This window comes from Streptomyces botrytidirepellens (genome assembly GCF_003721215.1).
GTDB lineage: Bacteria > Actinomycetota > Actinomycetes > Streptomycetales > Streptomycetaceae > Streptomyces > Streptomyces himastatinicus.
Genome location: NZ_RIBZ01000098.1, coordinates 1 through 57,671, shown reverse-complemented (window position 1 = coordinate 57,671; position 57,671 = coordinate 1). Strand labels below are relative to the sequence as shown.

The 57,671-nt window shown below is 69.9% G+C and carries 38 protein-coding genes and 3 pseudogenes (1 of these 41 running past the window's edge); 15 read left to right on the top strand and 26 right to left on the bottom strand.

What is annotated here, in order from left to right:
- Positions 1–579 carry the 3' portion of a mycofactocin-coupled SDR family oxidoreductase gene (locus EEJ42_RS07795; RefSeq protein WP_246096204.1) on the top strand. 225 nt of this gene lie to the left of the window's left edge, so 579 of the gene's 804 nt are visible here — the last part of the coding sequence; its start codon lies beyond the left edge, outside the window; the stop codon is at positions 577–579.
- Between the two features lie 19 nt (positions 580–598).
- Here the strand turns inward: EEJ42_RS07795 and EEJ42_RS07790 are convergent, their stop codons facing one another.
- Positions 599–1,228 (bottom strand): HAD family hydrolase, encoded by a 630-nt coding sequence (locus EEJ42_RS07790; protein WP_221179337.1) that lies wholly within the window; start codon positions 1,226–1,228, stop codon positions 599–601.
- 124 nt (positions 1,229–1,352) lie between these two features.
- Here EEJ42_RS07790 and EEJ42_RS07785 point away from each other — a divergent pair, with 124 nt between their 5' ends.
- The gene (locus EEJ42_RS07785; protein WP_184502992.1) at positions 1,353–2,210 is read left to right on the top strand and encodes a MaoC/PaaZ C-terminal domain-containing protein; all 858 of its coding nucleotides are present in this window, start codon (positions 1,353–1,355) and stop codon (positions 2,208–2,210) included.
- A gap of 19 nt (positions 2,211–2,229) precedes the next feature.
- On the opposite strand, the gene EEJ42_RS07780 is transcribed toward EEJ42_RS07785, so the two are convergent.
- Both EEJ42_RS07780 and EEJ42_RS07775 read right to left on the bottom strand, forming a co-directional pair.
- A complete protein-coding gene (locus tag EEJ42_RS07780) occupies positions 2,230–3,207 on the bottom strand; it encodes a GDP-L-fucose synthase family protein (protein WP_123099237.1) in 978 nt (325 codons plus the stop codon).
- Positions 3,208–3,216: 9 nt separating this feature from the next.
- Positions 3,217–4,527 (bottom strand): acyltransferase domain-containing protein, encoded by a 1,311-nt coding sequence (locus EEJ42_RS07775; protein ID WP_123099236.1) that lies wholly within the window; start codon positions 4,525–4,527, stop codon positions 3,217–3,219.
- Between the two features lie 129 nt (positions 4,528–4,656).
- On the opposite strand from EEJ42_RS07775, the gene EEJ42_RS07770 reads away from it, so the two are divergent.
- Positions 4,657–5,208 (top strand): AAA family ATPase, encoded by a 552-nt coding sequence (locus EEJ42_RS07770; protein ID WP_123099235.1) that lies wholly within the window; start codon positions 4,657–4,659, stop codon positions 5,206–5,208.
- Between the two features lie 73 nt (positions 5,209–5,281).
- Here EEJ42_RS07770 and EEJ42_RS07765 read toward each other — a convergent pair whose 3' ends face one another.
- From EEJ42_RS07765 to EEJ42_RS07680, 18 genes are all read right to left on the bottom strand, one after another.
- The gene (locus EEJ42_RS07765; protein ID WP_123099234.1) at positions 5,282–6,397 is read right to left on the bottom strand and encodes a hypothetical protein; all 1,116 of its coding nucleotides are present in this window, start codon (positions 6,395–6,397) and stop codon (positions 5,282–5,284) included.
- Between the two features lie 4 nt (positions 6,398–6,401).
- Positions 6,402–7,652 (bottom strand): MFS transporter, encoded by a 1,251-nt coding sequence (locus tag EEJ42_RS07760; protein ID WP_123099233.1) that lies wholly within the window; start codon positions 7,650–7,652, stop codon positions 6,402–6,404.
- A gap of 59 nt (positions 7,653–7,711) precedes the next feature.
- Positions 7,712–8,803, bottom strand: coding sequence for an inositol-3-phosphate synthase (locus EEJ42_RS07755; protein ID WP_123099232.1), 1,092 nt, complete (start codon positions 8,801–8,803; stop codon positions 7,712–7,714).
- A 90-nt stretch (positions 8,804–8,893) separates the two neighbouring features.
- Entirely contained in the window at positions 8,894–9,886 is a 993-nt protein-coding gene (hyg17, locus tag EEJ42_RS07750) for a Myo-inositol dehydrogenase Hyg17 (protein WP_123099231.1), read from the bottom strand.
- Positions 9,883–11,178, bottom strand: a complete 1,296-nt coding sequence (locus EEJ42_RS07745) for a glycosyltransferase (RefSeq protein ID WP_123099230.1) — start codon at positions 11,176–11,178, stop codon at positions 9,883–9,885. The genes hyg17 and EEJ42_RS07745 overlap by 4 nt, the downstream gene beginning before the upstream one ends.
- 34 nt (positions 11,179–11,212) lie before the next feature.
- Positions 11,213–11,953 (bottom strand): 3-oxoacyl-ACP reductase FabG, encoded by a 741-nt coding sequence (gene fabG / locus EEJ42_RS07740; RefSeq protein WP_123099229.1) that lies wholly within the window; start codon positions 11,951–11,953, stop codon positions 11,213–11,215.
- On the bottom strand, positions 11,950–12,981 hold the full coding sequence (locus tag EEJ42_RS07735) for a BtrH N-terminal domain-containing protein (protein ID WP_246096202.1): 1,032 nt from the start codon (positions 12,979–12,981) through the stop codon (positions 11,950–11,952). Before EEJ42_RS07735 ends, fabG begins: the two co-directional genes overlap by 4 nt.
- Positions 12,982–12,989: 8 nt before the next feature.
- Positions 12,990–13,280 (bottom strand): acyl carrier protein, encoded by a 291-nt coding sequence (locus tag EEJ42_RS07730; protein WP_123099227.1) that lies wholly within the window; start codon positions 13,278–13,280, stop codon positions 12,990–12,992.
- Between the two features lie 72 nt (positions 13,281–13,352).
- Positions 13,353–14,708 (bottom strand): class I adenylate-forming enzyme family protein, encoded by a 1,356-nt coding sequence (locus tag EEJ42_RS07725; protein ID WP_246096200.1) that lies wholly within the window; start codon positions 14,706–14,708, stop codon positions 13,353–13,355.
- 2 nt (positions 14,709–14,710) lie between these two features.
- Entirely contained in the window at positions 14,711–15,469 is a 759-nt protein-coding gene (locus EEJ42_RS07720; RefSeq protein WP_123099225.1) for a 3-oxoacyl-ACP synthase, read from the bottom strand.
- Positions 15,469–16,605 (bottom strand): beta-ketoacyl synthase N-terminal-like domain-containing protein, encoded by a 1,137-nt coding sequence (locus EEJ42_RS07715; protein ID WP_123099224.1) that lies wholly within the window; start codon positions 16,603–16,605, stop codon positions 15,469–15,471. The genes EEJ42_RS07720 and EEJ42_RS07715 overlap by 1 nt, the downstream gene beginning before the upstream one ends.
- Entirely contained in the window at positions 16,602–16,853 is a 252-nt protein-coding gene (locus EEJ42_RS07710; protein ID WP_123099223.1) for an acyl carrier protein, read from the bottom strand. Before EEJ42_RS07710 ends, EEJ42_RS07715 begins: the two co-directional genes overlap by 4 nt.
- Before the next feature lie 2 nt (positions 16,854–16,855).
- Entirely contained in the window at positions 16,856–18,091 is a 1,236-nt protein-coding gene (locus EEJ42_RS07705; RefSeq protein ID WP_184502990.1) for an aspartate aminotransferase family protein, read from the bottom strand.
- An 80-nt stretch (positions 18,092–18,171) separates the two neighbouring features.
- Positions 18,172–19,911, bottom strand: a complete 1,740-nt coding sequence (locus EEJ42_RS07700; protein ID WP_123099222.1) for an N-acyl-D-amino-acid deacylase family protein — start codon at positions 19,909–19,911, stop codon at positions 18,172–18,174.
- The gene (locus EEJ42_RS07695) at positions 19,904–20,653 is read right to left on the bottom strand and encodes an FkbM family methyltransferase (protein ID WP_221179336.1); all 750 of its coding nucleotides are present in this window, start codon (positions 20,651–20,653) and stop codon (positions 19,904–19,906) included. The genes EEJ42_RS07700 and EEJ42_RS07695 overlap by 8 nt, the downstream gene beginning before the upstream one ends.
- Positions 20,654–20,927: 274 nt before the next feature.
- Positions 20,928–21,992: a GDP-mannose 4,6-dehydratase gene (gene gmd, locus EEJ42_RS07690; RefSeq protein ID WP_221179338.1), complete on the bottom strand. Its 1,065-nt coding sequence runs from the start codon at positions 21,990–21,992 to the stop codon at positions 20,928–20,930.
- A gap of 31 nt (positions 21,993–22,023) precedes the next feature.
- On the bottom strand, positions 22,024–22,467 hold the full coding sequence (locus tag EEJ42_RS07685) for a hypothetical protein (protein ID WP_148081884.1): 444 nt from the start codon (positions 22,465–22,467) through the stop codon (positions 22,024–22,026).
- A gap of 249 nt (positions 22,468–22,716) precedes the next feature.
- Entirely contained in the window at positions 22,717–23,604 is an 888-nt protein-coding gene (locus EEJ42_RS07680; protein WP_184502989.1) for a ParB/RepB/Spo0J family partition protein, read from the bottom strand.
- A gap of 480 nt (positions 23,605–24,084) precedes the next feature.
- Between EEJ42_RS07680 and EEJ42_RS07675 the strand changes: the two genes are divergently transcribed.
- Positions 24,085–25,323, top strand: a complete 1,239-nt coding sequence (locus EEJ42_RS07675) for a 4-hydroxybenzoate 3-monooxygenase (protein ID WP_123099217.1) — start codon at positions 24,085–24,087, stop codon at positions 25,321–25,323.
- Between the two features lie 72 nt (positions 25,324–25,395).
- Positions 25,396–26,709 (top strand): helix-turn-helix domain-containing protein, encoded by a 1,314-nt coding sequence (locus tag EEJ42_RS07670; RefSeq protein ID WP_123099216.1) that lies wholly within the window; start codon positions 25,396–25,398, stop codon positions 26,707–26,709.
- Between the two features lie 89 nt (positions 26,710–26,798).
- On the opposite strand, the pseudogene EEJ42_RS07665 reads toward EEJ42_RS07670, so the two are convergent.
- Positions 26,799–27,492 (bottom strand): annotated as a pseudogene (locus EEJ42_RS07665) (integrase core domain-containing protein).
- Between the two features lie 352 nt (positions 27,493–27,844).
- On the opposite strand from EEJ42_RS07665, the gene EEJ42_RS07655 reads away from it, so the two are divergent.
- Positions 27,845–31,054, top strand: coding sequence for a bifunctional cytochrome P450/NADPH--P450 reductase (locus EEJ42_RS07655; RefSeq protein ID WP_123099214.1), 3,210 nt, complete (start codon positions 27,845–27,847; stop codon positions 31,052–31,054).
- 170 nt (positions 31,055–31,224) lie between these two features.
- Complete coding sequence (locus tag EEJ42_RS07650) at positions 31,225–32,424, top strand: MFS transporter (protein ID WP_123099213.1); 1,200 nt, start codon at positions 31,225–31,227, stop codon at positions 32,422–32,424.
- 341 nt (positions 32,425–32,765) lie between these two features.
- On the opposite strand, the pseudogene EEJ42_RS54555 reads toward EEJ42_RS07650, so the two are convergent.
- Positions 32,766–32,921, bottom strand: a pseudogene (locus EEJ42_RS54555) (TetR/AcrR family transcriptional regulator); the annotation flags it as partial.
- Between the two features lie 257 nt (positions 32,922–33,178).
- Here EEJ42_RS54555 and EEJ42_RS07630 point away from each other — a divergent pair.
- On the top strand, positions 33,179–34,246 hold the full coding sequence (locus EEJ42_RS07630) for an AraC family transcriptional regulator (protein WP_184502987.1): 1,068 nt from the start codon (positions 33,179–33,181) through the stop codon (positions 34,244–34,246).
- A gap of 6 nt (positions 34,247–34,252) precedes the next feature.
- Here EEJ42_RS07630 and EEJ42_RS07625 read toward each other — a convergent pair.
- From EEJ42_RS07625 to EEJ42_RS07615, 3 genes and pseudogenes are all read right to left on the bottom strand, one after another.
- Positions 34,253–35,673 (bottom strand): annotated as a pseudogene (locus EEJ42_RS07625) (aldehyde dehydrogenase family protein).
- Entirely contained in the window at positions 35,670–36,545 is an 876-nt protein-coding gene (locus EEJ42_RS07620) for an SDR family NAD(P)-dependent oxidoreductase (RefSeq protein ID WP_123099211.1), read from the bottom strand. The pseudogene EEJ42_RS07625 and the gene EEJ42_RS07620 overlap by 4 nt, the downstream one beginning before the upstream one ends.
- On the bottom strand, positions 36,542–37,900 hold the full coding sequence (locus tag EEJ42_RS07615; RefSeq protein WP_425472856.1) for a flavin-containing monooxygenase: 1,359 nt from the start codon (positions 37,898–37,900) through the stop codon (positions 36,542–36,544). Before EEJ42_RS07615 ends, EEJ42_RS07620 begins: the two co-directional genes overlap by 4 nt.
- Before the next feature lie 187 nt (positions 37,901–38,087).
- On the opposite strand from EEJ42_RS07615, the gene EEJ42_RS07610 reads away from it, so the two are divergent.
- The 7 genes from EEJ42_RS07610 to EEJ42_RS07575 all read left to right on the top strand — a co-directional run.
- Entirely contained in the window at positions 38,088–38,705 is a 618-nt protein-coding gene (locus tag EEJ42_RS07610; RefSeq protein ID WP_123099209.1) for a TetR/AcrR family transcriptional regulator, read from the top strand.
- A gap of 909 nt (positions 38,706–39,614) precedes the next feature.
- Positions 39,615–42,449: an ATP-binding protein gene (locus EEJ42_RS07600; RefSeq protein WP_123099207.1), complete on the top strand. Its 2,835-nt coding sequence runs from the start codon at positions 39,615–39,617 to the stop codon at positions 42,447–42,449.
- Between the two features lie 296 nt (positions 42,450–42,745).
- Positions 42,746–45,331: a helix-turn-helix transcriptional regulator gene (locus EEJ42_RS07595; protein ID WP_123099206.1), complete on the top strand. Its 2,586-nt coding sequence runs from the start codon at positions 42,746–42,748 to the stop codon at positions 45,329–45,331.
- A 3-nt stretch (positions 45,332–45,334) separates the two neighbouring features.
- Positions 45,335–48,136 carry an AAA family ATPase gene (locus EEJ42_RS07590; protein WP_123099205.1) on the top strand — a complete coding sequence of 934 codons (2,802 nt, stop codon included), beginning with the start codon at positions 45,335–45,337 and terminating at the stop codon, positions 48,134–48,136.
- Between the two features lie 546 nt (positions 48,137–48,682).
- A complete protein-coding gene (locus EEJ42_RS07585; protein WP_234365566.1) occupies positions 48,683–49,357 on the top strand; it encodes a helix-turn-helix transcriptional regulator in 675 nt (224 codons plus the stop codon).
- 75 nt (positions 49,358–49,432) lie between these two features.
- Positions 49,433–52,162 carry a helix-turn-helix transcriptional regulator gene (locus tag EEJ42_RS07580; RefSeq protein ID WP_148081883.1) on the top strand — a complete coding sequence of 910 codons (2,730 nt, stop codon included), beginning with the start codon at positions 49,433–49,435 and terminating at the stop codon, positions 52,160–52,162.
- A gap of 428 nt (positions 52,163–52,590) precedes the next feature.
- A partial coding sequence (locus EEJ42_RS07575) for a type I polyketide synthase (protein ID WP_123099203.1) occupies positions 52,591–57,671 on the top strand: 5,081 nt, incomplete at its 3' end.

Here is a 57,671-nt window from a genome sequence, read left to right as displayed (position 1 = left end):
TTTGCTGGTCTGCGGGCCGAGGTCGACCGGGCCGTGGAGACTCTCGGGCGCCTGGACGCTGTGGTGGCCAACGCGGGAATCTGTATCCCCCGCGCCTGGGACGAGGTCACCGAGGAGATCTTCCGCGACACGATGGACATCAATGTGCGCGGGACCTGGAACACGGTGATGGCGACCGCGCCGCACCTGGTGACGGCGGGCGGCGGGTCGATCGTGCTGATGAGCTCCTCGGCGGGGCTGAAGGTGCAGCCGTTCATGATTCCCTACACCACCAGCAAGTTCGCGGTGCGCGGGATGGCGAAGGCGTTCGCCGCCGAGCTCGCGCGGTTCGGCATCCGCGTGAACAGTGTGCATCCGACCGGTGTGGACACAGCGATGGGCAGCCGCGCCATGCTCGCCCAGGTCGCCAAGGCGAGCATGGCCGATCCGCGGCTGCGCGGCATGTTGGTCAACATGCAGCCGGTGGACGGTATTACGCCGGAGGACGTGACCAACGCCGTGCTCTTCCTGGTTTCCGACGCATCTCGGCACGTCACCGCGCACGCCATGGCCGTCGACGCCGGAGTCAGCGAATTCTGAGCCGCGTACCGCCCCGTGGTCAGCCGCTCGCCGACGGGACGAGGTTCTCGACCGTCGCCCGCAGCCGGGTGCGCAGCACTGCGGGACTGCTGATGTGCAGCGTCCGCATGCTCAGGTCGCGTGCTGCCGCGATGACCGCCGCCCGGTCGTCCACCATCAGGGCCTCGCGCGGCTCGATCCCGCAGTGGTCCAGTGTCTCGGCGAAGTACTCGGCGGAGGGTTTGACCTGCCCGACCCGCCAGGAGGAGCACAGGTGGTCGAACAACCGGTAGTGACCATACCGGGCGTTCTTGAGGTGGTCCCAGTGCTCGGCTTCGTTGTTGGCCAGAACGACGGTGAGCTCCGGATGGGCGCGCCGCAACTCGGCCAGTTCCGCGACGTTGGCGTCGTAGCACCGGACACTGTCGGCGTACAGGCGGTCCACCCAGTCCCCGTTGAACGTGTCCGTCCGCGGGCTGCCCGCCTCGTCCAGGAGCGCGCGCAGGACATCGTGCACATGGCCGGCGCCGCGCTCGTAGACGTGCGCCGACGCCAGGAGGTCTGCCAGCAGCCGGCGTTCGTCCACGGCGTACCGGCGCGCGATCGTGAGAATGAAGGAGGTCTCTTCGGCGACGTTGTTGAACAGGACGCCGCCTGCGTCGACCAGCAACGCGTTGATCATCACTCAACCCCGATTCGGTCGTATCGGACATGGGCGATCGCGGTCTTGGGAGAAGTGGTCCGGATCGGACTGCTCGGCTCGCGCCGTGGAAGCGGCGGAGAGGGGGAATGTCATGACGCTCTACCACGATCTCGTCGGGCACACCTGGGATTCCGGGACCCGGCACTGGACTTTCTTCGACACCGCCCTCTACGCGATCGGCGTCGGGGCGGGCGCCGAGGACCCCACCCGTGAGCTGCGGTTCACCACCCAGGACTCCGGGGGAGCGACACCGGCGGTGCTGCCGACGTTCGCGGCTACCCTGGTGTCCCGCCGGGCCGAGCCCGTCTTCGGCGACTACGACGTGTCACAGCTGCTGCACACCTATCAGTCGGTGACGCTTCACGGCCCACTGCCGGTGGCGGGCGCTGCGGTCACGAACTCCCGCCTGACCGCGCTGCGTGACCGGGGCCGGGGCGCCCTGGCGGTCATCGACTCCTGCTGTGTGGACGCGTGCACCGGTCGGCCTCTCGCCGATCTCCGCACCGGGCTGACCATCAGGCGTGAGGGCGGCTTCGGTGGCGATCCGGGCAAAGAGGAGCCGTGGGAACGCCCGAAGGGGGAGCCCGACCATGCTGTCGGCTACCGCACCGCAGCCAACCAGGCCCTGCTCTACCGGCTCAACGGCGACCTGAACCCGCTGCACTCCGATCCCGCGATCGCCGCGCGCCTCGGGTTCAGCCGCCCTCTGCTGCACGGGCTGTGCACCTTCGGGTATGCCGGTAGGGCGCTGCTGCACGCGCTCTGCGAGGGTGAGACGTCCACGTTCGGCACCATGTCCGCAGGCTTCACCGCTCCCGTGCTGCCCGGTCAGGAGCTCGTCGTGCGGATCTGGGAGCGCGGCGAGTCGGCACTGTTCGAGGTGCGCTCGAACGGCAGGCTCGTCCTGGATCGCGGCAGATTCGATCGGCGCGTCGGCGCGGCGGGGTGATCCGGCCGCCGCCGGTGGGTCAGCCGGCCCCCCGGCGCCCATCGGGAGCGGCCAGGGTATCGGCGTACCACTGGACGGTGGCCCGCACCCCCTCCGGCAGCCCGATCCTCGGCCTCCACCCGGTGGCAAGCAGCCGGGAGACGTCCAGCAGCTTGCGCGGGGTCCCATCGGGCCTGCTGGTGTCCCACGTGAGCCGGCCGGTGAAGCCGACCGCATCGGCCACGAGCTTGACCAGGTCCGCGATGGTGAGGTCCTCGCCCACGCCGATGTTGACCGGCGACGGATCGTCATAGTGGTCCAGAAGGTGCATGCATGCCGCTGCCAGATCGTCGACGTGGATGAACTCCCGCCGCGGTGTGCCCGTGCCCCAGACGACGACCTCCTCGGTGCCGGACCGGACCGCCTCGTGGAACCGGCGGATCAGCGCGGGGAGGACATGCGACCGGGTCGGGTGGAAGTTGTCCCCGGGGCCGTAGACGTTCGTCGGCATCACGGAGATCCATCGCCGGCCGTACTGCCTGCGGTAGGACCTCACCGCGATCACACCCGCGATCTTCGCGATCGCGTAGGCGTCGTTGGTCTCCTCCAACGACCCGGTGAGCAGCGCGGACTCCGGGATCGGCTGCGGGGTGTGTTTGGGATAGATGCACGAGGAACCGAGGAACAGCAGCCGGTCCACCCCCGCCGCGTGCGCCGCGGTGAAGAGGTTGGTCTGGATTCGGAGGTTGTCGTTGAGGAACTCCACGGGCTCCGCGTCGTTGGCGGCGATGCCGCCGACTCGGGCGGCAGCGTCGATCACCACGGCGGGCCGGAGGAAGGTGACGTAGTCGAGCGTCGCCCGGCCGTCGGTGAGGTCCACGTCGGCCGAGTGGATCCCGGCGACCGAAGTGAACCCCTGGGCCCGGAGACGGCGAACTATGGCCGAGCCCACGAGACCGGACGAACCGGCCACCAGCACGGTGGCCGAGCGGTCCAGGGGGAGGGGGTGCGCGGACATGGTCGCTTCCTATCCTCGGCCTGTGGTGGGTTCCGGGGCCGGCCGTAGCACGTCCCGGCCGCCGCCGAACGGTTCCGGGAGCTCCAGCCCCCGGCAGTGCAGGGCCCCCAGGAGGCGCAGCAGGGAGACCGGCTCCGGGGTCGCCCGGTGGCCGGATGCGACCACGAGCGGCTCGCTGATCTCCTCGGCCCGCAGAGTGTCACGGATCGGCCGGATCAGCACCGGGTGCGGGCCGATCTCCACGAACGCCCGGACGCCTCGTCCCGCTAGGGCGGACACCGCCTGGGTGAACCGTACGGGCTGCCGCAGATTGCGCGCCCAGTAGTCCGCGGTGCCGAGCCCGCCCGGCTCCGGCTCGGCATCGACCGTCGAGATCCAGGGGGTGTGCGGGGTGGCGGGGGCCAAGTCGGCGAGCGCGGCGCGCATCTCGGACAGCACGTCGTCGACGAACGGGCTGTGCGACGCAGCGTTGATCCGGATGAGCCTGCATCGCACACCCTCGGCCTCCAGCGTGCCCACCAGTGCACGTGTGGCCTCGCTCTCCCCGGTGACCACCGTCTCCCTCGGCGCGGTGTGGGCGGCGACCACCACCGTCCCCGGCGTTCGGGCGCAGCGCTGCTCGACGGTGTGCCGGTCCAGCCCCACCGTGGCCATCGCCCCGCCGCCCGCCGCCCGCGCGAGCAGGCCGGAGCGTACGGCGACGACCCGCGCCGCCTCGGCGAGGGACAGGACACCCGCGACATGGGCAGCAGCGACCTCGCCGAGGCTGTGCCCCACCACCGCCTCCGGCCGCAGGCCCAGCGACCACAGCCAGTGGGCGGTCGCGACCTGCACGGCGAAGATGAGCGGCTGCGTCACCTCCGGCCCGCCGGCCTCACCGTCGGACATGGTCATCAGCGGTTCGATGACCCCGCCCGGCAACAGCGCGTCGAGCTCGTGCAGCACTCGCGCCGCCGGGGGTGCCCAGTCCACCAGGGCGCGCCCCATGCCCGGCCACTGACTGCCGTGGCCGCCGAAGCACCAGGCCGTGCGGGTGGCGGCGCCATCGGGCCGGCCCGAGAACCACCGCGCACTGGGCAGGCCGTCGGCGAAGAAGGACAGCCCCTCGGCCAGACCTTCCGGATCTGCGGCGGTGACCGCCAAGCGTTCCATGTCGTCCCCCGCCGAAACGGGCCGCTCGGGCGTCACGGATTCGGGCCGGGCACCATGGGCGAGTAACCCCGCGGCCCTTCTCGCCACGTCCGCCAATGCCGTCCGATCGGTGCCGGACAGCACCAGCAACCAGGGTGGGGGAGAGGGCAGTGCGCTGTTGGTTGACATATGCGCTTCCCCTTTTCATCGAAACGGATCTGATGGGTGTTTGTTCTTGCTACTATCGCGGTGCCGGCCATTTCGGACCGTTGCTCGACAAGACCGTTGTCCGGGAATTGGTAAAGGAGCAGAAAAAGAATGCCGGAAACTTCGTTCCAGGGCCAGGCCGTGGACACCACACCTGCCTCCGACGTATTTCTCGTCATCGGCATACCCGGGTCCGGGAAGAGTTCGGTATCAGCGGAGCTGGCCCGTCGGTTCCCCCTCGGCGCGCACATCGAGGGCGACCACCTCCAGGACCTGATCGTGTCGGGGGGGCACCTGCCCTCGCCGGAGGAGGACCTGGAGGCCGACCGTCAGCTACTGCTGCGCGCCCGCAATGCATCGGTGCTGGCGCGCAGCTTCCACGCCGCCGGTGTCGTCCCGGTCATCGACGACGTCGTCGTCCGGCGCGCGCACCTTGAGTTCTACCTCGATCACCTGAAGGACCTGCCGTTGCGCCTCATCGTCCTCGCACCGTCGGCTGAGGTCGTCGGTCGGCGGGTCGCCGAACGGGACAAGGTGCTGGCGGACGACTGGTCCTTCCTGGATGAGGCACTGCGCACCGAACTCACGGGTGAGGGGGCGTGGTTCGACAGCTCCAGGATGACCCTGGAGGAGACGGTCGACGCCATCCTGGCGAAGGACTGATCCGCCGAGCGACGGTTCCGCGCGGGGCCTGGTGGATTCCCTGCCAGGGCCCCGCGCACGGACTCGTCGCTCATCAGCTGCCGTTCACCCGGCGGATGGCGGTCAGCCAGGTGCGCATGAGGTGGGCGCTGCGGTGCAGGAACGCCCGTGCGTCGGGGGTCCAGCCGCGGCCCCGGGCCTGTTCGGCGAAGTCCTGCAAGCCGTGGCTGAGGGATTCGTAGGACTCACAGTAGTCGCTGCCCTCGATCGAGAACTCCCGTAGCCAGTCCAGGAGTTCGTCCATGAAGCGGATGGCCGGCAGCTCGATGACGAGGTCGTTGAGCAGGTCGTGGTCGTTGCGCTCGTGATTGACCAGGGGGCCGCCGAACCGCACCGCGTGCCCCAGATGCTTGGCGCACGCCGCCACGAAGTACCCGCTGAAGATGTCGCCGAAGCGCTCGACCGCAGCCCCGCCGATGGACTGGCCCATGCGCAGGAAGTAGTAGGCGGGCAGGGCGTCGTGGTGCACTGCGGTGTTCTGGGAGTTGACCGGGCACCAGGTGTCCGCGGCCAGTACGGCGGCCTCGCCGCCGTAGGCGGTGACCCTCGGCCGGACGGCAAGCCGGGTGACCGCGTCCACATCGGGGTCGTCGAGCCACAGCCCGGCGTTGACGCGGACGTCGGCCGTCTCCTCCGTGCTGGTGACCTCGGTGCCAGCCTCTCGTGGAGCGTAGGGGAAACCCCGTGGGAAGACCCGGCAGGGGCTGACGGTCAGCAGGTCGCAGGCGTTGAACCAGCCGTTGCCGACCGAGACCACGCGGTGGCGGGTCGGGCCCCGGAGAACGATCCGGTGTTCGTCGAGGAACGGACTGTCGACCGGCAGGTTGTCGTCGTCCATGGACACGGCCAGGGCACTGTCGTTCATGTACGACAGCAGGTAGCCGATGTTGCGCCGATTGTCGGAGTCACAGGGGATGAGATCGGGTATCCCGAGCTTCGCCAGCAGCCGGTCCTGCTCCTCCACATCGGGGGCCACGATCGTGGCCCCCCGGGCGCGGGCCCGCTCGCAGGCGTCGTAGAACGCGCTGGGCGTCTTGCGGTCGGGGATGACGACGAGCCGGGCACCATCCTCGGCAAGGGCGTCGGTGTAGTGGTCCAGGAACGACCCGGAACCGATGGTCGTCATGACGATATCGATCGTCTCAGACATGTGGTCACTCCAAAGGGGGAATGTCCCGCCAGTGCCGCAGCCGCGAGGACGCGGTGACGAGCGGGGCGCTGAGCCAGAGGAACATCACGATGGCCAGTCCGAGCCGCGGGCCGAACAGGCTTCCCAGGCCGCCGCCGACGAGTCCGCCGAAGAAGAGCATGCCCCGGCTGACGAACCGGACGCAGGCGACCGTCCGCTGTAGCAGATCGGCTGGTGTCAGCAGTTGTACGAGCGTGGCCTGCCCGACGGTGAATACGGCGTATCCGGCGTGGAAGAGCGTGGCGCCCATCAGGAACAGGGACAGCCCCGGGCCCGGCCGGGTCAGGGGGAGAAGCAGTCCCGCCGGGGCCAGGACGGTGGCCGGGATCCAGACCGAGCGCGCGGTGCCCAGGCGGCGGCTGACGCGGCCCGCACTGAACGCGCCGATCAGCCCACCGATGCCCACCGACCCCAGCAGCATGCCCAGGGTGCCCGGGGCAATTCCGACGTCGTCGGCCAGGAAGATGACAACGAGGGCCTCGTACGCGGCGAAACAGCAGTTTCCTATGGCCGAGCCCGCTATCGAGGCCAGGATGACACGCTGTCGCGTAACGAACCGGACGGCCTCCGCGAGCTCGGTCCACATGCCACCGGCACGAGTCGAGGAGCTGGTGGACTCGATGCGGGATCGCATGAGCAGATTGCACGACGCGGACACGACAAATCCCGCCGTGTTGACCAAGGGGGCGCGCTCGGGGCCGAGCAGTTGCACCGTGAACCCTGCCACCGTCGGTCCGAAGGCCAGCGACACCGCGCGCGCGATCTGTAGCCGGATGTTCCCGTAGACGAGCTTGTCCTTCGACAGCATCCGCGGCGGCATGGACAGGTACACAATCTCGTAGAACACCGTGGCACAGCTGACCAGGACGTTGGACAGGTACAGATGCCACAGCGCCAGGTGTCCGAGCGCAGAGAGGACCGGCACCATGGTCACGATCGCTGCGCGGCTGAGGTCGGTCAGCAGGAGCATGGTGCGCGGCCGCAGCCGCGTGCTGTACACCCCGGCGGGCAGGGTGACGATGAGCCACGGCAGATAGCCCGCCGCGGTGATCAGACCGACCTCGCCCACCGTCGCCCCGAGGGCCCGGGCCGCGAGCAGGGGGAAGGCGACCACCGTCGCCATCCCGCACAACTGGCTGATGCCGCTGCCGACCCACAGCAGACGGAAGTCCCGTTCGCGGACGGACTCCGGCGCCGTGGCCCCGGGACCGGACATCACCGGTGCCCCCTTCCTCCCGGCACGCGTCGGATCTCGGTTCGGAAACGCCCGGCGGCTCACGGACGCGCATGCTGGTCGGGGGAGCCGGCGATGAACGCCTCGACGGCTTCGTATGCCTCCGAGTCACGGTACTGCTCGGGCGGCGACTTCATGAAATATGATGAAGGTGCCGCCAGCGGGCCACCGATCCCGCGGTCGAGCGCGATCTTGGCCGCCCGCACGGCGTCGATGACGACGCCCGCCGAGTTCGGCGAATCCCACACCTCGAGCTTGTACTCCAGCGACAGCGGGACGTCGCCGAACGCGCGTCCCTCGAGCCGCACATAGGCCCATTTGCGGTCGTCGAGCCACGGCACGTGGTCGGAGGGCCCGATGTGCACGTTGTTCTTCTCGATGCCGCGATCGACCTGTGAGGTCACTGCCTGGGTCTTCGACGTCTTCTTCGATGCCAGCCGCTTGCGCTCCAGCATGTTGCAGAAGTCCATGTTCCCGCCGACGTTGAGCTGCATCGTGCGCTCGAGGTGGACGCCGCGGTCCTCGAACAGCCGGGCCAGCACACGGTGCGTGATCGTCGCGCCCACCTGCGACTTGATGTCGTCGCCGATGATGGGCACGCCCGCCTCGGTGAATTTCGCGGCCCATGCCGGATCGGAGGCGATGAACACGGGCAGCGCATTGATGAACGCCACGCCCGCGTCGATCGCGCACTGTGCGTAGAACCGGTCCGCTTCCTCGCTGCCGACGGGCAGATAGGAGATCAGCACGTCGGCCCGCGACTGCCGGAGCACCTCCACCACGTCGACCGGTTCCTGCTCCGACTCGGTGATGGCCTCGCGGTAGTACTGTCCGAGACCATCCAGGGTGGGCCCTCGCCGCACCGTGACGCCGGTCGGCGGGACATCGCAGATCTTGATGGTGTTGTTTTCCGACCGGGAGATGGCGGACGAGAGGTCCTGCCCGACCTTCTTGGCATCCACGTCGAACGCCGCGACGAACTCCAGGTCGCGCACGTGGTAGCCGCCGAAGTCGACGTGCATCAGCCCGGGCACCCGGGTCGCGGGTTCCGCCTCGGCGTAGTAGTGCACTCCCTGCACGGCCGAGGCGGCGCAGTTGCCGACGCCCGCGATCGCCACGCGAATCCTGTCCATGGTTCTTCCCTTCGCAAAATCTCCGGACCGAAGGCCGGATTGCCTTGACGGCCGGTCATCCCCTCGCGCCGCCGGCCAGGACACCGCCGGTCATGGCTCCACCGGGGCCGCTCCGGATCTGGCCGACCGCTCCGCGGCCAGCGCACAGCGCAGCGCCTCATGGGAGTCGCGCCAGCCGCCCGAGGCCGGGTCACCGGCCCCGCCGGCGGCCAAGGCCAGGAACGCCCGCACCTGTTCCCGGTAGGCGGTGGCGAACCGGTCCCAGTACCCGCGGAAGCGCGGGAGCTCCGCTTCGCCCGACCCCGGTACGTCCGCGCGGGCCAGCCCCGCCGCCAAATGACCTCGCTCGCCCAGCACTTCGGCCCGGACGTCGTAGCCCACAGGCTGCCACCGGCCCGCGGCGAGCACGACCTGTGTGCCGTCGTCGAGCCGGATCATCGCCGTGACCGTGTCGAAGTCGCCGATGTTCGTCAGCTCCGGGCAGGACACCGCCGCGCCGTCGGCTACGACCTGGACGATCCTGTGCCCGGTCAGCCATCGCACCATGTCGAAGTCGTGCAGCATGAGGTCGGTGAAGATCGAACCGCTCTCGCGGAGCCGCGCGATCGGCGGCGGCGACACATCGTGCGACACCAGCCGGAGGGACTGGAGACGGCCCAGCTCTCCGGAGGTGGTGCGGGCCCGCAGGTCGGCGAAACCGGGGTCGAAGTGCCTCTGGAACCCCACCCACAGCGGAACCCCGTGTGCCTCGGCCAGCCTGCCCAGCGTCTCGGTCTGCTGGAGGTCGGTGGCCAGCGGCTTTTCACACAGCGTTGGCACCCCGGCCTCGATCAACGCCCCGACCAGTTCCGGATGGCTCGTGGTGGCTGCCGTCACCAGCGCCGCGTCACAGCCACGGGACACCAGTTCCCCGACCGAGCCGGCGACGCTCCCCGAAGTGGCCTTCCACGCCAGTTTCTCGGCGCGGTCGCGGTCCGCGTCCACGAAGACCAGGCGGTGGGAACCCAGCGCGTCGAGGTGTTCGGCGTACATCGCGCCGATCTGACCGCAGCCCACGATGCCGACGACCGTGCTCGCGCTCATCGGCTCACCCCCGCGGCCTGCGCAACGGCGGAATGGGCCAGGGCGACCAGGTTCGCCGACCTGCGGCGCTCATGCAGGCGGGCGCCCCACCGCGCGGCCCGCTCGGTGAACCGGGCATCGCCGAGGACCTCGGCAATGCCCTGCCGGACATCGCCTACGCGGACGCACGACTGGTCGGACGGGCCGGAGTACCGGTCGCTGAAGGACAGCCGCCCGTGAGAGGTGGTCTCACTGGTCCGCAGCAGTACGCCGGATCCGGTGGCCTCGACCAACTGCCTTCCGTTCATCTCCTGTTCGGACATGAACGGCATGACGACCGAGGGCTTGCCGTGTTCGAGCGTGGCCAGCACCGTGGCCGAACCCCCGTGGCTCAGCACCACATCGGCCCACTTCAGCGGGGTGTGCAGACCGGTGAAGCCCGCCACGACGACATTGTCCGGCACCGCCAGATCGCCCTCGAAGGCGAAGCCGCTGGAGACGTACACGCTCCACGGCTGCTCCCCGCAGGCGTCCAGCACGTTTTGCAGGGCTTGGCGGCCCACGGTGCCTCCGCTGCCGATGGTGACGTACACCTTCGGCCGACCGGTCTCCGGGGGTGTGGGGGTGCCGGTCGCCACCACCGGGTTCCAGTACATCGGCCCCACGTAGTGCAGATCGCCCCGGTGGGGCGGCCCCTCGACCGGTTCCAGATCGGGCAGGCTGGACACCAGGGTCACATCGCCCCACAGCAGATGCTCTGCTCGGGCCACCGGTCCCAGCCCCAGCTCGCGCGACATCTGGTCCCAGACCGGGAGGCTCGGCGGGTGGGGGAGCAGGTCCCGCGGCGACACCGTCGACCACGGCATCCATCCGTTCGGCCTCGGGGTGATGAAGTCCGCGTCGGCGAGGGAAACCACCGGGATGCCCGTGGCCCGCGCAGCGAGGGCCGCGGTCGGACACATGTCGATGACGACCACCGTCGGCCGGTAAGCCTCGATCAGGCGGGTGTCCGCCGCGACCCGCTGCCGAACGCGCTCGATCCGGTGGTACGTGGCCGCGACCGCGAACACCCGCTCCACATCGGCGAACGGCAGATACGGCGGCATCGGGTGCCGGTCGGGCGGGCGGGGGGCCTCGGGGGCGGAGTCCAGCACCGGGAAACCGGCCTCGCGCACCATGGCGCTGATGCCGCAGTCCACGAACGCCACCCTGTCGCCCGCCTCGGCCAGGGCCTGGGCCAGTACGAGGCACCGGCCGGTGTAGGCCGCGCCGCCTCCCCAGCCCCAGGGGAAGAACAACACTCGTTCGGTCACGCGTCCTCCTGCTCGTTCGGTCGTCTCTGGCCGTTCAGGTCGTCATCCCGCCGTCCACCGCGATCACCTGCCCGGTGACGTACGAGGCCGAAGAGGAGCACAGGAAGGCCACGACCGAGGCGATCTCCTCGACACGGCCCACCCGCCCGAGCGGTGTCCGGTTCACCACCTCGTGCCGCGCCTTTGCGGGCAGTAGGTGATAGGCGGGGGTGTCGGCGACCAGGCCGGGGGCCACGCAGTTGCAGGTGATCCCGTACCGCCCGTACTCCCTGGCCACCGTCCATGCCAGCCCGTGCAGACCGGACTTGCCGGCCGCATAGGCGGCTTGGCCCGGTTGCCCCCGCAGGCCCGCCACCGAAGACACCAGGACGATGCGTCCGCCCGCGTGCCGCGTCATGGCCCGCACCCCGGCCTGGAGACAGCGGAACGCTCCGCTCAGATTGACCGCGATCTGCTCGTCCCATTCGTCCTCCGGGACGCCCAGCAGCAGCCGGTCCTTGTGCACCCCGGCATTGACCACCAGGGCGTCCAGACGGCCGAATTCCTCAACGACCCGCCCGACGACCTGTCTGCCGCTATGCGGGCGGGAGAGGTCGGCCGACAACGCGACCGCGGCCGCGCCCGCCGTCCGGAGGTCGTCGGCCACGGCCGCCGCCGCTTCCTCGTTCCGGTGCGCGTGCACCCCCACGGCGTAGCCCGATCGGGCCAACTGCTGGGCTATCGCCCGCCCCAGCGGGCCGGAACCCCCGGTCACCAGGGCTGCCCGGACGCTCACGTCATCGATTCCTGGTACAGGGGGAAGCACGTGTTCTCGATATGCGCGAACCGCGCGCGCAGCCGGGCGGACGCCCCGGGGTCGAAGGGGCTCTCCTGGCCGCCCGCGGCGACCAGGGCCTCCCGCAGCCGGTTCAGCGAGGTCCGCAGCGGACGGCTCAGCTCCAGGACGCGCGGGTACACCGCGAGTGGGTCCGGTTGCTCGTGCGCCGCGATCAGGGCGATACCCAGCCGCTTGGCACGGACCCGGGCGTCGAGTGCGGCGGTCCGGACCGCGGCGATCTCGGGGGGCAGAACGGGCTCCTCGCCGGAGGCGGAGGGCACGGCGAGCGCGTTGCCGTAGATGAACAGCTGGGGCTGGATGTCGCCGAGCACCAGCACATGCAGCGCCCGGGCCGTCACCAGCCCGAGACCGCTCTCGGTGAGCTGGTCGAGGAGCTCACCGAGCGCGTGTGCCCCCACCGACAGCAGCGCGGTGTCCCGGGCCAGCCGTTCCGCGAAGTACTCCTCCACGTCGCTGTCGTCCGGCGCGTCGGTCACCGTGACGGTGCTCACCCAGGTGAACAGTGCCTGAAGCTCGGGCGTGAGTCTCCAGTGGCGCCGGAAGCCGTCGTCCAGGTCGGCATCGGTGTCCAGTACGGTCATCAGGCTGTCGTCCGGAGACCAGCGCACCGCCAGTACCGCGTGGTCATGGAAGTGGTAGCGGCCTTCGTACACGTCGCCGGGCAGGTGGAAGCGGTCCGGCAACACCATGACCGGCTCACCGGCGGTCAGGCGCTCGAGCACGAAGGGCACATTGCGGCTGCCGTCGTCGAACTCCGTGCGGTAGTCCACCCGACAGCCGTCGAAGTCCTTCGCCAGATCCCGGCCCACCGGATCCAGCGGGCCGTTGAGTGCGCGGGCGACGGCCAGTGAATCGAGCCCCCGGAAGCGGAGGACGGCCTCGACACAGCGCAGCACGCAGTTCAGCCCGTCCAGCGCGCGGTCCCGCCACCCCAGCGCCCCCAGCTGATCGAACCGTGGCACCATCGCGCCGGTCACCGCAGGTCACGGCCTGCGGTGCGGGCGCGGGCGACCAACGTGTCGGCCAAGTGCCCCAGGTTCTTGAAGACCGTCCAGTCGGTCTCCTCCTCGCTGTAGGGCACTCCCCACTGTTCCTCGAAGCGGGAGAACACCACGATCAGGTCCAGCGAATCCATGCCGATCTCGTCGAGCGTGGTGGTTTCGCTGAGCTGATCGGGCAGGTGGGGCCGTTCCGCGAGCACGGTGGTGATGAGCTCCAAGGCGAGCCGGCGGTCGGTCTGCTGGGTGTTGGCACTGTCGGTCATGTGCGCGTCCCTCTCCTCGTCGTGTGCGTTGGTGCGTTGGCGTGTGCGTCCGCGTCCGCCTGGGGCGGTGGGTCAATCTCCGCCCTCCATCAGCAGGCCCCTGCGGACCTTTCCGCTGCCGGTTCTGGGCAGCTTGTCGACCCTCCGGATCACCGTGGGCACCTTCACCGTCATGAGCTGTTCGCCGGCTCGGCGGCGCAGTGCCGCGGTGTCGAACCCGTCGGCGTCGGCCTCGACGAAGGCCCACACCTGTTGCTCCCCCGAGGGCCCCGGCCGGCCCACCACGGCGCAGTCGCTGATCCCGGGGAGGCCGCGCAGGACGGTCTCCACCTCCATGGGGGAGACCTTGTTCCCGGCGATGTTGATGAGCAGGTCGCCGCGCCCGGTCAGTCGGAGCCCGCGGTCGTCGAGCACCCCGAGGTCGCCGGTGGTGACCCATCCCTCGTCGTCGGCGAGGGCCACCGCATGCCCCTCCTCCAGCCGGACGGGGGACAGACCGGGGAAGCGCGCCGCCACCGGGCCCGGCTCGCCCGAGCCCGCCGTCAGCCCGACCCCGGGGAGCGGCTGTCCGACGCTGCCGCTGCCGCCGGCCGGGGTGAGGGTCAGCTGACCGAGTTCGGAGTTGCCGTAGTGGTCGTACACGGCGATACCGGCGTCGTGCCAGGCCGCGACCGCCTGAGCCGGGAGGGTGTCGCCCGCGCTGACGCACCGGTCCCAGGAGCCCGCGCGTGGCACCCCGCCCCGGCCCCACCAATCCAGGACCATCGGAACGCTTTGCAGGACGGTGGGCCGGTGGCGCTCGGCCAGCAGCGCGGCGCGCGCCGGGGTCAGCGGGCCGGTCGGCACGAGCTGGCAGGCTCCCGCCGACAGGACGGCCAGGGTGCCCGCCTCGATCGCGTAGCTGTGGCCGAGCGGACTCGTGGTGAGCACGACGTCATCGGCATCGAGGCCGAACTGTCGCGCGAACGCGGCCGAGTTGCGCAGGGTCCCCGGCCACTCGCGGGAGATCACCTTGGGCCGGCCGCTGGTGCCCGAACTGCTCACCGCGAAGGCCGGCTCCCCACTGCTCCGCTCGACCGGCGTCAGCCGCGTCACCAGGCCGCGGTCGAGGCTCAGCTCCGCGCCGAAATCGGCCAGCGCGGCCGAGCGCTCCGCGTCGCCGGTACGCTCCTGGAGGACCAGCACCGCAGCGTGAAGGCTGGTCGCCGCGGCGAAGTCGACCACCGAGTCCAGCGAGGACGTGAGGACGGCGCCGACCCGGGTCCCCGGGCCGACCCCGGAGGACCGCAGCTCCCGCGCACGCTTCGTGACCTCGCGCTCCAGCTCGGCGTACGTGACCGATCGCTGTCGGTCCACCAGCGCGCGACGGCTCCCCCGGCCGGCCCGGCGATGCTCGGCGAGGACGTCCAGCAGCGTGTCGTCCATCATGGTCATCCCTCCTTGTACGCCGTGCAGCGATAGCCGTGTCGCCTGCCCGCCGCGGCCACGGTGACCGTGGCCGCCTCGCGGTCGCCGGCCACCACCGCGGCCAGCTCCGCCAGCGGGGCGGTCGCGCGCGCATCGGCCGACCGCGCCGCCGACGGTGGGCACTTCTCGACCGGGCCGGTCCTCGCGAGCACGCGGGCCCCCCGTGCGCGTGCCCGCGAGGCCGTCTCCAGGACCAGGAACGCCGCCCACCCCGTCTCCGGTTCGCTACCGCAGGCGCGGGCGGCGGCGGGACTGAACAGTTCGTACGCTCCGCAGAGCACGGGGGCGCCCCCTGCCAGCCGGATCCTGCGCTGCCCGATCGCGAGGGCCTGCATCCCGGCGCCGGGCCCGAGCACGGTGGCGCAGTAGCCGCCCAGTCCGTGGCGCAGACAGATCAGCGACGTCACCCCGTGGGCGTTGAAATACAGGAAGGACTCGGGTGCCAGGGAGGAGCGCGCACCGGCGTCCAGCCGCGCGCGGATGGACTCCGCCACATGCCCCGAGCCGTACACCGAGCCGGTGACGCAGCCGGTGCCCGCCGGGTCCGGCTCACCGGCTCCGGCGAGCGCGTGACCCGCCAACTCGACGATGCGTTCAGGGAGTTCCCGTGTCCACTTGTTCACATCACGCCAGCCGTCGGCGCCCGCCGTGTGCGCGCGCCACAGGTCCTCGGTGTCGACCTCACCCGAGGACACAGCAGTGATCACCACTTGTTCGTCCATCAGACCCTCCGCAGGACGAGCGCGGTGTTCATCCCGCCCAGGCCGCAGGACACGCTCAGCGCCGTCCGCAGGTCCGGCATGGGCCGAGGGGCGTCCTCGAGCACCAGGTCGAGGTCGTCGCAGACCGGGTCGACCGGCTCGGCGCCCCAGGTGGGAGTGACCGCTCGATGAGTCAGGGACAGCACGCAGGTCAGGGCCTCGACGGCGCCCGCACCGCCCTGTAGGTGCCAGAGCACGCCCTTCACGCTGTTGACGGGCACCGAGGACAGCCGCGGGCCGAACACCGCGCGCAGGGCCTCGATCTCCGCGGTGTCACCGCGTCGGGTTCCTGGTCCGTGGGTGTTGACGAAGTCGATGTCCTCCGGTGTGAGCCTCGCGTCGGCCAGGGCGAGCCGTACGGCCAGCTCGATGCCGTCGGCTCCGGGGGCGGCCAGATGGCCGGTGGCGTTCGTCATCCCGCAGCCGGCCAGCACTGCCAGCGGGCGCCCGGCGGTGCCGGATCCGGTGTCGTCGAGCGGTTCGAGCCTGAGCACGGCGGCGCCTTCGGACAGGCCGATACCCCGCCGCCGGGTGCTGAAGGGCCGGCATCCCTCCGGGCCGAGGGTGCGCAGTGAGTTCAGGCCCAGGAAGGCCATGTCGGTTACGGCGTCGGCGCCGCCCACCACGGCGGTGGCCGCCTCGCCGACGGCCACCAGGTCCCGGGCCACCGCGATGGCCGCCGCGCCCGAGGCAGAGGCGTTGGCGATGGTGAGGGCCTCGCCGCCCAGTCCGGTCCGCTCGGCGCAGGCTGCGGCCAGCTCCCCCGCGCAGTATCCCGGCCGGGGCGGGACGGCACCGGGGTCGGTGGTCCCCAGCACCAGCGCCACGTGCTCGCGCAGGGCACCGTCGAACCCGTCGAGTGCCTCTGATACGGCGTACTCGGCGAGGTCCAGCGCGCGCCAGGTGCCGTCCCCGCTGGTGGGCCCGGGCACTTCGCCGGATGCGCCGAGGGTGGCGCCGGTGGCGTCGAACGCTGTGATGGGCGGACGGTGCGCCTGGCCGGTGGACAACGCCTCCCACAGCGCGGCCACGCCGACCCCGCCCGGGCCGCACACACCCAGACCGGTGACGGCGACAGCGCTCCCCTCGGTGCTCATTGCGGATCACCTCGATTCAGGGCCGTGGCCAGCGAGCTGATGCTCGCCGACTCGAGAACGGCGTCGTCCGACAGGGTCACGCCCAGCTCCTGCTCCAGCTCCCCGACCACCGTGATGAGCAGCACCGAGTCGACCCCGGCGGGCGCCAGCGGTTCGGTGTCGCTCAGCCACGGCAGACTCGCCTCTTCGTGAAGCTGGTGTGCGAGCTTGCTCCGCACGAGCGCCAGCAACTTCTGGTGGCTGTCCACGGTTACGCCACCTTCGCCGCGACCTCGAACGCCGCGTCGCACGCCGCCAGGGTGTGGTCGAGGTCGGTGTCGGTGGTGGCAGCGCAGATGAACCAGTGATGTGTCGGGTGCAGCAACACGCCCCGGCGGGTGGTTTCCGCGAAGAACGAGTCCTGCATCGCCCGTGATCGGCCCGGGTCGGGGTGGGTGAAACCCAGGAACGGCATCTGTGGCACACCGTGCACCCGGGCCGGGACGCCGTGCCGCCCTACGAGCTCGGTCAGGCCGCTCTGTAGCCGGACGCCGAGCCGGCGGACCCTGTCCAGTACGGTCCCGTCGGCCAGTTGGTCGATCGTCGCTACCGCCGCCGCCATCGACACGGTGTTGGAGTAGAAGGTGGACGAGATGTGTGTCTGCCCGACCATGGCCATCACGTCGGCCCGGCCGGTCAGCGCCGAGACCGCCCAGCCGTTGGCCATCGCCTTGCTGAACGTCGCGAGGTCGGCCCGCACGCCGTACAGCTCCTGCGCGCCACCCAGGGCCACCCGGAACCCGGAGCGCATCTCGTCGAAGACAACCAGGGCCCCTTGCTCATGGGCCAGATCGATGGCGCCTTGCAGGAAACCGGGTTCGGGACTGTCCAGTTCGAACGGCATCAGCAGCAGACAGGCCACCTGCCCGGCATGCCGCCGGAAGACCTCCCGCAGGTTGTCGAGGTCGTTGTACCGGAAGGTGTCGACCTGGGTTCGCACCGTGTTGGGGATCCCGCCCGGCCGCTGGGCGGCCCAGTCGTGCCACCCGTTGTAGCCCCAGCGCACCACCCGGTCGCGGCCGGTGTACGCCCGGGCCAGCCGCACCGCCGCACTGGTGGCGTCTGACCCGGTCTTGAGGAGGAACACCCGCTCCGCGCCCGGGATGACTCGTACAAGGCGCTCGGCGAGCTCGATGTGCGTCCGCTTGCGAAGCGTGATCGAGAAGCCCTCTTCGATTTCCTGCTGCGCGGCTTTCGTCACGGCCGGATCCGCGTGGCCGAGGATGATCGTGCCGTAGGCCAGGATGTAATCGAGGTACTCGTTGCCGTCGGCATCCCAGATGCGGGCGCCCCGGGCCCGCTCGCCGTAGACGGGATAGGCCCCCTCCACCAGCCGGTCCCGCTCGATGACGTAGTCCTTCTCTGACAGCGTCGCGTCGACGAGCCGGCCGCGGGCGAGCAACTTCATGGAATTGTCGAGCCGCAGCGCTCCGGTACGGTCGGTCACGGCATGGTCCCCCTCTACAGCTTGACGTCCTCTGTTCACCTGGTTCGCACGCCCCGCCGGTGCGGCGGGCCGCCCCGCGGTCACAGGACGACCGGCCCGGACCGGGCCCCGCGGACGAGCTTGCCGGGCAGTGCGCCGGTTGCCTCGCCCTCGCGGAAGGTGATCTCGCCGGCCACCACCGTCGCCACGTAGCCGTCCGCCTTCTGGATCAGGCGGCCGCCGCCCGCGGGCAGGTCGTGTACGAACTCCGGGGAGCGCAGGCTGAGCCGGTCGAGGTCGATGATGTTGATGTCCGCCCGGTACCCGGGGCGCAGCAGCCCGCGGTCGCGCAGCCCGTACAGCTGCGCGGGCTCCCAGGTCTGCTTCTTGATGACGAACTCCAGCGGTAGCCGGGCCCCCCGACTGCGGTCGCGCACCCAGTGCGTCAGCATCGATGTCGGCGTGCTGGCGTCGCAGATGAGCCGACAGTGCGCCCCGGCGTCGCTGAGCCCCAGCACCGCCTGCGGATGCAGCAGCATCTCGCGGATCGGATCGAGGGTGTACTCCGAGTAGCCGAGCAGCGGACGGTAGATCATCCCGCTGGTGTCCTCGGAGGTGAGGAAGTCGTAGATCAGTGTTTCCGGGTCCTGCCCGGTGCGCCGCGCGACGGCGTCGAACGACTCGTCGGCCGGGGGCTCGTAGTCGGGCTGGTTCGCCTTCATCGGGAAGTGGCGCTCGTAGCCCTGGGGGAACAGCGACGAGCGGGGGTCGGCGTCATCCGGGGCCTCGCCCAGGATCTTCTCCCGCAACGCCGGATCACGCATCGCCCCGCGGCGCTCGGCCGCGGGCAGATGGGCGATCCTCTTGTAGGACGGCCGCCTGCGGAACGGGTGCGTGGAGTCCAGGCTGATGATGATGCTGAAGGGTCGGCCCGCCACCTGGGGGTGCAGATCCGCGCCGCTTGCCACCGCGTCCTCGGCGACTTGGAGCAGCTCGCGCCACCCGTCCGGGTCGTTGTCGTTCTGGAACAGCCCGAAGGTGATCGGCCGACCGACCGCAGCCGACAGCCTGCGCATCCACTTGATCTCACCCAGCGGGTCGTCCACCTTCTCGCCGCCCGCCCCCAACGGCACGAGCTGGAACACGCCGGTGCCGACCTCACCGAGCACACCGCCGAGCGCGAACAGCTCGTCCTCGGCGGCGAAGGTGCCGGGTACCGGATCGCCGGTGATGGCGAGATGGGTGACGGTGCGGGAGGTGGAGAACCCGATGGCGCCCGCCTCCAGCCCCTGACGGACGAGCGCGCACATCCGCCGCAGGTCGTCCTCGGTCGGCGGCTCGTTGGCGGCGCCCCGGTCGCCCATCACATACGCGCGCAGCGCACCGTGCGGTACCTGCGCGGCGACGTCCATCACCCTCGGCAGGCGCTCAACGACGTCGAGGTACTCGGGGAAGGTCTCCCACTCCCAGGTGATGCCCTCGGACAGCGACGCGCCGGGGATGTCCTCGACCCCCTCCATGAGGCCGATGAGCCAGTCGTGGCGGTCCGGCTGGGCCGGCGCGAAGCCGACCCCACAGTTGCCCATCACCACCGATGTGACCCCGTGCCAGCAGCTCGGGGTGAGCTGGGGGTCCCAGCTGACCTGGCCGTCGAAGTGGGTGTGGATGTCCACGAATCCGGGGGTGACGAGGTGGCCACCGGCGTCGATCTCGGTCCGGCCCCGTCCGGGTACCCGCCCCACCCTGGTGATCACGCCGTGGTCGACCGCGACGTCGCCGGTGCGCGCGGGAATGCCGGACCCATCGCACAGCGAGCCGTTTCGAATGATCAGATCATGCATGGTGGTCCGGCCTCCTCGTGTCGTATGCGTGCCACTGCCCCGTCGGTGCGAAGAGCAGGTTCTGATAGGCGTAGCGGGTTCGCGGCCGGTGTGGCACCGGTGCGCCGCGCCGCAGTTCCCACGGCTCATAACCTGCGGTCATCAGCGTGTCCACCAGTTCGCGGCTCGATGGCGCACCGGCCACGTCGAGATCGCCGACCTCCAGCGAGATCACCGGTCGTCGGCGGGCCAGCAGGTCGCGCATCCCCTCCAGGACGTGCGCCTCCGCGCTCTCGGCATCGATCTTCACGAAGTCGACGTCGATGCCTTCGGCGCGCACGTGTTCATCCAGGCTGACCGCGTCCACGGTGAACGGCTCGGACGGGATCCGCTCCCTTACGACATCGGGCAGGCGCGCCTGGAAGGCTGAGTTGTAGGCGCTGTATCCGAGTCCGTGGTCATGGAAGACGAGTTCTTCCTTCTTCGACCAGACCGCTGCGGGCACGACCGAGGCGTTGGGCAGGCGATCGACGTTCGTCCGCAGGACAGCGAGCGTGGAGGGCGTCGGCTCGAACGACCTCACCTTCCCACCGGGCCCGACCAGCGCGCTCGCCAGCATCGTGTAGTAGCCGATGTGGGCGCCGACGTCGACCACCGTCGAGCCGGGACGCAGGTGGGAGAGGAGGAAAGCGGTCAGGTCGTAGTCCACGAAACCGTAGCGGTGGATGGACACCGACACCTCTTCCGGCAGCGCGATCGACATTCGCTGACCCCAAAAGGTCTTCGCGGTCGAGGGGCGGCCCTCACCACGGTGCCGACGCGCCCGAAGTGCACGCGTGCTCGGGTACGACGTTCTGATCGGGTGGCGCAGGCGCTGCGCAAGCCCTCGGAACCCAGCCGTGTGGGAGCGACGGTCGAGCGCTGACCGCCAAGCGGTACGGTCACTTCTGGTCATGGCACAACCTGCTCCCGGGGGTGCGGGGCCGCAAAGGGAATGGGGCCGGGCTGGTGACGGTCGTGGCCGGGGCGAGGGAGCCTCAGCGGGGGAGCACCCGTCCGGAGTGCTCGACAGGCGTTCGAGAGTCGCTGAAGGGGCTCGCGCTCCAGGTTTCCCGGCCGTCCGTTCCGAGCCGCGCGAGTTCCGCATCCACCATGATCTGGGCCAAGCGGTACACCGATGTCCGTGCGGTCCAGCCGAAGGCTTCGCGGGCCTTCCCGGCGTCTCCCACCAGGGTGTCCACCTCCGCCGGACGCAGATAGACATCGTCGTACCGCACATGCTCGCGCCAGTCGAGGCCGACGTGGGAGAAACAGTGGTCGGCGAACTCCCGCACGGTGGAGCCGATTCCCGTGGCCAGCACATAGTCGTCCGGCTGGTCGAGCTGCATCATGCGCCACATGCCTTCGACGTACTCCGGGGCGTACCCCCAGTCGCGGACGGCGTCGAGGTTGCCCAGGAAGACGTGCTTCTCGAAACCGGCCTTGATGCGCGCCGCCGCACGGGCGATCTTGCGGGTCACGAACGTCTCGCCACGCCGGGGCGATTCGTGGTTGAACAGGATGCCGTTGACGGTGAACATTCCGTACGCGTCCCGGTAGTTGCGCGTCATCCAGTAGCTGTAGATTTTGGCGGCGCCGTAGGGGCTGCGGGGGTGGAAGGCGGTCCGCTCGTTCTGCGGCGGCGGCGCGGCGCCGAACATCTCCGAGGACGACGCCTGGTAGTAGCGGATGTCCATCGTGGACATGCGGATGGCCTCGAGTAGCCGGGTGGTGCCCATCCCCGTGATGTCACCGGTGTTCTCCGGTTCATCGAAGCTCACCCGGACATGGGACTGTGCGGCCAAGTGGTAGACCTCGTCCGGCCGGATGTGCGCCAGTAGCGTCACCAGTCGGCTGGCATCGCTGACGTCGCCGTAGTGGAGGATCAGACGCCGACCCACATCGTGCGGGTCGCGGTAGATGTGGTCCAGCCGCCGGGTATTGAAGGTTGAGCTGCGGCGGACGATGCCATGGACTTCGTATCCCTTGTCCAGCAGCAGGTCGGCCAGGTAGGAACCGTCCTGTCCCGTAATCCCCGTGATCAGTGCCCGCCTCACGGGGATTCGCTCAGCACTAGCGTGTGGATTCCAGAGGTCATACTGATGAACCGTCCCTTCTCAGGGGTACGAAACCAGGGTTGAACATCTCGTGGACGTACACCCGCCCGGCGCTACCGCAGTTGATGATGTATTTCTTGCTCACACATTCGGGCGCGGCGCTGTCCAGCGGCCAGATGTCCCGTGACACGGCGATCGGTTCCCGTGTCAGTGTGAATCCCGCCGTTTTCAGGTAGGGACCCAGCGGTTGTTCGAGCGGTGGTATCAGTTTTTGGCTGTCCCGTCCGGCGATCACGACCCGGTTTACGCTGATGACGTCCTTGCCCGAGGTGAGGATGCTCGACTGGCGGTCGATCACCAGGGCGTCGGGGGAGGCTCCCAGGATGTGGCACCCGATGTGCCGGATGCGCGCGGCGGGAACCCGCCGCTGATGGTCGACCTGCACGCTGACCGGCTCGCCGATCAGGGCGTCGAGCAGCACAGTGGTCGATCCGTCCGCGCACACGAGCATCCTCGTTTGGGGTGGAGCCAAGGAGAATTGTTTCAGCCGATCTGTCATGTCATGACCGTCCCGGGCTGCGGCGGACCGGCGCATTCGGACTCCTGACGGGTGGTCTCATTTCTGGATGCTTGCTCGGGGCGAGTTCCGGAAGTGATGGGTCAATCAGCGTTCGATTGCACAACCTTGTGCAGTTGGACACCGGCAGAAGGGCCACCCGGATACCCGGTCTCACCGCTGTTCGAGCTTCCTGACGAACTCCTCCAGATGGGTCGTGCACACTCTCATGGCCCGTGCGGCGATTTCGGCGCAGTGCTCGGGGACACTGTTCGCCACTATCGTGTGGTTCGTACCGACCACCATGGTCAGGCGCAGCCACTGAACCAGCATGCGGCCCGCCTCGGTGTGCCGCACGGACGGGTCGCGGGCCAGAAGCGCCAGGTCGTGCAGCAGTCCCGGGTCAGGCACCTGGCCGTTACCCGGCGAGCCGGCCGTCAGCCGCCGTGCAACGGGTTCCCCGGAACCGTGCTGACGAATGGTGCGGCGCCGCACGTCCTGGGCGGTCGACGGCGAGATGTTCGCCGCTCGTGCGATCTGGCGCAACGAGGCGTGCGGGTTCTCTTTGAGGAATTCCTCGGCGATCCTCCGGTTCTCCTTGGGGTTCACCGGCCTCGCCCGTCCGTCCACCCCGATCCGGGACTGCATGGACCTGCATGGTGGAAGCTGCTGCCGAATCCTGGCGACCGTCTGTTGCGCCAGTCCGGTGAATTTTGACAGAGCCCGGTCCGACATCGCCGGAAAGGTCCTGATGATTCTCTCCGCGGCGGCCCTGCGGTCCTCGCGGGTGAGGGGAAGCCCGTGCTTCGTGTTCGACTGCACGGCGAACAGAAACGCTTCGCCTTCACTTCCGGAGAAGTAGCGGGCCCGGATGGTGGTGTCACCGCGCTCGGCCCTGGCCCGCAGACGATGCATGCCGTCGATCACGCGCATGGATCCCTTGTGCACGATGATCGGTTGGAGTTCGTCGTCCAGTTCTGCAATGGCTCGCACATGTTTCGTGTTCTCGCCGTCGAGGCGAGGCGAGTCCGCGGGCAGCAGGGAGTCGATGGGCAGCAGCACACATTGGTCACTGATGTACCGCTGGAGTGGAAGGAAGTGATCGGCTAGGTCCTCATGCGATGGGTCAGGAACGGTCGACATGATCCCCCAGAGGGTGGTGTGGTCTCATTCTCTGCTCGCACCATCCCGGCGCCGGTCGCAGAAAAGGCGATTCGTTTTCCCGCGCTTCTGCCCGACCCGTTCTCCGACACCAACCTTTGCGAGCTCGCACACGATGTGCAAGTGGTTGCCTGGTTGTCCGCACAGCAGGCAACCCGCAGGCCATGACTACCACTTCCCGGGTCCGCCTCACGGGCGGCGGAAATCGCCGTTCCTGTTCTACTCTCCTATGGGGGGGAGGCATGCGGTGGCGGCACCTGGCGGCTCCCCCTCATCGCCGCACCGTGCGATCCGAACCGCCGTCCGTTGCGCGACGGCCACGCCTTCGCGGTGGCCGAGCCCGTTCTTCCGTACCGGCCATCGAACAAGAAGGGACGAACCATGCCCCAAGTCCTCACTCGGACCACCGTCGGCGTCGTCGGCGCGGGGCCCGCGGGCCTCATGCTCTCGCACCTGCTGGCCCGCGCGGGGATCGACTCGGTGGTGGTCGACCACCGTACCCGGGCCGAGATCGAGGCCACGAACCGCGCGGGCATCCTGGAGGCCGACAGCGTGCGCCTGCTGACCGGCGCCGGGGTGTCCGATCGGGTACGCCGCGACGGTCATCCCCACGCCGGCATCGAGCTGCGCTTCGGCGGTGAGAGCCACCGCGTGGACTTCCAGGGACTGGTAGGGGAGAGCGTGTGCCTCTATCCCCAGACGGACGTGTTCGCCGACCTCGCGGACGCCCGCGAGCGGGACGGCGGGCGCGTTCACTTCGGCGTCTCGGGGACGCGGGTGGTGGACCTGGCCTCCACGAAGCCGGGGATCTTGTTCACCGATGCCGACGGTGTGGTGTGGGAGGTGCGCTGCGACATCCTGGTGGGTGCGGACGGGGCGCACGGCGTGTGCCGGTCCGCGGTGCCTGAGGCGGCGCGCAGGCACTTTTTCCGCACCTACCCGTTCGCCTGGTTCGGTGTGCTCGTCGAAGCGCCGCGCAGTGCGGCCGAACTCGTCTACACCCATTCCGAGCGGGGGTTCGCGCTCATCAGCCAGCGCACCGAGTCGTTGCAGCGCATGTACTTCCAGTGCGACCCGGACGAGGACGCGGCGGCCTGGTCCGACGACCGGATCTGGGCGGAGCTTCAGGCACGGGTGAGCGGCGCGGATGGATTCAGCCTTCATGAGGGGCCGGTGACCGACCGCTCCGTCCTGCGATTCCGCAGCTTCGTGTGCGAGCCGATGCGCTACGGCGCCATGCTGCTGGCCGGGGACGCTGCGCACACTGTTCCGCCCACGGGCGCCAAGGGTCTCAATCTTGCCCTGGCCGATGCTCGGGTGCTCGCCGAAGTGGTGGAAACCGCCCTCGGCAAGCGGGACTTCGGAGTCCTCGACGAGTACGGACCCAGAGCGCTGCGGCGCGTCTGGCGGGCCCAGCACTTCTCGTACTGGATGACGACGATGCTGCACCGCCTGCCCGGCTCCACGGACTTCGACGTGCGCCGCCAGCTCGGCGAATTGGCGGCGGTGGTCGGCTCCAGCGCGGGATCCGCCTATCTCGCTGAGGGCTACACCGGCTGGCCCGAGCCGCGGCGTCCGCTACAGGAACCCGTGTCATGGCCAGAGATTTACGGTCGGTGAAGCGGCTCCGTTCGAAGCCGGAATAAGTGCAGACTTGAATTAACGAGGATCCGATTTGTCTGGTTGTAGGCCATGGGTGATCGGAGGATCATTCCTAGGGCGCGCGATCTGACCTGGGTGGCCGCTGAGCCGGATGACCGACCGGCGAGACACAGCGAATCCGGGCCATTGCGCGGGTGTGAACACGCTGAGTCCTGGCGGTCTGCGTGCGCCCAGGAACGTGACCGGGGCGCCGCTCATGATGGACAGAGGGGAATCGTGTCGGACGTGACAGGTGCCACGGCGGGTACTGGTCGGCTATTGCAACGGCTCCGAAAGGAAGCCGGTCTGTCCTTGCTGAGACTGGCCGAACTGACGCATTACAACAAGGGCCACCTGTCCAAGGTCGAAAATGGCAGAAAGCCGATGAGCATACAACTGGCCCAGGTGTGCGATCAGGTCCTGGACACCCGGGGCGCACTGACCGAGCACGCGTGTGCCACGGCGGCCAGGAGCCGGGACGACAGATTGCCCCTGGCCCAACTCCCCGCCGCCCCGCGCCGCCTGCACGGCCGTACCCGCGCGATGGCGCGCCTGGAGCGGTTGCTGCTGGGGCGGTCCGGCGCCCCGGGCGGGGTGCCCGTGGTGTGCGTCGACGGCATGCCGGGGGCTGGCAAGACGGCCCTTGCCCTGCGGTGTGCCCACGCCGTTGCGCACCGGTTCCCTGATGGGACCCTGTTCGCCAATCTGTGCGGTGACGAACGCCCGTTGGAACCGGGGGACGTCCTGGGAAGTTTCCTGCGGGCACTGGGTGTCCACTCGGACCGTATACCCGACGACCAGCAGGAGCGGGCTGCGATGTACCGCTCCCTGTTGTCGGGTCGGTCGGTCCTAGTCGTGCTGGACAACGCCATGGCCTCGGCACAGGTCCGGCCGCTGTTACCCGGATCCGATGGCTGCGCGGTGGTGGTGACCAGCCGCCAGCAACTGAGCGGACTGCTGGTCTCGCCCGCGCAGGCGACGCGCCTTACGCTCAGCCCGCTGGCGACCCCGGACGCAGTGGACCTGCTCCGGTCCGTGATCGGCGATCAGCGGGCCGACGCGGAGCCCACGGCACTGGCCGGTGTGGCTATGCGGTGCGGCTCCGTGCCGCTTGCCCTGCGCATCGCGGCCGTGTGGTTGGCCGCTCACCCCCGCCTGAGCATCGCCGACTTCAATCGCTACCTCAAGGTGGACACCGGCCGCCTCGCCCTGCTGTGTGCCGGTGACGACGAAATGCAGGCCATTCAGGGGACGTTGCCGGAGCAGCGCGGGCGGGCCGAATCGAGGCGGTCCAGCTGTTCCGGCTGCCGGGACTGTGCCAGCGCCAATGGCGGTGGGCCCGAGCCTCTGGCGGAGGCGCGATGAAGTGCCACGGGGCGTGNCCTCTGGCGGAGGCGCGATGAAGTGCCACGGGGCGTGACCGTGCCCTTGCCGGAGACCTCACTCCGTGCAGGTCACGCCGCATGTTGATATTCATGCAGATGCCGCCGAGGCGATCGCGCCGACGTATGTCGAGGGGGCTAACGTGCCCGGGTCGTCGATCGGCGGGGGCAAGGGTGTAGCGGTCTGGCGTTGGCGATGCCCTGGTGTGGTCGGTGCCTGTTGTAGAACTGCTCGAACTCGCGCAGGGTGTGGAGGAGGTGTCGCTGGTTCCAGATCAACGTCTGGTCCAGGAGCTCGCGGGGACAGGTCTGTATCCACCTTTCCATGATCGAGTTCATCCTTGGCAGCTGGATGCCGCTGAGGACGACTTTGATCCCGGCGTCCTTGAGGACGGCATCGAAGAGGTCGGGGAAACTTCCCGTCGCTTGCGTTACCCCCCAGGTGGGTGCGCGGTCGTCCTGGGCGTTTGGGGCGGCAGGAGGCGGCATGGCGGTGTGCGACGAGGTTCCGGTGCCAACGCAGCACCGTGTCGGGGCGTACGAGCAGCCGTAACTGTCGCAGGACGTGCAGTGGCAGCCGGTGCAACAGCGCCGCCAGGTACGCTCGATCGCTGGGCGTGAACCGGATCTTGTCCTTGCCTAGTTGGCGTTCCAGCACGGTGATCTGGTGGCGCAGGGCCGCGTCCTTGTCCCGGTCGGTCATTGGCAGCAGGCGAAGCATCGCGAACGCGTTTACCACGCCGAGGTAAGCCAGTCGCAGCAGCACGGTCGATCATCTTGCCGCGGTGAGCACCAGCCTCGCGAGAGCGCCTGTTTCGGTGACCTCGCCGGTCGACCTCCGGCGCGCCGCGCACACCCCCTCCCACCAGGGCGGACGACATTTTCGGCACGCGCACGGCCCGGCCTGGTCCGGCACTCGCTGTAGTCCCACCTGCGTGTAACGAGACGCCGATGCCAGCGGAGCAACGTCCCTGGTGTGACAGGTAACCGAGCAATTCAGCTCCGTGGTTCCGTCGAGTGACCGTGTCATGCAACACAGTCTACTGACATTGTCAGGTGACAATGTCGTAGGTACGTTGATTGCAAGCGACAGCCGGTGCGGCATGGAAGGCAAACTCATGACCAAGACGTCCCCGCGTGGAATCGAGCCGATCCCTCAGCGTCCGGCCCTCCCGCTGGTCGGCCACGCGTTCAGCGTCCCCAGCGGTGCCGACGGCCTGCTCCATGTGATGAAAGAGGCCAAGGAGCTGGGGCCGCTCTTCAGGCTCCGGATCTTCGGCAACGACATCAACTTCATCTCCGGCCTGGACCTCGTCACCGAACTCGCCGACGAGACCCGCTTCCGCAAGAACGTCCACCCGGACCTCGTCGTCCTCCGGGCGATCGGCGGAGACGGGCTGTTCACGGCCTTCAACGACGAGCCGAACTGGCGGAAGGCGCACGACATCCTCATGCCGGCGTTCTCGCTCGGTGCGATGCGCGGGTACCACGCGACGATGCTCAAGGTCGCCCGGGAGCTGATAGGGAAGTGGGACCGGGCGGCAGGCACGGAGCCCGTGGACGTCGCCGCCGACATGACACGGCTCACCTTCGACACGATCGGCCTGTGCGGCTTCGGCTTCGACTTCGAGTCGTTCGGCCGCGAAGAGGCGCACCCCTTCGTCACCTCGCTGTCCCGGGCGCTCGGCTTCGCCCAGGAGAAGGGGGAGTCGATCCCCGGTACGGAGATCTTCAAGTGGCGGCAGGCCGAACAGTTCCGCGGCGACGTGACCCTGATGCAGGGCCTGGTCGACGACGTGATCCGGCAGCGCAGGGCTTCCGGCGACCAGAGCACCGACGACCTGCTCGGGCGGATGCTGCACACCCGCGACGCCGTGACGGGCGAACCGCTTGACGACGTGAACATCCGTCACCAGGCGATCACGTTCCTCATCGCCGGGCACGAGACCACCAGCGGGGCGCTGTCCTTCGCTCTGTACTACCTGACCAAGCACCCCGAGGTCCTGGCCCGTGCCCAGGCGGAGGTCGACGCGCTGTGGGGCGACACGGACGCGCCCGAACCGGACTACGCGGACATCGGGAAGCTGACGTACATCCGCCAGGTGCTCAACGAGGGCCTGCGGCTGTGGCCCACGGCGCCCGTCTACGCGGTGGAGCCGCTGGAGGACACGGTCATCGGCGGAAAGTACGCCGTGCGCAAGGGCGAGTCGCTGCTGGTGCTCATTCCGCAGCTGCACCGGGACCCGGCCTGGGGCGAGAACGTCGAGCTGTTCGACCCCGACCGGTTCCTGCCCGAGCGGGAGGACGCACGCCCCGTCCACTTGTTCAAGCCGTTCGGCAACGGCGAACGCGCCTGCATCGGCCGCCAGTTCGCGCTGCACGAGGCGACCCTGGTCCTCGCGCTGTTGATCCACCGCTACCGGCTGATCGACCACACCAACTACCAACTGAAGATCAAGCAGTCGCTCACCCTCAAGCCCGATGAGTTCACACTGGACCTGGCCCGGCGGACCGCCGCGGAGCGTCGCCGTCCCGCCGCCGTGAGCGGCGTACCCGCGGCCCTGGAGCGGCCCGCGGCCCGGCGCGTCACCGGCACCGCACTGACCCTCCTGCACGGCTCCAACCTGGGGACCTGCGCGGGCATCGCCCGGGATCTGGCCGAGGACGGCGGCGAACGCGGATTCACCGGGACCGTCACGCCCCTCAACGAAGCGGTGGGCAAGCTGACGCCCGACGCCGGACCCGTGGTGATCGTGGCCGCCTCCTACAACGGCAGGCCGACCGACGACGCGGGGGAGTTCGTCGCCTGGCTGGAGGGACTTGAGCCCGGCTCGCTCGACGGAGTCCAGTACGCCGTACTCGGCGTCGGAGACCGCAACTGGGCCGCCACCTACCAGCGCGTCCCCACCCTCATCGACGAGAAGCTCACCGCCGCGGGCGCCGTACGCCTTCTGGAGCGCGGTGCCGCCGACGCCTCCGGGGACTTCGGCGGCACCGTCGACCGGTGGACCGGTGACCTGTGGACCGCCCTCCTCGACCGGTACGGAGCCGAGGTGGAGGCGGCCGCGGTGGAGACGGAGACCGACCAGGACGCGGGGCTGTACGAGCTGCAGGACACGACCGACTCGGTCATCGGCGAGCTCGCGGCACGCCACGGCGTCCAGCCGATGGAGGTGCTCGACGCGTACGAACTGGTCGACATGGACCACCCGCTCGGCCGCTCCAAGCGCTTCGTGCGGCTGCGGCTGCCCGACGGCGTCACCTACCGGACCGGCGACCACCTGGCGGTACTCCCGCGCAATCCCGACGCCCTGGTCCAGCGGGTCGCCGACCGGTTCGGCCTGGACCTGGACCGCACCGTCCGGCTGCGCGCCCGCCGCCGGAGCCGGGGCGCGCTGCCCGTCGACCGCCCGCTGACCCTGCGCCGGCTGCTGACCGACTTCGTCGAACTGCAGGACGCGGCGACCCAGGAGCAGGTCGCGGTGCTCGCCGAGCACACGGCCTGCCCGCCGGAGAAGCGCCCCCTGGCCGAGCTGGCGGCGGCGGATGCAGAGGCCTTCCGTGAGCAGGTGACGGTCGCCGGGCGGAGCGTCCTGGACCTGCTGGAGCGCTACCACGCCTGCGAGTTGCCGTTCGAGCGCTTCCTCGAACTGCTCCCCGTGCTGCGCCCGCGTCACTACTCGATCTCCTCCTCCGCGCAGGCGTCTCCGGGCGAGGTGGACCTGATGATCTCGCTGCTGGCAGCACCCCACCGCGGGGGCGAAGGGACCTTCCAGGGCATCGCCTCGCACTACATCCAGACCGTTCGGGCCGGGGACACCGTCCAGGCCAGGGTGCTTCCGTGCAGCGAGTCGTTCCGGCTGCCCCAGGACCCGTCCGTCCCCGTCATCCTGATCAGCGCGGGCACCGGCCTGGCCCCCTTCCGCGGAGCCGTCCTCGACCGCAAGCACTCGGGAGCGACCGGGACGCTGCTGTGCTACTTCGGCTGCGACCACCCCGACGTCGACTACCTCCACCGCGAGGAATTCGCGGCGGCCGAGGCGGCCGGAGCCGTCAGCATGCGCCCCACCTTCGCCCGCGAGCCCGAGGCCGGCGCCCGCTTCGTCCAGGACCGCATCGCAAAGGAGAGCGACGAGGTCTGGGCCGCGCTGGAGGCCGGCGGACGCGTCTACATCTGCGGCGACGGTCGCCGCATGGCCCCCGCCGTGCGCGAGGCGTTCATGGCCGTCTACCGCAAGTACACGGGCGCGGACGACGAGGAGGCCACCACCTGGCTCGCCGCCCTGATCGAGTCCGGCATCTACGTCGAGGACGTCTGGGCCGGCTGAACACACCGGATCCCCGCCACGGGGCACGGGCGTCCGCAGCGCCCGTGCCCCGTCCCCCCGCTCCGAACGCCACCCGCTCTCCCTACACGTGAGGTTCCCATGCTTGTCGCACGCTCGGCGGTCCGCCGAGGATCCGCGCTCTTCCCCTACTCGTTGCACCGGAGCGTCCGGTGAACGCGCGCGGCGGCACCGTTCTCACCTTCGGTGTCGCGGTGGCGCTCATCGCCGGCGTGACGCTCGGCAACGGCGGCGCGAATGTGATGCCCGTCTTCGTCGACGACTTCGCCTCGCGCTTCGCCATGTCGAACTCCGGCGCCGGACTCGTCGCCGCGACCCAGCTGCTGGCGACCGCCGTCGTGACCCTGCTGCTGGCCAAGCGCGCCGCGCGGCCGGGCCGTGTGCGGCTGACCCGCCTCGGCCTCGCCTCCGCGGGAGTCGGCTTCCTGGCCGCGGCGGCAGCGCCCGACGCGGCCACCCTGATCCTGGCGAACCTGGTCCTGGGAGCAGGACTCGGTGCGGTCTACGCCGCGGCCACGGCGGCGCTCGCCGCCACCGACGACGCGGACAAGGCGTCCGCGGTCACCATCTCGGGGACGGTCGCGGTGACGGCGCTGCTGATCATGGCGGTGCCCGCAGCCAACCACAATGTGGGGGAGGGCACCGGGTTCGTACTCATGGCGTTGTGCTGCATGGCTGCCTGGCCTCTCGTGCTCCGGCTTCCGGACGGCCCTCCAGCCTCCGATGGCGCCTCCGACGGCGTGGAGGGCAAAGGCGTCGCGGCCCGCCCTTCGGTGATCCTGCTGGCCGGAACCGCGCTCTTGTGGGCAGTCACCCAGGGGGCATGGTCGTACGCATCGGTGCTGGGACGTCAGCACACCGCCATGTCGGACTCGGTCGTGTCGGCGGTCCTCGCGGTCTCGAGCGTCGTGGCACTCGTCGGCGCGGTCGTCGGCCCCGCAGCCGCACGCCGCTTCGGGCGCATGCGGTCGATGGCTGCGTTCGTCACAGCACAGGCCCTCGCGATGGCCGTCCTGATATCCACCCACGAAGCCGTGTTCTTCATCGCCGCAGCCGTGGTCTGGCAGGCCTGCCAACTGGCCGTCCTGGTACAGATGCTGGCTGCCGCCGCGCTCATCGACCCGACAGGACGCCTGGTCGCGTCCCTCAGTGGCGCGGGCGCGCTGGGCACCGGCGTCGGGCCACTGGCCGTCGGCGCCATCCTGGACGCAGCGGGAGCCGGCGTACTCAGCATCTTTCTGGCCCTCGGCACTTTCCTCGCCTCTCTGCCTCTGCTCAGTATGACGGTGGCAGGTGAAGGCGCCTCCGCCGAGCGGCACTCGGCTCCGTCGCCCGCTGCCGACGCGGGTTGAGAGGCGTGCTCGGCCAGGCAGCGCTCGTCGCCTGCGCACCAAGGACACCTACCTCGCCGCCCGCCAACGACGCCTGGTCGGATGCCGTGGCCGTCGGCGGGCGCTGGTCACCACCCGGCCCTTCGGGGGCCCTGCGATGCTGAACTCGCCTCCGATCCCGGATCCCCGCGCTGGTGTCCCGGTGCGGGTGGTGGCCCGCCAGCCTGGTCAGGCCGTAGGTACGGTCACGAGGTCCAGTCGGCCACCCGCCAGGGCCACGACGGCGGAGACCAGGGTTTGGAGGGCGGTGTGTTCGGCCGCGTCGTCGGGCAGTGACAGGTGCTGCAAGGTCAGTCCGTCGCCTCGACCTGGGCGACCAGGTCCTCGGTGAGCTGCTCCATGACGGCGCGGTAGAGCTCCTCCTTCGTGCCGAACGTGTAGTGCACGGTGGCCTGTGCGACGCCCAGCTCGGCAGCGATGGCGCGCGTGCTTCCGGCTGCGACGCCCTCCCTGGTCATGAGGTCGATGGCCGCTTTGACCAGTTGGGGGCGGCGTTCGGCCGCGGTGGGCGCGGGCGGCGACCGGCTGGCGCCGGTGCCGCGCCCGGTGCAGGCTTGCCCGTCCCGCAGTGTCCTCGCGGCGGCTTACGGCGCGTAACCGAACGGGGCCGTGGCGTCCCACACACTCTGCCGCGTCGTCTCGGGGTTCGCTGTCCGACGGCGGACCCCGTCTACTGTTGGTGCGACGAGCAATGCCCTGGTGACAAGGAATGCCCATGCCCCGCCACCCCTTTCCGGACAACCCTCCGGGCACCAGTCGCAGTACCTCGGCCACCATCCCGCCGAACATCCTCCGCTACCTCGCGCTCGTCGCGGATGGGTACGGCGTCGACCTCGACTCGGAGCTGAGCCGCGTCGGACTGGACGAGACGGTGATGCGCTCCGCCGGGCTGCGCGTCTCCTACCGGCAGGGCAGCGCCGTCATCCGCCGTGCTGTGGAGCTCACGGGTGACGCGCACCTGGGCCTGCGGGTGGGTGCGGCCCAGCACCTGACCGCTTGGGGGTTGCTCGGCTTCGCGCAGTTGGCCGCCGAGACCCTGCGGGACGCTGTCGAGACAGGTGTGCGCTTCCAGAACCTGTCCGGGGCCATGGTGGTCTGGTCGGCCGACGAGGAGGAGACCGGCTATGTGCTGCGCGCCGACTTGCCCGACCCCGCGCTCGATCCGACGGTCGCGGTCTTCCTCGCCGAGGAGGCGTTCGCCAGCGTCGTCACGCTGACACGCCTGAGTGCCGGCGTCGAATTCGCACCGCAGAGCGTCGAGTTCGCCTTCCCCGCGCCGCCCGACATGCATCCGTTCACCGAGCTGTTCCGCTGCGCGGTGAGGTTCGCCGCGGACGAGAACCGCATGGTGTTCCCGATGGTGTGGGCCCGGCGCCCGATGCCGGGCCGGGATCCCGTCACGTACGCCGCCACTGTTGAGGTGCTGGAGCAGGCGATGGCGTCGCGCCGCGACCAGCAGGACCTCCTGGAGGTGCTGGAGATCTCGATCGCGCAGAGCTTGCCCGACGTGCCCTCGGTCGTCGAGCAGGCCCGCCGTCACGCCTCCAGCGAGCGCACGCTGCGCCGTCGTCTGGCCGAGTGCGGTACGACGTACGAGGCCGTCGTCGACGGAGTGAGGCGCGAGCGGGTCGAACAGCTGCTGTACCGAAGCGAGGCGACGATGCGTGACATCGCCCGGCAGGCGGGTTTCTCCGACGTACGGGCGCTCCGACGGGCGGTGCGTCGCTGGCACGGCGTGGCGCCCCGCCAGCTGCGTGCGCGGGCGGGGCGCGTCGGCAGTTGAACGCCGTCAGCGTGTGCGGATCCAGACTGTCTTCTCCCTGGTCCACTGCTCGAAGGCGTTCGTCGACTTCTCCGCGCCGCCGAAGCCGGACCGCTTCCAGCCGCCGAAGGGGGTGGTGATGTCGCCCTCGCTGTAGGCGTTGACCGAGACCACGCCCGCCTGGATGCGGCGGGCCAGGTGGAAGGCCGCGTCGAGGTCACGGGTCCAGACGGAGGCGGCGAGACCGTACTCGGAGGCGTTCGCCAGCCCCACGGCCTCGTCCTCGGAGGTGAAGGTCTGGATGGTGACGACCGGGCCGAACAGCTCCTGCGTCAGGACCTTGCTGTTCTCGGGGGCTCCGGTGACGACGGTCGGCGGGCAGTAGGCGCCCTGCGGATGCAGGCCCCTGGGCAGCCCGCCCGTGTGGATCCCGGCACCGGCGGCTCGGGCCTCCTCCACCGCCGCCGCGACCCGGTCCCTGGCCACGCGGCTGATCAGCGGGCCGATCTGCGTCTCCGGCTTGGCCGGGTCCCCGATGACCAGCGCCTTCGCCGCCGCCGTGAACCGGGCGAGGACCTCGTCGGCGATGTCTTGGTGGACCAGGATCCGGGAGCCGGCCGTGCAGTTCTGGCCCATGGTCAGGAACGCGGCCTCGATCATGTTCTCGTCAGTTCGTCGCCGTACGAGAGCGCGTCCGGCATCAGCACCTGGGGACTCTTGCCCCCCATCTCCAGGGAGACCCGCTTGAAGTTGGTCTCCGCCGCATCGGCGAGGATGCCGCGTCCGGTGGTGGGTGATCCGGTGAACGACAGCGCGCGGACAAAGGCGTCGCGGGCGAGGGCCGCTCCGGTGACGGAACCGTGGCCGGGCAGCACCGTCAGCACGTGGTCCGGGAGGCCCGCCTCCGCCGCCAGGCCAGCGAGGTGAAGGGTGGAGCGCGGGGTCGCCTCGGCCGGCTTGAGCAGCAGGCTGTTGCCCACGGCGAGCGCCGGGCCGACCTTCCAGGCGGCCATGGCCAGGGGGTAGTTCCAGGGCAGGATCGCCGCGGCAACGCCGACGGGTTCGCGGCTGACCAGCCCCAGGCTGTCGTGTCCGGTGGAGGCGACGCGCCCGAAGACCTTGTCGGCCGCCTCGGCGAACCAGCGGATCGACTCGATCGCCCCGGGTACGTCGCCGGTACGGCACTCGGTGATCGGCTTGCCCGCGTCCTCGCTGTCCAGCCGGGCCAGGAGTTCGGCGTCGCGCTCCATGAGGTCAGCGAGGCGGAGCAGTACCGTCGCGCGCTCGCGCGGGGGCCGCCCGGACCAGACGCCGCTCTCGAAGACGACGTGTGCCCGCTCGGCCGCCCTTGCGACCTCGTGCGCGCCGACGGCGGTGACCGTCGTGATCAGCTCGCCTGACGCGGGGTTGACGATGTCGAGCTCGTCCTTCGGGTCCGTCCCCGTCATGATTCCTCCACCAGTTCCCACTGGCCGCCGACCTGATGGGCCAGTCCCCTGCGCCGCAGGTCCTCCAGATAGCGGGCCATGCCCCGCTCACCACGCTTCCGGAACAGCGGGAAGAGCCTGGGCAGCAGGTTCGGCGCCAGCATCGCGAACCGGACCAGTCGCGACTCGCCCGGTCGGACATACGCCTCCAGCCGGGGCCTGTCCAGCAGGCTGACGACGGCGCGGACGACGTCGGCCGGCTGCTGCGGCTGGTCCTGGAACTGCATGGAGTTTCCGCCGTCCACGGCCTCCTGTTGGAGCATCCGGGTGTCGGTCGCCGACGGCAGCACCGAACCGGCCTTGATCCCCTTGCCCCTGAGATCCAGCCCGATGGCGAGCATGGCACCGCGCAGTCCGAACTTCGACGCGGTGTAGATGGGGGTCTCGCCCAGCGGGAAGATCCCGCCGAGGGACACCGCGGTGATCACGCGCGGATCTCCGGAGGCTCGCAGCAGTGGAATGGCGAGGCGGGTGGCGACCAGCGGGGAGAGCAGATTGAGGTCGATCTCCCGCTCGATGCTCTCGACGCTGCGGACGTCGAAGCGTTCGGCGCTGGTCATTCCGACGTTGTTGACCAGGACGTCGATACGGCCGTGGGTCGCGGCGATGGAATCCAGCACCCGTTCCACTGCGGCGCGGTCCAGCAGGTCGCAGCTCAGGTAGATATGACCGGTTCCGGGGAGTTCGGAGGCGGTGCGCTCGGCGCGCACCTCGTCGATGTCGACCACGACGAGCCGGGCACCGCCGCCGGCGAACCTGCGGCACATCGCGCTTCCGATGCCGCCCGCGCCGCCGGTCACCACGATGACCTTGTCGCGGAAGTCGTACGTCACGACGCCACCGCCTCGCGCCGCACGGACGTCACCCGCGGCGGACGGCCCTCCGCACGCCAGCCCATTTCGGCGGCGACCTTGGCGAGGTACTTCACGATGGCCTCGCTGTGGACGTATCCGGTGTGGCGCGGCGAGTCGACGAACCTCAGCCCGCCGGTCAGGTCGGGCCGGTCGCTGCGGATCATGCGGGCGAACCGCTCGGCCGTCGGGAGCCCGCCCCGGGTGTCCTGGACGAAGGAGGCAATCAACTGGGCCTGGCTGTCGAAGAGTTTGTAGGCCCCGGAGTTCGTCTCCACGAAACCTACGCCGAACAGGCCCTCGTGTTCGCGGGAGAACGACGACAGGTAGAGGTCGGGGTGCTGTTCGTCGCCGAAGTACTTCTGGGCAGTGGGCACCTTGTGCACGTATCCGGTTGCCAGGAGGACCAGGTCGAATTCGTCGTTGCTGCCGTCGGTGAAGTGGACCGTCCTGCCCTCGGTACGGGAGATGCCGGGCCTGGCCGTGATGTCGCCGTGCTGGAGGTGGTGCAGCAGCATCGAGTTGATCGCGGGGTGGGTCTCGAACAGCTTGTGGTCGGGCTTCTGGAGGCCGAGCCTGCGCGGGTCACCGTTGATGATGCGCAGCAGGGTGCCGAAGAGCTTCTGCTGGAGCCACATCGGCAGGTGCGGTCCGCCCGCCGCGATGGCATCCACCGGGCGTCCGAACAGGTGCTTGGGGATGAACCAGTAGCCGCGCCGCATGCTGATCGCCGCGCGGTCGGCGGCACGGGCCGCGTCGCAGGCAATGTCGAGACCGGAGTTCCCGGCACCGACCACGAGCACCCGCTTGCCGCGCAGTTCGTCACTGCTTCGGTAGCTGACGGTGTGGCGCACCTCACCGGTGAACTCACCTGGCAGATCCGGGACGTTGGGGTTCCACTGCGAGCCAGTGCACACCACGACCTGCTGATGCATGCTCTCCCGCCCGTCGGTCCGGGTCACCGTCCAGGTGCCGTCCGCGTTCTTCTCGACGTCGCGGACCTCGGTGCCGAACTCGATCCGCTCCCTCAGCCCGTACGCCTCGGCGAACGACGTCAGGTAGGACAGGATCTGCCGGTGCGGCGGATAGTCCGCGAAGTGGTCCGGCATGGGGTAGCCGCCGAAGCCGGAGAGGGTCTTGCTGGAGATGAAGTGTGCAGACTCGTACATCGGGCTGCCGGGATTGTCGATGTCCCACAGCCCGCCCGGCCCGGTGTGCCGCTCGATGTGCGTGTACGGCAGGTCCCGCTCCGTCAGCGCCCTCGCGACGGCCAGACCGGCGGGGCCTGCTCCGATGACACAGGTGTCGTATGCGTCGTACCGGTTCTCGCTCACCAGCCCGCCTCCTTTCCTTTACCTGACGTCTCGCAGGTGGTTGCCGGAAACCTATGCACCAGGCGCTCGGCGGGAACTGACCCGTGCGGCCACGGAGGGGACCCCAGCGGCCAACGGGCGGCCGTCCCGGTCCAGCGGATCGACTTGATCGACCGACTTGCTCAAAAGACTGGGTCGGTATGATGTGCCTATGGCTCACGTTTCCGCGGCGGAGCGCCGCCCCCAGCTGATCAAAGCGGCCATCGACCTCATGACCAGGGAGGGCGTCGCCGCCGGAAGCACCCGTGCCATCGCCGCCGAGCTCGGCGTGGCACAGGCGACGGTGCACTACACCTTCGGCACCAAAGAAGACCTGTACCGGGCCGTCATGGAACAGCTCACCCAGGAGCTGATCGCCCAGGTCGAGCACGGGGCGCCCACGGACGCCGGTTTCGAGGAGACGGTCGTCGCCCTGGCCGCCGCACTGTGGCGCACCGTGCGTGAGCGGCCGACCAGCTATCAGCTGCTCACCGAGCTGTCCATGTTCGCGCTCCGCGCGCCCAGCCTTCAGGCGGCTCTCCAGAGCCACTACCGCGAGGTGACGGCCGTGACGACCAAGCTGATCACCGAGGCCGCTGAACGCGCCGACCATGAGCTCGTCCAGCCGGCCAAGACCATCGCCCGGTTCTTCCTCGCCGGGTTCGACGGACTCACCTTGCAGCACCTCTCGCTGCCCGACCAGGAGGCCGAGCAGGCCGGATTGCAAGCCCTGGTCTCGACGGTCGTGGCCATGGCGAGTGGCCGGCTGGACCTGGTGTCGATGCCGTGACCTGACGCCGACACGCCACCGGTGACGCCGAGACCGCCGCCGTGATCTCGATGGTCAGCCTCGACACCCGGATCGGCTCGTACGGCGCCGCCGAGTGTGGTGCACCCCGCGTCCGGGGGCACGCTCGGCTCTTGGCCTTCCGCCCGCACAGTCACCCACGCGCAACTCGGATGACGATATCTGCGCCGTAGACGTCCAGGTATTTCGATAGTTCGTCGAGGGCTTGCTCGACTGCTACGGGTCGACGCGGCACCCAGTTCAGCGTGGCCTGATGCGAGGCGTGCTACTCGCATCTCTCGTAATATTGGGGCCCGCGGGGGGGCGATCGCTCCGAAATCCGAGAGGGAAGCATCGCTTCTGGAGGAAGCGGACACTTTCGCATGCTCTCAATGTGAGCGAGGTAGGTCGTTTTCTGATGATTCTGGTAAGAGACTTGCCAACCCTTGCTCGCCAAGTCTCTCGAGCTGAGGTCGAATAGTGAAATCCCTCGTCGGAGGGGACTCCGGCGGGGGATTTCGCCCCGGCAATGACGCAGCCGTCATCCCGACCCCGCCGCAAAGCCCCCGCAGCCTCGGCCTACGAGCGCCGGACGACGCCCCGAAGGTCACCCTTCTGTCTGCTGCCCCGGTCAGGCGCCACCAGGTACTTGGGGGACAGCTCAACGAGTACCACAACCTGCCACCCCGGATGCCTCACCATCCACAGGAGACGCCCAGCTCAGCAGCATGATCGGAATATTGACACCCCTCAGGCCTCCCTCCCGTGTGACGAGGGATATCGAGTGGGCGGGTCCACGCGCCCTGCACGAAGCGGTACGATCGCGGCCTACTGATCATCCATGCGGCGGCCAAAGTGTTTTCGGCCGCTTGAGGACGCCCAACCGCCGTCGCCGGAGCAAGAGGAGTTACGGTGGTCGCGCGCAGTGGTCCGCAGTCCGAACCGGCCACGGAACTGGCCGGTCGCGATTGGGAACGGTCTCTGCTGGTCGAGCGTGCACGCGGTGCGTCGCTCGGCGCGGGCCAGGCAGTCCTGTTGCGCGGCCCGGCGGGCATCGGCAAGACCAAGCTCCTCTCCGTCGCCCTCGACGAGCTCAGTCCCGTCGCCCGGACGGTGTTGACCGTCAAATGCCCGGAGAGTGGTTCGGCCGCCTACGAAACGGTGCGCGGCCTGTTCGAGCCGTTGCGCCTCACCGAGGACGGAGCCGAAAGCTCGCCACTGCTCAGCGGAAGCGCCCGGCTCGCTCTGCCCGCCCTGCTTCCCGACCGCACGGACGAGACCGGTCCCACCGACACGTACTCGGTCATGCACGGCCTGCACTGGCTCACCGCCGGGCTCAGCGCCGACGGCTTGGTGGTGCTGGCGATCGACGACGTCCAGTGGTGCGACGAGGCGTCCCTGCGCTGGCTGGGTTTCCTGCTGCGCCGCGCGGAGGACCTGCCGCTCTTGGTGCTGATGACCCAGCGCACCGGCCACGAGCGGTCCCGGCCCGAGGTGCTCGACGAGATCAGCGACCCCCTCAGCTGCCTGGTCGTCGACCTGCCGCCGCTGACCACCGAGGCCGTCGGCGAAATGCTGCACCGAGCCTTCGACCGTGAACTCGACTCGGCGTTCTCCGCCAAATGCGCTGAGATCACCGGTGGTAATCCGTTCCTGGTACAGCGGGTGGTCAGCCGCCTGCGCGGTGACGAGCTCTCGCCCGGTGCCGAGCAGACGGCTCTGCTCGACGAGCTCGGATGGGATGTCGTCGCGCGCTCCCTGCTGGACCGGCTCCCCAGGGACGTGTACGCGGTCGCCACGGCCATCGCGGTGCTGGGCGGTGAGACCATCGAGACGATCGCGGCATTGGCCGGGACACAGCCGGGCCCGGCGGGAGCGGCGGTGGAGGTCCTGCGCGCCAACGATCTGCTGCTCGGCGACGGCCTCGACTACGCGCACGATCTGATCCGGAGCGCGGTGCTCGACACCACGTCGGCGGACGAGCGGGTGGCACTGCGCGAGCGGGCCGCCAGGCTGCTCAACGACTCCGGCCGCCCGGCCGAGGAGGTCGCGGTCCAGCTGATGCTGCTGCCCGGCGACCCGGCGCCCTGGATGGTCGGAGTGCTGCTGACGGCCGCGGAGAGCGCGGAGCACCGGGGAGCGCCCGCCGCGGCCGCGCATTACCTCTCGCAGGCGCTGAAGCACGACCCGGACGACGTGACCTTGCTGGCCGCGCTGGCCAGGGTGCTCGGGCAGAGCGAGCCCACCAGGGCGCTGGAGTATCTGGAGCACGCGCTGGGCCTGGTACACGATCCGCGCACCCGAGCACCGCTCGTGGTGCAGTACGCCCTGACCTCGTTGGAAGTGCAGAACTCCCTGCAGGCCTTCGAGTTGGTGGACGAGGTGATCGACGCGATCGACGCCGAGGACGGTGCGGAAAACACCCCGGCGGACCGCGCGCTGCGCACGCTCGTCGAGTTCGCGTATCTGATTTCCGGCCTCGACGAGAAATCCACCGTGCACAGAGTGGGGCGGCGATTTCGCGACTACGTACCACCGCAGGGGGACACCGCAGAGGAGCGACAGCTGCTGGGCATGCTGTCCTCGCTCGGCACCTTCCAGGGCAGGCCCGCCACCGAGGTCGCGGCCCAAGCGGAGAAAGTCCTGCGCATCGGCGATGTCGCACCGGGCGGATGGGCAGTGCTGGGCGCCAGCCTCTCGCTCTACCTCGCCGACCAGATCGATCCCGCGCTGGACGCGCTCACCGCCCTGATCGAGCACGCGCAGCGCACCGGTGAGGCGTGGACGCACACGCTCGGCAGGAGTACCCGTGCCGAGGTCTACCATTGGGCGGGCAACGTGAGTGAGGCGCTTTCCGACGCGCAACTGTCCTTCGACGTCGTGCTCCAGGAGTCCTGGGCCCCGAACGTGGCGATGCCACAGACCGCGCTCGCCTCGGCGCTGATCCGCCGGGGGGAGCCCGCGCGGGCGCTGGAGGTGCTCGACCTCATCACTCGGCCGCGGCTTGACCGATTCACTCTGGAATACCACTGGTACGTGATGGCGCGGGCGCGGGGCCGGGCGGCACTGGGTGACCTGGAAGGCGCCCTCACCTACTTCTACCGGTGCGCCGACAGCCTGGCCGAGGGGGACATCAGCAACCCCGTGCTGGCGCCGTGGTGGTTCGACGCGGCGGACGTGCTCGCCGAACTCGGCCGCCCCCACGAAGGACTGGATCTCATCGAACGGGTGGAGGAATCGGTGCACCGCTGGGGCACCACGCGGGCCCTGGGCATGTTGAGGATGGCCCGTGGGGTGCTGACCGCGGGCGACGCCGGCATCGACCTGCTCACCGACGCGGTCCACACGCTCGCGGATTCGCCCGGCAGGTGGGAGCAGGCCAGGGCCGAGTATCTGCTGGGCCGCAGGCTGTACCGCAGGGGCGACGGCGAGGGCGCGCGCGAGCGGCTGCGCCGGTCGATCGACCTGGCCGTGCTGTGCGGGGACCAGCTACAGCTCAACCAGTCGCTGCCCGCGCTGAGCGAGGCGGGCGGCAGGTTGCGCCGCAGCACCGCCTCGCCCGCCGACACACTGAGCGGCAGCGAGCGCCGAGTCGCCGAGCAGGCCATCGCGGGGGCGACCAACCGGGAGATCGCCGAGTCGCTGTTCCTCACTCAACGGACCGTTGAGTTCCACCTCACGAGTGTGTACCGCAAGCTCGGCATCCGGGGCAGGCAGGACCTCGCCCGCGTCCTGCGGAAGACGTAAGGGCCATTCTGATAACGGTTTGCATTATGAGGCGCCCCTCGTTTCGGGGTCCTTGTGTGGAATGAGTCCCCATCCATGCGCGTAGATATTGTCATAACCTCAAGGAAAGCTCAGCGTTACTCGCACGATGCTGCACGGTCACCAACGCAGTTGTAATCTCCGGTGTATTGACTTCATTAAGGAACGCTGGTGCGAGTGATGCGAGAGGCGTACATGCGGAATTATCACGCACGGTTCAACGTCGCAGCACTCTCCGCTCCTGTCCATGCCGCGGTGACACAACCCGGGCACGAGTCATGATGAGGCCCGCGCCTTCTCTCGCCGGGGACGAATTCGTAGGCCGCCAAGATGCCCTGACCGTGCTGGAGGAGCTGATCGGGACGCTCGAGGCCGGCGGGTCGGGCATGGCGTGCGTGACCGGTCCGCTCGGGGTGGGACGCAGCGCGGTGCTGCACCGGGCGGTGGGCCGGGCACGCGCTCTCGGGTCTGCCGTCGGCTTCGCGCGCTGCTCGCCGGTCGAGTCGCGGGTCCCCTACGCCGCGGTGACCCAGCTGTTCGCCGGGCTCCGCCCACCGTCACGGATGGTCGAACTGGCCACCGTCTGTATGGGTAACGGCGACTTCGCCGCCTCGGTGCCGCTGCTGTGCGACGAGTTCCTGGCGCTCGCCGCCGACCGTCCGCTGCTGCTCGCCGTGGACGACGTGCAATGGGCCGACACATGGTCGCTGCGCTGGTTCGCGGCGATGGCCCGCCGCGCACACCACGTCCCGGTCCTGCTGATCGGCTCCACCTACGGTCCGCTCTCCCGTCTTCTCGGCGAGGACTACCGCCTGGCCGACGCGGGTTTCGCCGCGATGCGGGAGATCCCGCTGGCCTCCTTGTCCGCGGCCAACTCCCGGCAGATGCTGGAGACGCTGACGGGGCGTGAGATCGGCGCGAAAGTGGCCGCCGTCGCGGCCGAAATGACGAGCGGCCGCCCGGCCATGCTGCGCGGCGTCGCGGACTACTTCACCGCCCGGAACCTGCCGCTGGACGCCGAGCGGATTCCGCAGCTGATCGAGGCATCCTGGACCGCGTGGTCCGTACGGGCCAACCGCGCCATGGTGAGCATGCCCGCCGACGCGCTCGCCCTGCTGCGGGTACTGGCCGCCGTCGGCAGCAACTTCGAATTCGAGATCGCCGGATCCCTGGCCGGACTGCGTGCCGCCAGACTGGACGGCGCGCTCGACACCCTCCTCGGCACGGGGCTGGTGATCGACCCCGACGCACCCCGGGTGCCCTGTGCTCGTCTCGCCGCCGAGATACGTGCGGCAATGACCGCCCCCGAGCGCGAAAACCTCTACCTGCGAGCGGCGGAGTTGGCCCGGAAAGTCGGGGCCGGGGCCGACACGGTCGCCGATCTCCTGGGCAACGCGCCGACTTCCGGCCTGCCCTGGGCCGGGAAGACCCTGGCCGAAGCGTCCGTGTACCGCATGCGGCGGGGCAGAACGGACGCTGCGGCCGCGGCGCTGCGCCGCGCACTGCGGGAGCCGATGAACGACGCCGACCGGGCGCACCTGCTCACACGGCTCGCCTCGATCGAGGTCGTGCACTCGCCACAGGCCAGTGACGGACGGCTCCGGCACGTTCTCGTACGCTACGCGACCAGCGACGCGTGGCCCTCCGTGGTCCGGGCAGCCGACTTGCTGCTCAGCCGCGGTGACGTCGAGACGGCACGGCGGGTGATCTCGGAACTGCACGAAACGTCGGCCGGTTCGGTGTCCCAGGACGAACTGTCCCCGCTGAGCGCGCTGGGCTGGCTCGCGGGGGAGGAAGCCGGCACGGACCCGGAGATCCCGGTCGCCCCGCTGCCCGCTCCGGCCCGTCGCCCGGCCGACCCGGCCCAGGCCGGGGCGCTCGCCTGGCAGCTGGCCAGGTTGGCAGAGGAACGCGACCGGGCGCGGAAACTGGGCCTGGCCGCGCTCGGCGCGTCGAGCGAAGTGCCGTCGATGTGCCGGATCGCGGCCTCCTGCGCGCTGCTGTGCGCCGACGACGTCGCCATGGGCATGGACGGTCTGGACGCCGTGGTGGCCGACGCACGCAGACGGGGCGCCCGGGCGACCGCCGCGCGGGCGCTGCTCCACCGGGCGGGCGCTGCGCTGCGCCTCCACCGCCCCGACGAGGGACTTCGGGACCTGGCCACCGCGACGCGGGAACTACCGCTGGAATCCTGGCATCCGGCGCTGGCAGCGAGGCATGTGGCGAACGAGATCATGGCCCAGATCCGCTGCGGGAGGCTGGACCGGGCGCGGCGACTGGCGGCCCGCCCGCTCCCTCGCACCGCCGACCAGGGCATCGGCTGGGCTTTCTTGCTCTATGCCAAGGCGGAGCTCGGCCTGGTCACCGGCGAACCCGAAGGCGCCCTGGTGCTCTTGGAAGAGTGCGGCCGGCTGTTGTGCGCGCGGCGTTGGAAGAATCCCATGGTTCTGCCCTGGCGCTGCACGGCCGCAGTGGCCCACCAGATGCTCGACGCTCCGCAGACCGCGGCCCGGCTGCGCGCGGAGGAGCATGCCGTACTGGACCGCTGGGGCACCGGCGACGCCGTCGGCCGGATGTGCGGCCAGACAGTGGAGATGCTGGCCGAGCTCGGCGTCGAACTCCCACGCCCCCCGGTCCCGGAACAGGTGAACGTACCGGCATCCTCACTCGCCGGGCTGTCCCAGCCCGAGCGTGATGTCGCGCGGCTCGTCGTCGGGGGGCTTGCCAACCGCGAGATCGCCGACGAACTCCAGGTCGCCACGCGGACCGTGGAGCTGCGGCTGACCAAGATCTACCGCAAGCTCGGGGCCAAGGGCAGAGCCGAACTGGTGGCCCACCTGGCCCCCACGGGCCGGAGCGGCTGAGTCATGCTGCTGGAGCGCGAACCCGAACTCACGGTCCTGCGCAAGGCCGTACTCGAGGTGGAGTCCGGTGAGGGCGCACTGCTGCTGATCGACGGTGAGGCCGGAGCCGGCACGACGGCGCTCCTGCGCGAGCTGGTGCGACTCGGCGAGGACGCCGGCGCGCACGTGCTGCGCTGCGGCGGTGCGCAAAGCGAGCGTCAATTCCCGCTCGGAGTCGTACGTCAACTGGTGCTGCCCCTGCTCGCGGCGCGGGACCACCTGGTCCCCGACGCGTCCCGGGCGATGCTCGGCGTGGTGTCCGGTGCGGCCGGCAGGAACCCGGGCGACGAGCTCGGCACCGATACGCTCGCCTCCGTGCTGCACGGCCTGCACACGGCACTCACCGGTCTCAGCGCCGGCCGCACGGTGGTTGTCGCGGTCGACGACCTGCACTGGGTGGACGAGGCATCGCTGCGCGCGCTGGCCTTCCTGGCCGCGCGACTGGACGGCACGCGGGTGCTCATCGGCGTGGTACTGCAGGACGGCGGGAGCTCGCGTGACCCGCTCGTCCGGGAGATCGCGGACGCGGCGACCTACCGACTGCGCGCGGAAGCGCTTTCCGAGCAGGCGACGGCTCGGCTGATGGCGGACCGGTTCGGCGCCGGATACGACAGCGAGTTCGCCGCCGCTTGCCACGACCTCACCAGCGGCAGCCCGAAGGAGCTCCGTGTGCTGCTCGACCGCGCCCAGGCGCAGCGGCTGCGCGGCAGGGCGGTGGAAGTGGAACGCGTACGCGAACTCGGCAGGTCGTTCCGGCGGGAGAGGCTGCTGCGCCTGCTGCGGCGCGACCGTGTCGTCCACACCTTCGCGAAGGCGCTGGTGGTGCTGGCGGACCAGGCCACCGAAGACCTGGTCGTACGGCTGAGCGGGCTGAGCCGGGACGAGTGCGCCGCCGCACGGTCGGTGCTGTGGAAGGCCCGGCTGCTCAGCGGATCCGGCCGGCTCGCGGTGCACGACCCCGTGCTGACCCGGGTTGTCACGGAATCGCTGGGAGCGGAGGAGAGCTCGCGCCTGCACCGGGCCGCGGCGGCTTTGCTGGACGAGTACGGAGCCGGGCCGGAGGAGATCGCCGTGCAGCTGCTGCACGTTGACACGGTGCGCGACGCTTGGGAGGTCGACCAGCTCAGAGCCGCGGCGGTGGCCGCGCGCAGGCGGGGCGCGCCGGACGCGGCCGCCCGCTACCTGCGCCGGGCGCTGCTGGATCTGCCCATGGCCGGTCGCGAGCGGGCCGATCTGCTGGTCGAGCTGGCCGCCGTCGAATGGGACACCGACCCGGCCTCGGCGGTCCGGCACATCGAACAGGCCGCGCGCCTGATGCCGGATCACCGCAGGCGCGCCGAGGTGGTGTCCCGGACTCCGCTGCACATGGCGGGCTGCGACCGGCGGCTCGCCGACCTCGTCCGTGAGGTCTCTGCCCGGTTCGGTGATCCCGGCGCGCTGCGCGGTTACGACAGGGAGCTGGCCCTTCGCCTGGAGGCGCGCTCGCGCTATGCGGCCATCCAGGATCCCGAAGCGCTGGCGTCGGCCGGCGACCGGCTGGCGGAACTCGGTGGTGACGCCGCACTGGGCAGCGGCGCCGAACGTGAACTGTGCGTGGTACTGATGCGGGCCGCGACGCTGAACGGGCAGGTCGGCACCCGGCCCATCGTACGGATGGCCCGGCAGGTCCTCGACCACGAACCGACCCACTCCGCGCCGATGAGCGCGGCCCTGCAGATCCTGCCGTGGATGCTGCTTGTCGCCGATGCCGGGGATGTCGCCTCGTCCTGGCTCGATGCCGCGCTGGCCCACGCCCAGCGGCAGACCAAGCCGGCGCTCGCCGCCCTGATCGAGGCGCAGCGCGGCCTCGTCCTGCTCGGCCGCGGGGACATCGTCGTGGCTCGGGAATGTGCGCTGCGCGGGCTGGAGCTGGCGGACCGGGACAAGCCGGAAACGATGCTGGTGCCGGCCATCGCGGTCGGTACGCTCGCGCTCGAGCTGCAAGACGACACGCTGGCCGAGCGGGTACTGGAGATCGCCGGATCGGACACGGACCTGCGGATGTTCATGATGCGGCGGTGTCTGAGGGGCAGGCTGGCGGCGGCCCGTGGGGACCTGCCCGCGGCGCTGGCGCAGTTCATCGACTGTGGCCGTGTGCTCGACCGGGCCGGGTGGGTCGGGTCGGCGGTGTCGATGTGGCAGGTCTCGGCCGCGCTGCTGCACCACCGGCTGGGGCGGCGCGAAGAGGCAATAGAGTTGGCCGAGGAGAACCACCGGCGCGCGCTGGCGTGGGGCGCGCCGACCGCACTCGGCCGCGCGCTGCACACACGGGGCGCCGTGATCGATGGCCCGAAGGGGATCGAGTTGCTGCGGCAGGCGGTGGACGTGCTGCACGATGCGGGAAGCCCGCTCGAACTCTCTCGGACCCTGGTCACCCTCGGGAAGCGTTTGCAGAGTGCCGCGCCGGCGGAGGGCGATCAGTTGCTCGTCCGGGGGCGCCGGCTGGCCGAGCAGGCGCAGACATTCAGCGTGGGGGAGCATGCCGGCGGGTTGGTCAGAGGCGTCACGCCGGCCTCGGCTCCGGTCGCCAGGTCCGTCCTGACCCGTGGTGAGGCCACGGTGGCCGAACTCGCCGCGCGTGGTCGCAGCAACCAGGAGATCGCTGCCGAACTGGAGATCAGCAGACGCGCGGTGGAGAAGCATCTCACCAACTCCTACCGCAAGCTGGGTATCGAGGGACGCTCCGCGCTTGTCGCGGCACTCGGAGTTCATGGCCACGGCCAATGAGTGCTGGGTGGCGGAAGCATTACTCCGGCACGCGACTTTGAATCCGGACCTGCCCGCTTGAGGGCAAACCTCGTTTTGTCCGTTTACACGTGTTATTTTCTGTGCGAGGTAACTTCTCGCATAATCCTCCGGTTGTTTCTGGGTGTGCGTGCAGGGGAATATCGGATGCTGGTGACGCGATGACTCAGTGGATGCCCGATTTCATGTTGGATCATGCCCGATCATGTGGGCGGACGCCTCGGGTCCACCTTGTTGTTGAAGTGTGAACCTTCGCCCGCCCTAGGTGATCAAGGTCATATCTTCGCAGCTCAGGAGTGATGTCGTCGCACCGAACCGTGCCGTACCGAACCGTGTGGTGCGGGGTCCACAGTCTTAAGCAAATCAACTTCCAATCAGCTCAAAGCGCTTGACTTTTTTCTTTTACGTATGGACGATTACTTATCCGGGAAGCGCTCGACGGGGGTCGAACACGGGGATTAAGTCGCTTCCGGATAATCGACCCATGCTGAGAGAAATGGCCGAAATCTCGTGAGTGACTCTGGCCTCGTGTCCAAAGAGATTATCTCCGCTGAAACGCAGGATCGGTGCTCGGAGCAGTATCGCGAAATTTACTTGTCCCTGTTCGAGCAGTCCGGGATGTGTATAGCGAATCTCGACCTAGAATTTCGCGTCCTGGAGGCAAATCGCTTGTTCGCCCAGCAGTTCGGATGCGGTTCTGGGCATGTGCGTGGGCGCAATATTTGCGATTTCTTGCACCCCAGTGTGCAGGGCAAAATGAAGAACGAATTTATTCGCCTGGCTGATGGTCAGAATCCGCGCTTCGCCGATCAGATCGTCGCGATGGGTGCCGAGGAGTCGCTCTTCCTGGGCGAGATGACCGGCATCGCGGTGCGCGGGACCGCGGGCAGGGTCGGCACGATCATGGTGTTGGTGAAACCGCAGGAATCCGAGACCGGCCCGCAGATGGTCACCGGCCGCCGGAAGCTGTTCAGCCCGGTGCACGCCCGGATCCTCGAGGGCGTGGCCGCGGGCGAGTCGACGGTGCAACTGGCGGCGAAGCTGTTCCTCAGCCGTGGCGGCGTCGAATACCACGTCGCCTCCCTGTTGCGGAAGCTCAAGGTCACCAACCGGCCCGCGCTGATCTCGAAGGGCTACTCCATGGGCGTCTTCGCCGTGGGGCAGTGGCCACCGCGCGTGCGCCCGGAATACGTCTCCTCCTGATCCCTCCGCCTGCGGTGCCGGGGGGCACCGGATAACCGAACAGGACGGACTGTGTTGACCGAACAGGACGGGACTGTGTTGTTTGAACGTACGCGGGAACTCGCCGTCATCCGGCGGTGCCTCGATGGCGCCCGCGACGGGCGGGGTGAACTCGTTACCGTATCGGGCCCGTTCGGCTCCGGACGCTCGGCGCTGCTGGGCGAACTCGCCAGGCGGACCTCTCCATCCGAGGCACTCGTCCTGCGAGCCGAGGGCGCCCGCTCCGAAGGCGACGTCCCGTTCGGCGTCGCCCGGCGTGCGCTCCACGGCTTGCATCCGGGTGCCGCACCGCCGGCCGGCGCCACGGAGGAGAGCGAGGCGCTCCGCCTGCGCGACGTACTGCTCGGCCTGGCCGACGCCATGCCGGTGCTGTTACTCATCGACGACCTGCGCTGGGTCGACGCCGACTCCCTGCGCTGGCTGTCGCTGATCGGTGAGAAACTCGCCGACGCGCCGGTCGTGATCGTGGCCGTGGCGCCGCATTCGGCCGATTCGGCGGCGCATTCGCCGCTGCTGAAGGAATTCCTCGCCGCCGCCACGGAACGCGTGGCCCTCCGGCCACTGTCACCGGACGGAATGTCCGCCATGGCCGGAGAGTTCCTCGGTGAGCCGGAGAGCGCGCTCATTCGGGCCTGCGCCGAGGTGTCCGGCGGCAGGCCGCTGTTCCTCGCCGCCCTGCTGCAGGAGCTCCGCCGCACCCAGTGGCCTCCCCGGCCGGACGATGTACGGGCGCTGCGCCCCGCCGCGATCGGCACACAGGCCGTGCGCGCCCTGGCCGAACTGCCTCGTGCGGAACGCGAGATCGCCACAGCGCTCGCGGTCGTCGGTCCGCGGACCGACAGCGGGCTGCTGTTCACCATGGCGGAACTCACCGCCGAGGACGGCACGGCCGCCCTCGGCGCGCTGAAGTCGGTGGGACTGCTCGACTCCGGTCCGGTGCCCCGCTTCGCTCACGACGCCATCGGCGAGGCCGTCGCACACTCCCTTGACACGGCCGCCATGCCCTGGCATGCCAGGGCCGCGCAGACCCTGCACGCGGCGGGCAGGCCGCCCGAAGAGGTGGCCGGGCATGTGCTGGCCGCGGGTGACCCGCCCGGCGGCTGGCAGATCGAGGTGCTGCGGGAGGCCGCGCGCACGGCATTGGCGAACAAAAACCCCGACCTCGCGCGGAAGTACCTGCTGCGGGCGCTGCTCGGCTCCCCCCATCGCAGCGGCGGCCGCGCCGAACTGCTCGTGGACCTGGCCGGAGCAGAGCTGGCCTCTGACCCCGTCAGTTCGTTGCGGCGCCTGATGCAGGCGCTGCCGGGGCTGGCGACACCGGCACGGCGAGCCCGCGAGCTCGTCAGGATCCCCGTGCTGGCCTGCGAGCTGCCGCCCTCCGGGCTCACCACCCAACTGGCCGATGCGGCCGCCGGGCTGGGTGACCCCGCGCTGCTGGAGGGCTCGGCTCGCGAGACCGCGCTCGCACTCGACGCGCGCCTGCGCGTCACGCACCTCAGACACGTCCGGTGGTTCACGGAGACGGTCCGCGCCTTCCGGCTCGAAGGTACCCCCGGGGACGTAGGCAGCGCCCCCGCCCGGGACCGGGCCGCCGTGCTCTCCTACGCCGGTATGCTCGCCGGAAAGGACTCCGGCGCGGTGGCCGCGCTGGCCCGCCACGTGGTGCTCGCCGAGCCGCCGACCGCGGAGGACCTGCGCACGGCTGTGCCGTTGGCGGTACGGGCCATGCTCGCAGCCGACCTGTTCGACCAAGTCGACATCTGGCTCGCCTCGATGGCCATGGCGACCCTCCGGGCCAATGGCGGGGGGAAGCCGGACACGCTGATCGCCGACGCGGAACGGGCATTCGCCCTGGCGCGACGTGGTCGGCATACGGACGCGGCGCTCATGGCCGCACGTACGCTGGAACGCGCCGACGCCGAATTCGCCCCGGTGACGGGACGCTGCTGCGAGGCACTGGCGCTGGTCATCGCGGGCGGGGACCCGCCCGCCGCGGCGGGCGACGCACTCGCCCGGTATCGCGCACAGGACAACGCACTGCTCGCCCCCTGGCTCGGCCACGTGGTCGACGGGATGCTCGCGTTGCTTGCCGGTGACACCGCCGTCGCGCTGGACCACATACTGGAAGCCGGGCGCGAACACGAACTCATGGGCTGGGCGAATCCCGCCGTGCTGCCCTGGCGCTCGTGGGCCGCGCAGTTGCAGTACCGGCTCGGCCGCCAGGACCTCGCGCATGACCTCATCGCCCGCGAGTACGAACAGGCGGTGGTGTGGGGCGCCCCCAGCGTGGTCGGCCGTACGTTGCGTGTCTGGACCGACGTCACCAAAGGCGAGAAGGGCATCGAGCTGGCGCTGCGCGCGGTGGACGGCCTCGATGTCTCCACCGACCGGGTGGCAATGGTCAAGGCACACCTGCTGCTCGGAGTCCAGCTGTTCGCCCCCAGCCATGCCACCACCGCCGAGCACCTCCCCCGGAACGAGCAGCTGCCACAGTCCACCGAGACCGAACGCGCGGGCGATCGGCCGGACAGCCGGCGGACGGTTGCGGTCGACGCGGCGCTCACTCCGAGCGAGCGCCGGGTCGCCTTGCTGGTGGCGGCCGGGAAGAGCAACCAGAACATCGCCACCGAACTTCGGATCAGCCTGCGCGCGGTGGAGAAACACCTGACGAAGGTGTACCGCAAGCTCGGTGTCGCGGGCCGCACTCAGCTCATGGAGATAGTTCCTCCCATCGGCCGGGGAAACGGAAACGGCATGGCCGTCTGAGGCAGCGCTGCCGGCCCGCAACCGAAGACCCGGGCCGGCACCGAACTCCGCGGCGGGGCACGCACCGCCGGCCGCTCCCGCCCCCTCCCCGGATGCGACGCCGGTGCTGGTCCCGGCAGTTACTAAGGTTTTTCCCGTCGCCCCCGCACGAGACTCCTCGCATGTCAGCTGGAGCAAGAGGGTTGGACAAGCCGCCCGCATCGTGGCGGCCGGGTTCCGCGACTCGGTCCAGCCGGGACCGGGCCCGCCGGTGAACCTTCGGGAGCCCCCGTACGGACGTCCGCGCCCCGGTCGTCCTACCGCCCGACCTGCCGCCGTGCGGAAGCCCTGAGAGCTCCGCCGAGCGGAAGGATCCGCACACCGACCACCTCTTGTCCGCTGCCGTCGTTGTTTCCGGCTGCGGCCAGCCGCTGTCGAGATGAGTTGAGATGGACAACGAACAGAGGCTCAGGGACTACCTCAAGCGGGCCACCGCCGACCTGCGGCAGACCCGGCAGCGGGTGCACGAGTTGGAGGCGTCGGCCCAGGAGCCGATCGCGATCATCGGCATGTCCTGTCGTTACCCGGGCGGAGTGTCGAATCCGGAGGACCTGTGGCGCCTGGTCGCCGACGGCGAACACGGCATCGGGGCCTTTCCCACCGACCGTGGCTGGGACACCGAAGCGCTCGCCTCCTCGTCCACCACATCCGGCGGCTTCCTCTACGATGCGACCGATTTCGACGCGGACTTCTTCGGCATCTCGCCCCGCGAGGCGGTCGCCATGGACCCGCAGCAGCGCGTGCTGCTGGAGTCCGCCTGGGAAGCCATCGAGCAGGCCGGAGTGGACCCGACAACCCTCCGGGGCAGCGAGACCGGCGTGTTCATGGGCGCCATGGCCCAGGACTACCACCTCGGCGCGGACGAAGGCGCACACGGCTTCCAGCTCACCGGAAACACGGGCAGCGTGTTGTCCGGCCGGATCGCCTACACCTTCGGCCTGACCGGCCCGGCGCTGACCGTGGACACCGCCTGTTCGTCGTCCCTCGTCGCCTTGCACCTGGCCGACCAGGCACTGCGGGCGGGAGAGTGCTCGCTGGCCCTGGCCGGTGGTGTGACCGTCATGTCCAGCCCGTCGACCTTCGTCGAATTCAGCCGCCAGGGTGGACTGTCCCCCGATGGGCTGTGCCGGTCGTTCGCCGAATCCGCCGACGGCACCGGTTGGGCCGAGGGCATCGGCGTACTGGTGCTGGAACGACTGTCCGACGCCGAGCGCAACGGCCACCCCGTCCTGGCGTTGGTTCGCGGCAGCGCGGTCAACCAGGATGGCGCTTCCAACGGCCTGACCGCACCCAACGGCCCGTCCCAGCAGCGGGTGATCCAGCAGGCATTGATCAACGCCCGCTTGGCGGCCGACCAGATCGACGCCGTCGAGGCACACGGTACGGCCACGACCCTGGGCGATCCGGTCGAGGCGCAGGCACTGCTGGCGACGTACGGCCGAAACCGTGACGAGAACCGTCCGCTGCTGCTGGGCTCCATCAAGTCGAACCTCAGCCACACCCAGGCGGCCGCAGGTGTCGCCGGTGTGATCAAGATGGTCATGGCGATGCGGCACGGCACCGTACCGCGCACCCTGCACGTGGACACTCCGTCCTCCCACGTGGACTGGTCCCAGGGCGCGGTGCGCCTGGCCACCGAGAACGTCGCATGGCCGGGGACGGGAGAACCGCGTCGGGCGGCCGTCTCGTCATTCGGGATCAGCGGCACCAACGCGCACGTGATCATCGAACAGGCACCGGACTCGCAGTCGGAATCGGAGGCGGCACGGGCGGTGGCGCCGACCGTCCTTCCGAACGCGGTGCCAGTGGTGCTGTCCGGACGTACGCGCGACGCCCTGCGGGCACAGGCCGCACGGCTGCTGGCCTCCTTGGGCGCCGACGCCGCCACGGATGGCGATGTCGCAACCGGGGCCGACGCCGGACACGGCGTCCTCGACACCGCCTTCTCCCTGGCCACCTCCCGGTCGGCGTTCGCGCACCGAGCGGCATTCGTCGCATCCGACCGCGACGAGATCATCGCCGGGCTGACCGCTCTGGCCACGGACCAGTCGGCGCCCGGGCTCGTCCACGGCGCCGAGTGGGGAGCGGAGCGGGGCGCCGGCAAGTCGGCGTTCCTGTTCAGTGGCCAGGGGGCGCAGCGTATCGGCATGGGACGGGAGCTGTACGCCCGCTTCCCGGTCTTCGCCGAGGCTCTGGACACGGCACTCGCGGAACTGGACACCCACCTCGATCGCCCCGTACGAGAGACGATGTGGGGCGACGACGCCGAGGCGCTGAATCGGACCGGTGTTGCGCAGCCCGCGCTGTTCGCGGTCGAGGTGGCGCTGTTCCGGCTCGTCGAGTCGTGGGGCGTGACACCGGACTTCGTGGGCGGGCACTCGATCGGCGAGGTGGCGGCGGCCCACGTCGCGGGCGTGCTGTCGCTCGAGGACGCGTGCCGATTGGTGGCGGCGCGGGCTCGGCTGATGCAGGAGCTGCCCTCCGGCGGGGCGATGGTGGCGGTGCAGGCCACCGAGGATGAGGTCGTGCCACTGCTGGCCGACCGGGTGTCGGTCGCGGCGGTGAACGGGCCGTCGTCGGTGGTGCTCGCCGGGGCTGAAGACGCCGTCGCCGAGACGGCCGCAAGGCTGGCGGAGCAGGGGCGGAAATCGAACCGGCTGCGGGTCTCGCACGCGTTCCATTCGGCGCTGATGGAGCCGATGGTGGAGGACTTCCGTGCTGTGGTGGCCGGTCTGGAGTTCCACGACCCGACTGTTCCCGTGGTATCGAATCTCACGGGTGCGGTGGCCGCGGCCGGCGAACTGTGTTCGGCGGAGTACTGGGTGCGGCATGTGCGGGAGACCGTACGGTTCGCCGATGGCGTCCGGGCGCTGTGCGCCGAGGGCGTACGGACCTTCGTGGAGCTGGGCCCGGACGGCGTGCTGTCGGCGCTGGCCCGGGAGTCGGTGCCCGAGGAGGCCGTGGTGGTGCCGGTGCTGCGTAAGGACCGTCCGGAGGCGGCGGCTGCCGTCGCGGCGCTGGCTCGTCTGCACGTGACCGGTGTGGCCGTGGACTGGCGGGCGTTCTTCGCCGGCACGGGCGCCCAGCGAGTCGCGCTGCCTACGTACGCGTTTCAGCGGCAGCGGTTCTGGCCTGCGGCTGTGGCTGTTCCGGGCGATGTGCGGGCTGCGGGCTTGGTCTCGGCTGAGCATCCGTTGCTGGGTGCGGCGGTGTCGTTGGCCGACTCGGACGGTGTGGTGTTCGCCGGTCGCCTGTCGTTGGCCTCGCATCCGTGGCTGGCCGATCACGTGGTGATGGGTCGCGTTCTGGTGCCGGGCACGGCGTTCGTGGAGTTGGCGATCCGCGCCGGTGACGAGGTCGGGTGTGACCGCGTCGAGGAGCTGACGCTTGCCGCACCTCTGGTGTTGCCGGAGCGGGGCGCGGTGCAGATCCAGGTGTTCGTCGGTGCCCCTGACGACACCGGTCGCCGGTCGGTGAAGGTCTTCTCACGGGCGGATGGCTCGGACGAGCTGCCGTGGGCCCAGCATGCGGTGGGCGTCCTTGCTGCGGCGGACGAGCTGCCCGGCGTTGGGTTCGATGCCGCGGTGTGGCCGCCGGTGGGCGCCGAGCCGGTCGAGCTGGACGGCTTTTACGAGAACCGGGCCGAGTCCGGCTTCGAGTACGGCCCGGTGTTCCAGGGGTTGCGGGCGGTGTGGCGGCTGGACGCGGAGCTCTTCGTCGAGGTGGCTTTGGACGAGGGCGCCACGGTCAGTGGGTTCGGGGTGCATCCCGCGCTGCTGGACGCCGTGCTGCACGCCGCGGTGTTGACCGATGGAGAAGCGGCTGGTGGTGTGCCGTTCGCTTGGGAGGGTGTGTCGTTGTTCGCCTCCGGGGCGACGACGGTGCGGGCGCGGCTGTCGTGTGGCGAGCGGGGGGCGGTGTCCATCGCGGTCGCGGATGTGGTGGGTCGTCCTGTGGCGTCCGTCGCGTCGTTGATCACGCGTCCTCTTGCTGCTGATGAGCTGGCGGTCGGTGATGGCCAGATGGTCGGCCGGGATTCGTTGTTCCGGGTGGAGTGGGCTCCGGTGGCTGAGGGGGCGGACGCCGGGCCATCGGTGGTTGCGGTGGTCGGCCCGGACGGCGGTCTGAGTGGCGGGCTGCGGGATGCGGGGATCTCGGTAGTGGGGTGCGCGGATCTGGCCGCGTTGGCTGTGGCTGAGGCCCCGGTGCCGGATGTGGTGTTGGCTGTCGTGGGGACGGAGGACCGCGGTGAGGGCGTGGTGGATTCCGTCCACGCTTCCGCGGTGCAGGCCCTGGGATTGGTGCAGGGGTGGCTGGAGGGGGAGCGGTTCGCGGGGTCTCGTCTGGTCGTGGTGGCACGTGGTGCTGTCGGTGATCTGGCGGTGGCGTCGGTGTGGGGTTTGCTGCGGTCGGCGCAGTCGGAGCATCCGGATCGGATTGGGCTGCTGGATCTTGGTGACGGTGCTGTGTCGGGGGCGGTGTTGTCGCGGGCGTTGGCGCAGTCCGAGCCGGAGTTGGCGGTTCGGGAGGGGCGGTTGGTGGTGCCGCGGTTGGCGCGCTTGGGTGTGCCCGACGCTGTGGCGCGAGTGTGGGATGGCTCCGGTGCGGTGCTGGTCACGGGTGGTACGGGTGGTCTGGGTGCGGTGGTGGCGCGGCACCTGGTGGCCGAGCGTGGTGTGCGGGATCTGCTGCTGGTGTCCCGGCGGGGGTTGGCGTCGCCGGGTGCTGAGGACTTGGTTGCCGAACTTGCCGGACTGGGTGCCCGTGCTGAGGTGGTGGCGTGTGATGTGGCTGATCGTGATGCTCTGGCGGAGGTGCTGGCCGGGCGTGGGATTTCGGCTGTGGTGCATGCGGCCGGTGTGCTCGATGACGGTCTGATGGGTGCGTTGACTCCGGGGCGTGTTGATGCGGTGTTGCGTCCGAAGGTGGATGCGGCGTGGCATCTGCATGAGCTGACGCGGGACATGGACTTGTCTGCGTTCGTGGTGTTCTCTTCCGCGGCGGGCACGCTGGGCAGTGCTGGTCAGGGGAGTTACGCGGCGGGTAATGCATTCCTGGATGCGTTGGTGGAGTATCGGCGTGGTCTTGGGTTGCCGGGTGTGTCGCTGGCGTGGGGGCCGTGGGATCAGCCTGGCGGCATGGCTGGTGAGTTGAGTGCGGTCGATCGTGAGCGGATGGCGCGTGTGGGTCTGCCGCCGTTGTCCGTCGAGCAGGGTGTGGCGCTGTTCGATGCGGCGGTGGGTGCTGGGGAGCCGGTGGTGTTGCCGGTGCGGCTGGATGTGTCGGCGCTGCGGGCTCGTGGTGAGGTGTCGCCGCTGTTGCGCGGTCTGATCCGTACGCCCTTCCGCCGTGCCGCCGCTACCGGGCTGGCGCAGCGGCTCAGCGGGCTGGGCGAGGTCGAGCAGCGGGAGGTGCTGCTGGATCTGGTGCGGGGCCAAGTCGCGTCGGTGCTCGGGTATCAGGGTGCTGC

Coding starts and splice junctions, on each gene's coding strand:
- EEJ42_RS07630 (WP_184502987.1), top strand. CDS start 33,179: ATGCCCCGCCACCCCTTTCCGGACAACCCTCCGGGCACCAGTCGCAGT.
- EEJ42_RS07775 (WP_123099236.1), bottom strand. CDS start 4,527: ATGTCAACCAACAGCGCACTGCCCTCTCCCCCACCCTGGTTGCTGGTG.
- EEJ42_RS07670 (WP_123099216.1), top strand. CDS start 25,396: ATGGGTGATCGGAGGATCATTCCTAGGGCGCGCGATCTGACCTGGGTG.
- EEJ42_RS07610 (WP_123099209.1), top strand. CDS start 38,088: ATGGCTCACGTTTCCGCGGCGGAGCGCCGCCCCCAGCTGATCAAAGCG.
- EEJ42_RS07720 (WP_123099225.1), bottom strand. CDS start 15,469: ATGGACGAACAAGTGGTGATCACTGCTGTGTCCTCGGGTGAGGTCGAC.
- EEJ42_RS07590 (WP_123099205.1), top strand. CDS start 45,335: ATGCTGCTGGAGCGCGAACCCGAACTCACGGTCCTGCGCAAGGCCGTA.
- EEJ42_RS07675 (WP_123099217.1), top strand. CDS start 24,085: ATGCCCCAAGTCCTCACTCGGACCACCGTCGGCGTCGTCGGCGCGGGG.
- hyg17 (WP_123099231.1), bottom strand. CDS start 9,886: ATGAGCGCGAGCACGGTCGTCGGCATCGTGGGCTGCGGTCAGATCGGC.
- EEJ42_RS07700 (WP_123099222.1), bottom strand. CDS start 19,911: ATGCATGATCTGATCATTCGAAACGGCTCGCTGTGCGATGGGTCCGGC.
- EEJ42_RS07770 (WP_123099235.1), top strand. CDS start 4,657: ATGCCGGAAACTTCGTTCCAGGGCCAGGCCGTGGACACCACACCTGCC.
- EEJ42_RS07655 (WP_123099214.1), top strand. CDS start 27,845: ATGACCAAGACGTCCCCGCGTGGAATCGAGCCGATCCCTCAGCGTCCG.
- EEJ42_RS07695 (WP_221179336.1), bottom strand. CDS start 20,653: ATGTCGATCGCGCTGCCGGAAGAGGTGTCGGTGTCCATCCACCGCTAC.
- EEJ42_RS07715 (WP_123099224.1), bottom strand. CDS start 16,605: ATGAGCACCGAGGGGAGCGCTGTCGCCGTCACCGGTCTGGGTGTGTGC.
- EEJ42_RS07765 (WP_123099234.1), bottom strand. CDS start 6,397: ATGTCTGAGACGATCGATATCGTCATGACGACCATCGGTTCCGGGTCG.
- EEJ42_RS07785 (WP_184502992.1), top strand. CDS start 1,353: ATGACGCTCTACCACGATCTCGTCGGGCACACCTGGGATTCCGGGACC.
- EEJ42_RS07755 (WP_123099232.1), bottom strand. CDS start 8,803: ATGGACAGGATTCGCGTGGCGATCGCGGGCGTCGGCAACTGCGCCGCC.
- EEJ42_RS07725 (WP_246096200.1), bottom strand. CDS start 14,708: ATGATGGACGACACGCTGCTGGACGTCCTCGCCGAGCATCGCCGGGCC.
- EEJ42_RS07760 (WP_123099233.1), bottom strand. CDS start 7,652: ATGTCCGGTCCCGGGGCCACGGCGCCGGAGTCCGTCCGCGAACGGGAC.
- EEJ42_RS07730 (WP_123099227.1), bottom strand. CDS start 13,280: ATGACCGACAGTGCCAACACCCAGCAGACCGACCGCCGGCTCGCCTTG.
- EEJ42_RS07595 (WP_123099206.1), top strand. CDS start 42,746: ATGATGAGGCCCGCGCCTTCTCTCGCCGGGGACGAATTCGTAGGCCGC.
- EEJ42_RS07735 (WP_246096202.1), bottom strand. CDS start 12,981: ATGGTGCCACGGTTCGATCAGCTGGGGGCGCTGGGGTGGCGGGACCGC.
- EEJ42_RS07780 (WP_123099237.1), bottom strand. CDS start 3,207: ATGTCCGCGCACCCCCTCCCCCTGGACCGCTCGGCCACCGTGCTGGTG.